Raw genomic sequence first — 47,156 nt, forward strand, 5'->3', positions numbered from 1 at the left:
GGCGACATCTTCTCCCTCGGCGCCACCCTGTACTTCGCCGCCACCGGACGCACCCTGATCAGCGGCGGCAGCATGTTCGAGCAGATCAACCAGGTGACCCAGGGCCGGTTCGACCTGGCCGCGCTGCCGATCCAGCTGCGCCCTTTCGTCGTGCGCTGCATCAGCCTGCGCCCGCAGGACCGCCCCACCGCCAAGGAGCTGTCCCGGATCCTCATCGGCACCGGCGTGTCGACCCCGACGCCCGGCTGGTTCCAGCCGCTGATCGCGCTGCCCGGCGGCGAGCCGCAGACCTTCGAGCCGCCCGCGCCGACCTGGGGCACCCCGAAGGTGTGGCAGCGGCGGCCGGTCCTGGCCGGCGCGGTGCTGGGCGCGCTCGGGCTGGCCGCGGGCGGCGCTTGGGCGGTCACCCGCGGCGGCGCGGACCCCGGCGCGCCGGACGGATCGGACCCGGCAACCGCGGGGCCGGGCGGCTCGCCGCCACCGACCGGGCCGCTGCGGCCGGGGGCGCTGCGCTGGCAGACCAACTCGCGGACCGCGCCGGGTCCGTTCCACCTCGTGGCCGCCGAGGACGGGCGGCTGATCGGCACGGACGGGCCGCGGGTGTTCGCCATCGACCCGCCCGGTCCGGGCCAGAACCAGGCCTGGAGCGTACGGATCGACGCCGAGCCGGTCATCGTCCGCGACTGGGGGCCGGCCGTGCTGGTCAGCACGGACAGCCGGCTGTGGCGGGTGGAGAACGAGACCGGCAACCTGGGCTTCAAGGGCATCGACGCGGGCGGGACGGTCGGCGAGGTCGCGCTCGCCCCGGACCGGGCCTTCGTCGGGCTGCCCGCCTCGGTGCGCGCGTTCAACCGGGTCGGCGCGCCGGTGTGGCGCAAGGACGTGACGGAGTCGCCGCTGGTGGCCGACATGTCCTGGCTGGTCACCCGGCAGGAGCGCAACGGCACGGTGACGGTCACGCTGCGCGACGCGGCCACCGGCGATCAGAAGTGGCAGGCGTCGTACAAGCTCGCACCCCCGCCACCGGACGCCGGTCGGGGTGGGCCCGGCGGGCCCGGCGGTCCGGGCGGTCCCGGCGGCGGCCCGCCCGAGGACGCCTGGGAGGCCGTCGAAGCCCGGCTGGGCCCCGCGCACCTGCTGCTGCGCGAGGGCGGCGAACTGCGGGTGATCCGGCTGTCCGACGGCGAGATCATGTGGCACAAGCTGTGGCAGAAGCCGGTGGCCGGGGTCGAACTGATCGGCGACACGGTGGTGATGGCCGCCGACCGCATCTACGGGTTCCGCACCGACACCGGCGTGGAGCGCTGGAACATCTCCGCACGCGGTGGCCGGCTGGCCGCCTCGCCGGACGGCAAGCTCTGCTACGTGGTGGCCCAGCAGCGTTTCGCCGCGATCGATCTCGCGATCGGCGACGCCGCCTGGTCCGAGCCGCTGCCCGCGGACGCACGCGAGGAGAACGTCAGCCGCCTGGTGGTGCGGCATCCGACCGCGTACGTCCTGCTGCGGCCCCCTCCCTTCAAGGACGGCGACACGCCCGACGTGCTCGCGATCTCGCTCGTCTCCGGGCCGCGATAGCGGCGGGCGGCGCGACGCCGCCCGCCGCGTGGCTCAGCGGTCGGCGGGCTGCTCGTTCTCGTGGCGGACGGCCTGCGCGGGCACCCGGCCGGCGACCAGCGCGTCACGGATCTCGGTGAGCAGCCGGATGTCCTCGGTCACCGGCGCGGGCTCGGGCTCCTTGCCCTTGTTGCGCCGCTCGGCCAGCTTGTTCATCGGCAGCACGACCAGGAAGTAGAGCACCGCAGCGGTCATCACGAACGTGATCACCGCACTCAGGAAGCCACCGAAGTCCAGTTTGCCCGACCCCAGCTCGACCGAGAGGCCGTCGGCCTTGCCCGGGGCGCCGATGAAGTCGATCACGGGGGTCAGGAACGAGGCCGTGAAGCTGGTGACCAGACCGGTGAACGCCGCGCCGATGACCACACCGACGGCCAGGTCGACGACGTTGCCGCGCATGATGAAGTTCTTGAAGCCGCTAAACATGTCCCACACCGTATCCGAGTGCCCGGCCCGACCCGCGGGTCCGACACAGTGATGTAACGCCTATCCAGCCAACACGTTCACCGCACCGCGGAACAGCGGCGGAACCGCGACGCAGATCGGCACCACCGCGCCGCGCACCGGCCGGGCCGCAGTCAGCAGCACCAGCCCGCGGGTGAGCAGGCGGTAGGTGCGGGTGCGCCGCCGCCACTGCGCCTCGTACCCGGCGAGGTCGCCGCTGACCAGCGCGGACACCGCCGCCTCGGCCTGGTTCAGGGCCAGGCTGACCCCCTCGCCGGTGAGCGCGTCCTCGTATCCGGCGGCGTCGCCGACCAGCAGCACCCGGCCCCGGACCCGGGCCGCGACCGTGCGGCGCAATGGGCCCGCACCACGCACGGGCCCGTCCGGCGCCGCGCCGCCGAGTCGCGCCTTCAGTTCCGGGAAACCGTCGAGCAGCGTCTCGTAGCCAAGCCCGGACCGGCGGTGCAGGATCGCGACCCCGACCAGGTCGGGCGCGACCGGGGTGACGTAGGCCTCGGCGTGCGCCGACCACCACACCTCGACCAGGTCCGACCACGGCGCGACGGGGTAGTGCCGCCGCTGCCCGAAACGCGCCGGGGCACCGGCCGCCGAGGCGATGCCCGCTTCCCGGCGTACCCGGGAGTGCAGGCCGTCGGCGCCGACCAGCCAGCGCGCGCGTACCCCCGCAGCTTCCACGCCGTGGTCGTCCTGCCGCAGTCCGGCGACGCGCCCGGCCACCCAGGCGATCCCGGCCTGTGCCGCGCGCTCGCGCAGCGCGGCCTGCAGGGTGGTGCGGCGCACCCCGCGGCCCGGACCGGCCGCGAAGCGGGCGTGGGCCGAGCGCTGTCCCGCGCGGTAGGCGATGCCGTGGAAGGGCACCCCCGCCGGGTCGACGCCGAGAGCCAGCAGCCGGGCCAGCCCACCGGGCATCAACCCCTCGCCGCAGGCCTTGTCGATCGGGTCGGCGCGCGGCTCGGCAACCACCACCGACATCCCCGCCTGCCGCGCCAGCAGTGCGGTCGCCAGCCCCGCCGGCCCGGCACCCGCGACCAGCAGATCGGCGTCGAAGCTCACGCGGTGGCCTCGGCCAGTGCGGCGTCCTCCACCCGGATGCGCACGGCCAGCAGGGCGAAGTTGAGCAGGGTGAAGGTCAGCGCGGTGAGCCAGGCGCTGTGCACCAGTGGCAGGGCGAAGCCCTCCACCACGACGGCCAGGTAGTTGGGGTGTTTGAGCCAGCGGTACGGCCCGCGGTCCACCAGCGGCAGCCCCGGCACCACGATGACCAGGGTGTTCCACCGACGGCCCAGGGTCGTCACGCACCACCAGCGCAGCGCCTGGCTCGCGACGACCAGGGCCAGCATGGTCCAGCCGAGAGCGGGCAGGAACGGCCGGTCCAGCAGCCACACCTCGGCCAGGCATCCGGCCAGCAGCGCGGTGTGCAGGGCCACCATGTACGGGTAGTGGCCGCGGCCGTACTCGCGTCCGCCGTTGGCCAGGGCCCAGGCCGCGTGGCGCTTCGACACCACCAGTTCCACCAGGCGTTCGGCGGCCACCGCCAGGATCAGCAGGGTGTACGCGAGCACGCTCACCACCTCAGCAGGACGAGTTCGGAGCAGAACCCCGGTCCCATGGCGATCATGAGTCCGGGTTGGTCTTCGCGTGGCGGGCCGCTCATCGCCTCGTGCAGCACGTCCAGCACCGACACCGACGACAGGTTGCCCCGGCCGGCCAGCGACCGCCGGGTCGGCAGCAGCGCCTCCGGCGGCAGGTCGAGAACCTTCTCGATGGTGTCGATGACCTTCGGCCCGCCGGGGTGGCAGATCCACGTCGCGACGTCGAGGGAGTCGACGTCATGGTCGGTCAGGAAGCCGCGCACGTCGCCGCCGAGGAAACGCTCGGCTATCGGGGCGACCTCGTTGGACAGCACGATCTGGAAGCCGCTGGACCCGATGCGCCAGCCCATCACCTGCTCGGTGTCCGGGTAGAGGCGGCTGCGGGTGGCCAGCACCCGCGGCCGGCCCGGCTGTGCGGTGGCCCGCCGCCCGCCGACCATGACCACCGCGGCCGCGCCGTCGCCGAACAGGCTGGACGCGACCAGGTTGGCGTGCGTGGTGTCCTGCTGCTGCACGGTCAGCGAGCACAGCTCGACCGCCAGCAGCACCGCCACCTGGTCGGGAAAGCCCCGCAGGTAGTCGTGCAGCCGGGCCACACCGGCCGCGCCGGCCACGCAGCCCAGGCCGAACAGCGGCAGCCGCTTCACGTCGGGACGCAGGCCGACCCGCGCCGCCAGCCGGGCGTCCAGCGACGGCACGGCCAAGCCGGTGACGCTCGTGGTCGCGATGAGATCGACCTCGTCGGGGCGCACCCCGGCCGCGTCCAGCGCCTCGCGCAGCGCGGCCTCGCCCAACTCCTGCGCCACCTCGATGAACGCGTCGTTGGCCTGGGTGAAGCCGGTCAGCCCGGCGTACCGGTCCAGCGGCAGCGCCAGGTGGCGCGTCTGCACGCCGGTCGTCCGTCCGAAGCGGGCGAACACCTCGCGTCCGGGATGCTCGCCGGGCAGGCACATCGCGGTGAACTCGGCGACGATCTCCTCCTGGCGGTAGCGATGCGCCGGAAAGGCCAGCCGCACCGCCGACACCTGCGGCGCCGACTCATCGATGTGAATCATGTACCGACAGTACCGTCCGCAGGTCCGCTTGCCCACGAACGCCGCGTGGACCGGGCGGGCACAAAGGACCGCGCGTCGCCTGCGGGTCATGATCGCCGTTTCGGCTCGGAAGTTGTGGCCAGTCCGGAGGTTCTGACACCGAACAACGACCATGGCGGCGGGGCGCCGACGACGAAGCTCCGCCGGCCCTGGTCGGGCGGGCGGAGCTTCGTGAGTGGATCAGCGGTCAGCCGTGGGTCTTGCCGCGGCCGCCGGGGCCCTTCTCCTTGCGGGGCTTGACCGAGATGTCGATCGGGCTGCCCTCGAAGCCGAACTCCTCGCGCAGCTTGCGCTCCACGAACCGGATGTAGCCCGGGTCCAGCGGCTGCGTCGTGAACAGCACGAACTTCGGCGGAGAGATGCTCGGCTGGGTCGCGAACAGGATGCGCGGGGCGCGGCCGCCGCGCACCGGGTGCGGGGTCGCCTGCACCAGCGCGGTCAGCCACTGGTTGAGCTGCCCGGTCGAGATGCGCTTCTCCCAGCTGGCCAGCGCCTGGCGCAGCGCCGGGGCGAGCTTCTCGACGGCACGGCCGGTCAGCGCGGAGATGTTGACGCGCAGCGCCCACGGGATGCGCTTGAGCTCCCGGTCGATCTCCTTGTCCAGGTAGTGCCGCCGGTCGGCGTCGACCAGGTCCCATTTGTTGAAGGCGAGCACCACGCCGCGGCCGGCCTCCGACACCATCGACAGCAGGCGCTGGTCCTGCTCGCTGATGACCTCGCTGGAGTCCAGCAGCACGACGGTGACCTCGGAGGTCTCGATCGCGGCGGCGGTGCGCAGCGAGGCGAAGTACTCCGTGCCGCTGGCCTTGCCGACGCGCTTGCGCAGGCCCGCGGTGTCGACGAACTGCCACGTCTCGCCGCCGATGACGACCAGCGAGTCGACCGGGTCGACCGTGGTGCCGGCGACCGGGTCGACGACCGAGCGCTCCTCCCGGGCGAGCCGGTTGAGCAGGCTGGACTTGCCGACGTTGGGGCGGCCGACCAGCGCCACGCGGCGCGGGCCGCGCGGGCCGGGCACGTGGTCCTCCAGCGGCGCCTGCTTCGGGAACGCGGCGAGCACCGCGTCGAGCAGGTCGCCCGAGCCGCGGCCGTGCAGCGCCGACACGGGCCACGGCTGGCCCAGGCCGAGCGACCACAGCGCGTGGACCTCGTACTCCATGTTCTGGTTGTCGGCCTTGTTCGCCACCAGCAGCACCGGCTTGGAGCTGCGGCGCAGCATCTTCACCGCGGCCGCGTCCTCGTCGGTCGCGCCGATGGACGAGTCGACCACGAACAGCACCACGTCGGCGGCGGCGATGGCGGCCTCGGCCTGCGCGGCGATGGCCGCGGCCCGGTCCTTGGCGTCGGGTTCCCAGCCGCCGGTGTCGACGACGGTGAACTTGCGGCCCGACCAGTTGGCGTCGTACGCCACCCGGTCACGGGTCACGCCGGGGATGTCCTCGACCACCGCCTGGCGGCGGCCGATGATGCGGTTGACGAGGGTGGACTTGCCCACGTTGGGGCGGCCCACCACCGCCAGGACCGGCTGCGGCGTGATGACCGGCGTGACCGGAGGAGCCTCCGGCAGCGGCTGCTCCACTACCTCCAGCTCGGTCCACTCTGTGTTGCTCATGCTGCCTTCCTTGTTGTCAGCAGCCGGTGCAGCTCGCTGACAACCTCATCGATGCCCAGCTCGGTCGAGTCGAGCACCACCGCGTCGGCGGCCTGCTGCAACGGGTTGACCTTGCGGGTGGAGTCCAGGTGATCACGACGGGCCAGGGCGGCCTCGGTCGCAGCGTGGTCGCCGGCGGTCTCGGCGCTGCGCCGGCGCGCCCGCTCGGCGGAGGAAGCGGTCAGGAAGACCTTGAGGTCGGCGTCGGGGGCGACCACGGTGCCGATGTCGCGGCCCTCGACCACGATCCGGGCGGACTCCTCGATGATCGCGCGCTGGCGGGCGGTGAGCACCTGCCGGACGAACGGCACGGCGGAGACCGCCGACACTGCCGCGGTGACCTCGCCGCCGCGGATCGGGCCGTCCACGTTCTCGCCGTTCACGCTGATCGACGGCCGCTCGGGGTCGGTCGTGATGATCAGCTCGCAGTCGACGGCCACCTTGGCGATGCCGTCGGGGTCGGTGAGGTCCACCCCGGCCTGCAGCACGGCCCAGGTCAGCGCCCGATACATGGCGCCGGTGTCGAGGTAGCGTGCGTCCAGGCGCCGAGCCAACCGGCGCGACACCGTCGACTTGCCCGAGCCCGAGGGCCCGTCCACCGCGACCACGCAGCGCAGTTCAGCCACGACCCATCCTCCGCCTCTAGGTTTGATGCTCCCATTCTGCCCGGTCCGTCCGGACACCGATCAGGCAGAGGGTCCGAAGGCGGTGTAGAACACGTCCCGCAGGCCACAACCGGCCCATGGGTCACACGGTGACCTGCGCCAACCGGGCCTGCTCGGCGGCGTCGACGCCCTGGGTGGTGACCACCGCGGTGACGATGCCCTCGCTGAGCTCGATCGTGTGGTGAGCCGCGTCACGCCACAGCGTCAGCAGCATCACCGCGCCGTCGGCGTACCGCGACGCGAACGCCCTGCCCAGCTCGTCGTCGCCCCACGGCCGATCCTGCCCGGCCTGCTCGATCGGGCCGCCGGACAGCGCGCGCTCCCGCCCCAGGGACTGCCCGGCCAGGTTCAGCCGCCGGGCCGCCGCCAGCGCGGCCGACGGGTCGAGGTCGATCCCATGCCTGCTCATCGCTGCTCCTCGTAGCCCATCATGTCGTCGTGGCGGCGCAGCAACGCGCCCAGGTCGCCGCCGCGTAGCAGCTCGGGCACCCCGGTCTCGGCGGGCACGACCCGCGCCACCAGCTCCGCGGTCGCCTCCGCGGCGGCCTGCTCGGCGCGGCGGGTGGTCTTGGTGATCAGCTCGGCGAGCCGGTCCGGCCGGTGCGCCGCGTACGCCCGCTCGTGCAGGCGCAGCCGCAGCAACTGCCCGCGCGCGCCGACCACGACGGCGACCATGCCGTCGGCGGAGGCGACGGAGACCTCCAGCCCCGCCAGCTCCCGCTGCAGCTCCCCCACGTTGTCGCGCAGGTGGGTGTAGCGGGCGTGGACCTCGTCGAAACGTGCCCGCAGCGCCGCGTTGGCGTCCCGGTCAGCGGGCGACACGCTGGGCTCTGAGCAGGCGGCGGGAGAACTGGTCGGCGCGCCGGGTCGTCTCCGGCAGCCGGAAACGCGGCGACAGCTTCAACGTGAGCGCGGTGGCCGTGTCGAGGTCTATGCGGTGCCCGACGGAGACGAAGACCGGCTTGACCTTCGGCTGGGTGCGCACCACCCGGCCCAGCACCTCGCCGTCCTCGGTCAGCGGCGACCAGTCGCCCCGGTTCGTCCCCGGCCGGGCGTGTGCGGCCGTGAACGGCGTCTTGGCCACTCCGAAGGTGGGCAGGCCGGTGAGCACGCCGACGTGGCAGGCCAGCCCGAAACGGCGCGGGTGGGCCAACCCGTAGCCGTCGCACACCAGCACGTCCGGGATGGTGCCCCGCATTCGCTCCAGCGCGTCGACCAGGAGGGGCATCTCCCGGAACGCCAGCAGGCCCGGCACGTACGGGAAGGCCACGTCGCCGGCCACGGAGATCGCATGAACGACAGCCAGCGTCTCCAGGTCCAGTACGACGACGGCGGCCACGGCCCGGCCGGTCTCATCGTCGTACGACACGTCCAGCCCGGCCACGGTCCGCACGGCGAGCGGCGGCCCGGTCGGCTCGACCCGCTCGCGCAGGGCCAGCTGCTGGCGCAGCGCCTCGGCCTCGTCGGCCGGCCATGGATCGTGCGTCACCTTCATCGATCAGCCCACCCGTCGCTCAGCCCAGCCGTGCCATGGCGTTGCGCACCACGCGCGCGGTGTCCGTGCCGAGCGGGCTGGGCAGCTCGTCCGGGGCGAACCAGCCGAGCTCGTGCGACTCCTCGCTGACCTGCGCCACCGCGTCCACGGGCGCGTGCACCAGGAAGATCACGTCGTAGTGCCGGTTGGGCCTGCCCGCACAGTTCACGTGGTGCACGTCCACGTCGACCGGCACCGGGTCGACGACGAGCCCCGCGATGCCGCTCTCCTCGGTGGCCTCGCGCAGGGCGGCCGCGGCGAGGTCGCCGTCCTCGGCTTCGAGGTGCCCGCCGAGCTGGCACCAGATGTCGTGCCTGCCGTGCAGGCACAGCAGGATGCGGGAGCGGTCGTGCGAGACGATGATCGCGCTGGCCGTGACGTGCCCGTCGAGGTGCGGCTTGCCCATCACCTGCGGGCCGTGCGCCAGCAGCGCCATCGTCTGCGTCCAGTCGGCCTCCGCGTCGGCGGGCGGGCGCCAGTCGGTCAGCAGTCGTACGGCGTCGGTATGCAGGGTCTGCGTCACCCGGCCGATGCTAGTGCCCGGCGCACGCATGCGGGCTCGGGCCTGTGGACAACTTCGTCGATCAGGCTTTGACCAGCACGTCGTCACGGATCTCGCGGAGCAGCCGGGCGCTGTCGTCCATGGACCGGCCGCCGTAGAACAGGCCGAGGCCGAGGCTGCCGTGATCGATCCAGGCGCAGACCACCACCGGCGCGTCGCTCTGCTTGTCGCGGCCGTTGCCGCAGCGCAGCTCCCCACCGCGCGCTCCGGCGGCGTAGCTGCGCACTCCCGTGGGCCGGTCCCTGCCCGCCCCGGCGAGCGCGCCGTCCAGTTCGCCGGCCGGGTCGAGGATGAACCGGGTGGCCACGACCAGCACCACCGGGGTGTCCTTGTGCTTGGGCTCGTCGAGCTTGGCGACCTCCGCGCCGGTCACGTCCTGCTCGCGGTGGATCTGCGCGATCAGCTCGTTGGCCGCGGCGCGGACCTGGGGACTGTCGTCGCGGCGCAGGCCCGCGATCGTCGTGCCCAGCTCGGCGCGCACCGGATACTGCGCCCGGATCGGCGCGGTGACCACGGCGAGCACCCCGCAGCAGCCCAGGCTCAGCACGGTCAGCGTGCCGAGCACCCACGGCCAGCGCCGGCGGCGGGGCCGCTCCACGTAGACGACCTGCGGCTGCGCCGGGGCGAGGCGCTGCTCGGCCGGGACCGACGCGAGGCGCTGCGGGATCGAAGCCATGCCGAGGGTGTGCGTGTGGCCGTCGCGACCCGCCCACGGATCGACGGGCGGGGGCAGGGGTGGCGTGGGGGCGTCGCTCACCCGCGGCACTGTACCGAGCCGCTCCCACCGCCGCACCCGAAGCACGAGGGCGGCTCACAAAACCCCTGGTCAGAAACAATCTTGAGAACAAGTCCTAGCAATTCGGGCTAAATCAGCACCACCCTGGGAGAAATCTGATAGCACCCCCTTTTACCTGGGCTAATGCCTTCCTAATATCGGCCAATGCCCCCGCATACCCCCCGTGATCAGCAAGAACGACGCACCGCCCAGGCCGCAGGCTCCCCCGCCTCCGGTCGGCACCGCCGTGACGACGGCTGGCAGGCCCGGCACCGCCGTCAGCAGTCGCCGGCGCAGCGCCTGCTCGCACCCCTGCTCACGACCGCCGCACTCGCCGGAGTCGGGGCCGTGGCCATCCTGTCCGGCAACGCCCGCCCGGTCGTCGTCGAGCCGCCGACCGCCGCCGGACTGCTGCCCGGCAACGCCGTGGCCGCGCCGGCCCTCGTCGCCGCCAGCGACGTGACCAGCAGCGCGCTGCTGCACCGGATGCCGCAGCTGCGCGCTCCCAAGGCGAGCGCCCCGGCGGTCAAGCCGAAGCCCAAGCCGAAACCCAAGCCCAAGCCGAAACCCAAGCCGGTGGTACGGGTCGTGAAGCTGGTCGCCGGCATGGACCGCCAGCAGATGGACAACGCCGCCGCGATCGTCAAGAAGGCCCAGTCCATGGGCCTGTCCAAGTGGGCGATGATCGTCGGCGTGGCCACCGCCATGCAGGAGAGCCGCCTCTACAACGTGGCCAGCCACGTCGTGCCCGAGTCGCTGAACTACCCGCACCAGGGCACCGGCTCGGACCACGACTCCATCGGCCTGTTCCAGCAGCGCGCCAGCGGCAGCTGGGGCTCGGTCAAGGAGATCATGCAGCCGCAGTACGCGGCCGGCGCGTTCTTCGGCCGGCTCGTGGAGATCGACGGCTGGGAGGACCTGCCGCTGACCCGCGCCGCGCAGAAGGTGCAGATCTCGGCTTTCCCCGACGCGTACGCCAAGCACGAGGACAACGCGACCGAGATCGTCAACGCGCTGCTGAACTGAGTCCGCGCCGGTCGCGGCGGCCTACCGGGTCGCCGCGACGACGCCGTCGGCACGCAGGCGGCCCGGCGTGCGCCCGGTGGCCAGGTTGGCCAGCGCCTCGTCGACGCGCGCGCCGAGGTACCAGTCGCCGCCCTGGTCCAGCACGAAGAAGCGGCTCCGCGCGTCCACGACCAGGATGTTGAAGGCCGTCTCGGTGCCGATCGGGCACACCGGCACGCCCAGCCGCCGCTCGAACGCCGCCAGCTCCGGCACCGGGCAGAACTCGTCCGGCAGGCTCAGCGTGAACTGTTGCGCCAGGCAGTCCTCGCCCGCCACGGTGGCCCGCGTGGACAGCTGCGGGTAACGCACGAAGACGTCGCGCGCGGCGGCGGCGGCCGCCTCGTCGTGCCACGCGCCGTAGGCGTCGCGCGCCTCGGCGAGCAGCCGGTCCACCTGCGCGGGGTCCAGCCCGCCACCGGTCCAGCCCCCCTCGGTGAGCACCGCCGCCACGCGCGGCGGGAACCGGTCGGGATCGGGCGCAGCACCGGCCGCCGCCGGATCGCGCAGCTCGGTCCAGTCCACCGCCGCCAGGTCGCCGCCGAGTGCCTGCCAGGCGAGATGGCACGTGACGCAGCACGGCAGGTCCGGGCCCAGCCCGAGCGGCCGGTCCGACATCGTCGGATAGCCGGTCGGCCGCCGCTCGGCCAGCGCCGACCACATGGCCGCCGGATCCGTCGACCCGGTGCGCTCCCACTCGGTGAACAGCCGCGACAGCAGCACCAGCTCGGCATGGCGGGCCGCCCCGCGCACCAGCCGGCCCGCCGGCTGGGCGGCCAGCCAGCCCGCCACCGCCGGATGGTGCACCGGTTCGGCGTCGCCCCGCGCGGAAAGTGCCAGGAAGCTGACGTTCTGCTTGGTCAGCGCCATGGCGATCCGCGCCGGGCCGGGCAGCGCCAGGGCCGCCTCGGCCCGGCTCGGCCGTGGTGGGGCAGCGACGAGCGTCGCCGAACCGGGCCGATAGCGCGCCGCCACCTGCTCGGTCGACCAGGCCGGGTAGTAGGCGAGCAGGCCGCTGTGCCGGTCGAGCACGACCGCGACGCCCGAACCGAGCGGCGGCGGCTGCGCATCCGTCACCGGCGGCACGATCCAGACGCACCAGCCGTGCGCGAACTCCTCGACCAGGCCGCGGTACGGCTTGCCGTCGCGCAGGGTCGCCTCCACGGCGAAGCGTTCCGCCAGCCGCAGCGCATCGTCGATCGTAGCCACGAAGCCCTCCCCAGGGTGGTGTGCTAATAGGCCACGGTAGCGGTTGTGACCGATGTCTGGCGCATGTGGACGGTGCTGGCTATGGTGTCGCCAGTCACCTGGGGAGGGACTGTCACCATGCCACTTCTACCTTCACCGATCCCGCATCCGCTGAGCTACTTCGATGCGCCCGGCTGGATGTGCACCACCCTGGAATGGGTGGTGGGCGTCGACTGGCCCGAAGGCGACGAGGCCGCCATGCGCGAGCTCGCCGACGACTGGTATGCCGCGTCGTCGCGGATGGGACCGCTGCTCGACGAGGCCGACGACGCCGTGCTCGCCGCGGTGGCCGCCGCGGGCGGCCCGGACGGCCAGGTCGCGAGTGCCATCCTGCGGCTGTGGTCGCAGCTCGGCCGCGCGCACGGCACCGGCGGCGAGGAAGCCGCCCTGGCCATGGTCGTCGACCTGCTGGACGACTTCGGCGCGCAGGTCGACGACGGCGCCAACCAGATCGAGGGCGTGAAGATCGAGTTCTATGTGGAACTCGGCCTGCTGCTCATCGAGCTGATCGCGCTGGCCGCCGCCGCGGCCGTCACCCTCGGCGCGTCGATGGCCGGCGCCGCGCCCGCGATGTACGCCACCCGCTTCGCGATCCAGCGCCTGCTCCGCCGCGCAGCCAAGGAGCTGCTGGAACGGGCCGCGAAGAACGGCCTCAAGGACCGGTTGAAGGACCGGCTCGGCGACGCGGTCAAGGACCGGATCAGATCCAAGGTGGTACGCCATCTCGGCGAGCAGGCGCTCGAGGAGGGCCTGCAGGAGGGGCTCACCTCGCTGGGCGTCCAGGCGTACCAGGTGAGCGAGGGCAACCGCGGCGGCCTGAACGCGGGCGAGCTGGCGCTCGACACCGGGCTCGGCGCGCTGGCCGGCGGCGTCGGCGGCGTCACCGGGCTCGGCCGGACCCGCGCGACGACCGCCTTCGGCCGGTTCGGCGAGCACGCGCTGCGCGGCGCGAGCGGCGAGATGCTCGGCGAGGTCACCGTCGGCGTGGTCACCGGTCAGGGCGTCAGCCTGCAGTCACTGGGCATGGCCGCGACCTCCGCCACGTTCGGCTCGGCCGTCGGCGACACCCGGGTCGCCGTCGACGGACGGCTGCTCGGGGCGGAGCTGAGCCTGTCCGCCGCGCTCGACGCGCACGGGCAGCCGGGCGTGACGGCCCTGTCGACCGCCGTGTCGCTCGGTTCGTTCGGCGACTCCGGCGACGCGGCCCCGGCCGCCCTGTTCGCGGGCCCCGCGGGTGAAACCGCGGCCGCCGCGATCGGCCTCGGCGGGACCGGCGCGGCCGTGGACCTGACCGGCGACCACGCGAGCGGCCCAGGCGTCGCGTTCGGAGGCGAGATCCCGGGCAGCACGGCCGCCGGCCACGGTCCTCACCTGGCCGGAGCACCGGCCGACCCGGCAGGCCTGTTCGACGGGGATGCCGGATCGCCCGAGGATCGCGCACCCGCGATTGCGGACCTCGGACACGATCGCGATCACCTCGGCGACCGTCCAGCCGCGCCCCACGCGGGGCTGGCCGCCGACGGGGTGGCGGTGCTCGATCCGGCGACCGGCACGATCCCGTCCGCTCCGGGCCCGGCCGCGGCGGGCCCGCCGACCGGCGCGGCCGCACCGCCGGTCGGGTCGCTCGCCGGGCCGGCTGCCGCCACGGGCGGCAGCGTCACCGGGGGTTTCCCGCCCGGCTTCGTCTCCCCGGTCATTCCGCCTTCGCCGAGTTCCGGCCACCCTGGCGGCGCGAGCGGTCCGGCGCGGCCGGGCGGCGTGCCGCCGACGATCCGCGTCCCGCAGACTGGCGACCTCCCTCAGACCGGTGGCGTGCCGCAGACACACGGGGTGCCACCGGTCGCAGCGGCGGAATCGGCCGACGAGGTCGACGTCGCCGCGGTGGCCGCGGCCGCGGTCGCCTCGCTGGGCGGCCCGAACCAGGGCCCGGTCCGGCCACGTGCCGCAGAACCGGGCACGGGCGACCGTTCGGCGTTCGTGGCCAGGGTCCCGGAAAGCCGGGCCGAACGCGAGGCCTACGAGAGCCACACCGCGTTCGGGCGCACCCATGCGATGCGCCTGCGGTTCGACCCGCGCAGCTCCACGCTGCTGAACCGGCTGCGCCGCCTGCTCCAGGACGCGTTCGATGCCGGGCCGGGCGCGCACGACCCCGGGCGGGCCGCCTACGAGCAGAGCCTGGCCCCGCTGGAGGCGCGCCTGCGCACCCTGCAGCACGGCCCGATCGACGGCCCGCGGCGGTACGAGATCGGCGACGAGTCGTTCACCGAGTTCCAGCGGCTGCGCTACGGGGAGGACGAGCGGGACCGGTTCCGCGTCGCCGACGGCGCGATCAACGAGCCGGACGACCGCTCCCGGGCGACCGGCCTCGACGACCCCCGGCCGGTCGAGACCAGCCGCCGCTACGGGCTGCCCGGCGGGCACCGCCGCCCGCTGGCCCTGCACCAGCAGGACGTCGAGCTGGTCGTGGAGCGCGACGCCGACGGGAGGCCGCGCCGGTTCAGCGACCTGTTCGGCGAGTGGCCGCGCCGCACCAACGACGGCGGCCCCAAGGCCGACCCCACCCGTGCGATCAACTGCACCGACGTGGTGCTGTCGGTCATCGACACGTGGCTGCACGGCAGGCCGCGGGTCGCGGCCCCGCGCACCGTCGACCGGTTCACCCCCGACCTGCTGCCGCTGGGCGGCGAACCCGGCGGCGCGGCCCGCATCGAGGACGCCGTCGGCGCCCGCTTCCAGCAGCTCATGGCCGACCACCGGACCAGCTCCTACGACGAGGCGTGGCAGCCGCGGCAGGAGGCGTTCGGCACCCTGGAGTCGGCGCTGTCCGCCCAGGGGCACGGCGCCGTCGCGGTGCTGCTGCTGGAGCGCCCGAGCGGAGCCGCGCACGCCGTCACCGTGCACAACCAGCACGGCCGGATCGTGTACGTCGACGCCCAGGACAACGAGCACCCCGTGTCGACATACCGGCCCGGCGGCGCGGTCCGGATGGACGCGCTGCTGCTGAGCGCCGACGCCCTGCCGGTCGATCTCGGCCTGCCACCGGGCCACTGGTCGAGACCGGACACCGCCGTCGAGGACCCGGGCACCAGCCACGTCGAGGCCTCCGGGCACCAGCGCCCCTCCGACGTGTTCGCCACCCCCACACAGGTCACGACCTGGGACGCGCTCGCCGGCGGCCGGCTCGACACGCTGGTCGGCGAGCTGAAGGCCCGCGACGACCTGAGCCTCGACCAGAAGCTGCGACACCTGCGCGAGGAGCTGTTCCCCGCGGTCGCGCCGCCGCCCTCACCCGTGGGCGGCGACCTGGACACCAAGAACCTCCGCGTCTACGAATGGCAGAGCGGCGAGCTTTTCGTGCACGCCGCGGCGCTGATGCTGGACGACACGGCCACCATCGAGATCGCGTACGAGCCCCACCAGCTGTTCACCCAGTACCGCGACGACGTGTCCGATCCGTACCTGTCCCACGCCGGCCCGGTGCCCGAGGGCATGACCCGCGACCTCGCCGACAAGACCGTGCTCTGGCGGGCATTGTCCGGCCGGTCCACCGACGGCGTCGACCCGGCCGAGTTGGCGGCCGACGCGATCGACCTGCAGGTACGGCCGCTGCGCGGCGCGCTGACCATGCGCGAACGACTCATCACGGAATTCGGTGTCGACCCGGCCCGGGTCCGCCTGTGCCACGACGACCAGCCGCGACACGTCCACTACGCGACCAGCAAGTTCCGCCGCGCACATCTGGTGGCGCTGCCGCAGGTGCGCCGCGACGGGCGGCAGGCCCGCGCCACGATGGTCGCCGCGATGCGCGGGCACGGCGAGCGGGGCGCCCGGCGTGACGCCCGGGCCCGCGCGCTGGCCGACCTGGTGCGCGCCCGGCATGAGCCCGACGGGCAGCCCCGCGGCTACGCGCTGCTGTGGGTGCGCCAGTCCCGGGTGCCGATGGGCGCGTTCATGGACACCAAACCCGAGCTGCTGCGCCAGACCGTCGCCCTGCTCCGCGAGTCCGACCCGGACCGGCGCATCCTGCTGATCGGCGACGACCTGTTCGACGGCCGCCCAGAGCTGAAGGCCGCGTTCGAGGCCGAAGGCGTGCTCGACGGCGTCGACACCGAGACGCTGCGCCACTTCTGGTCCGCCGACCGCCACGGCGGGCAGGCCCTCGGCCAGGGCGAACAGGCGCTGTTCCTGCACCACCTGGACAGCGCGCGCGACATCGTGCAGATCGGCATGGAGAGCGGTGCGCTGGAGATCGCCGTCGCGCTCGGCGTGCCCACGGTGTATTTCCAGGGCCGCGAGCACGTCGGCGACAAGGGCGTGCGCTGGCAGCTCTACTGGGACACCTGGGAGTACGGCGACCGCCGCGAGCTGCTCGACGAGGACGGGCAGCCGTTGCTGTTCCCGTCCGGGCGCCCCCGGACGGAGTTCGAGGCGCACACCGGTCCGCTGCGGGCACCGCTGGCGACCATCCACCGGGTCGAGTTCGGCCCGGACCTGCCCGACCCCGAGGACCGGCTCACCCCACCCGTCGCCGTGCACCACCCCGCGACGGTGTCGGCGGTGTCGGACCGGATCGCGCAGCTGGCAGGCCGTGAACTGGACGGGTGGCCGCAGCGGCTGGGCCGGGACCGGGCGCTGCCCGACGGCTGGACACCGTGGGACGGGACGGCTTGGGCCGACAGCCGCTACTGCGCCGACCAGGCTGATCGGTGGCTGCGTACGGTGCCGGGCGACATCGAGTCCGCCGCGCACAAGTGGAACGCCGTGCAGCGGGCCCTGTCGGGCGTGCTGCGACCGGAGACGGCTGCCGCCTATCGGGAGGCGGGCCTGCACACCGACGCGGCGGCAGGCGCGGCCACGGCGGCCCGGCTGTCGCAGGCGTACGCCGCCGAACCGGACACCCGGCCGCGGGCCGTCACCGAGCACGTGCGGCAGTTGCTGGCCGAGACGGAGCCGCGGCGGCAGGCGTGCGAGGAGCTCCGCCTCCTCCAGCTCGACGAGCAGGAGGTCGGCTCGCTGCGGCGAGCGATCGAGCAGGCCGTGACCGCCCGCGCTGAGCTCAGGCGGATGGAGCGCGACGAGACCGTCCCTGCCCACGGCCTGCCACACGGCCTGGACCGGCCGGAGGAGGACATGGCGACTGATCCGGACAGCGGACCCGGCCGGGCGCGGGCGGTGCTCGACCGGGCGAAGGCGGTGCGCGCCGACGGCGGTGCGGTGATCCCGCAGGCGGTGGCCGACCTGATCGACGGCGCTCAGGTGCTGCCGAACGGCGCGGACGGGCAGCCGGCGGTGGCCGACTTCGCCGCAGCCGCTCTCGGCAGGCCGGTACGCCTCGCCGAGATCACCGGATCGACGGGTGCGAAGGGCCTGTCCGGTGCGCCGGTCATGCTGGTGCAGGACGAGGACGGCCGCAACGTCGGCGTGGTGAAGGCGTTCCCCGACGCCGAGGAGTTCGCCCGCGAGCTGTCCGCTCTGCAGCGGCTGCGGACCCGCGAGTTCACCTGGTTCGGCACCCCCGCGGCGCTGGGCATCGCGGCGACGCCGCAACGCCACGGGGTGGTCGTGTCCGCGCTGGCCCCCGGCAAGGCGATCGACGACCTGATCACAGACGTGGGCCGGTCGACCGGTGCGGAGTGGGCACCCGCCTTCACCCAACTCGAATGGTCCGTCGTCGGGGTGGGTGCCGCGCTCGCCGACCTGCACACCTCCGCCGAGGGCTCGGGCAGGCCGGTGGCACGGGAGTTCCTGGACCGCCACGTCGCGGTGGTGCGCAAGTGGACCGGCCAGGTGGTGGACACGATGCGGACGCTGCCGGACCGCGGCTGGGACCTCGAAGAGTTGACGAGGCGGGTCGAGCAGACCATCGCCGAGGCGCGCGACGTTCGCGGCTGGGCGGCGCTGGCACACGGCGACGCCCACCCCGGCAACTTCTTCTGGCATCCCGAACGCGGCCTGACCGTCATCGACCTGCCGATGCTGCACCACGCCATGGACGGCGACGGAAACCCGATCGGCGCACCGGAGCGCGACCTCGCGTATTTCGAGATCAAGCTGACGGACTTCGGCATGACCCTCGGGCTCAAGCCTGAGGAGCTGGCCCACCTGCGGTTGGCGTTCCGCAACGGCTACCGCGACGCGGGCGGCCCGGATCCGGACCCTCGCCTCATGGCACTGTTCGGGGTACGCGGAGCGATCCACGTGCTCAAGGAGGTGCCATACCGGATGAGGAACGACCGGCGCTACCGTCGCACCTCCCTGTCGGACCTGATCGAAGCTCGACTCGGCCTGCTCAGGGAGGCGTTGAAGTGGAATCCGTAAACGCCGTGTCAGACACATCACCGCTTTGGTCGGTCGAGCTTCCCGCCCACGACGGGACGCTGCGCACCGAGGACGTCGGCGGCTGCCTCATCATCGCCGAGGCCGCGGCCACCCTCATCAGCCCTGATGGGCAGATCCGCTGGTCGCAAGAGCTCGGCGAGCACGGCGACTGGTATCCGCTCGTCCGGGACGGGCGAATGCACCGGATCGAAGACGATCGCATCGTGACCCGGGAACTCGCCACCGGCGAAGTCGTTGCTTCGTTCGACGGGGGACCACGGGCACACCGGCTGAAGTTCGACCCGTGGGGTGGGTTCGTCTACCGTCACCTGGTCCAGCAGGATCAGCGCGAGGTGCGCCGGGTCGGCCTGGACGGCGAGCTCCACTGGGCCGTGCCGCTGCCCGATCGCATGGACGGCTACCGTCTTCGTGCCTTCGGCGACCTCGTGGTGTTCGACGTCAACAAGCTGCTGTACGCCTACGACCATGACGCGGAGCTGCAGTGGGCAGCTTGGGCCTGGGCGGGCGTCAGGCTCGACCAGCCGGCGGACGAGCATCATCGCATCAAGGGCCTGTGGGATTACGACACGGACCGCCTGCTGGCCCGCTTCGACTGGTACGACGGGGGCGGCTACTACCTCGTGGACTCCTTCGGCGGCTCGCACCAGTTCATCACGACACGGCAGGTCAGCGAGCCCCTGGCGGTGCTGCCCGGCATCGACGGCGGCCCCACCCGCCTGGCCGTGCGCGGGCCCAGCCGGCAGGAGCAGATGATCTACACGTACCCGCTCTGGATGATCGAGGGCGACCGGGCCGTCTGGACGCACGACATGAACGTCGCCCCGGTCACGCTCACCGCGGGCGCCGGGGGCTCGCTGATCGTTTCGGCATCGCCCGATCAGCGACGCTGGGACACCTACCACTGGCTCAAACCGCTGTGGCACGAAACCTACGTGCGTTGCCTGAACCCCGACGGCACGACCCGGTGGACCTGGTACGCCCCGGGCGTGATCACCCAGCATCCGAAGTCGGGCGCAGACGGCACGGTCTACGTGGGCGCGGCCGGGAGGTTGTACGCCCTGCCGGCCTGACCGCACGTCCGGCGGCGGTCCTCGGCGTTGGCGGTCCACGCTACGGCGAGCAAGCAAGCCGCCGTGCCATTACGGGCAGGGAGCGAGAAGGGGCAAGGCGGCCTCGGCTCGACCACCGACGACGGTGTCCACGAGGTGGACACAGGTGCCGCCGCTACCTCGAACTCGGCTATTTTCGGACGTCGAGATTCGACGGATGGCAGTCAATACTCGGAACGGGGACGCGATGACGAACGCGGTGGACGCGACGGAGTTCAGCAGGCGCTGGGCGGAGGCGTGGAACTCGCGCGACCTGGAGGCGGTGCTCGCGCACTTCCACGACGAGGTCGTGTTCTCCTCGCCGCTCGCGGCGCAGTTCTTCCCGGAGACCGGCGGCGTGATACGCGGCAAGGACGCGCTGCGGACGTACTGGGGCGAGGGCCTGAAGCGGCTGCCCGACCTGCACTTCACTGTCGAGGCCGTGTACGCCGGCGTCGGGACCGTCGTGATCAACTTCCGCAACCAGCGGGGCGGCCTGGCCAACGAGGTGCTCGTGTTCGACGGCGACCTCGTCCGCGAGGGCCACGGCACCTACCTGCAGGAGGCCTGATTCCCTGCCGGGGCTCAGATGACGCGGGTGATCCCTTCGGCCTCGACCCTGGCTTCGAGGGTGTCGGGGTCGAGGTTGGCGCACAGCACCACCGACGCGCCCGCCGCCAGCGGCGTCAGCAGCCACATCACCGGCTGCTCGTGCTTGGCCACGTCCACCAGCAGCTTGTCGCCCGCACGCAGGCCCAGTTGGTCGGCGACGCCCTGGGCCAGTCCGCCCCACTGCCGGTAGGTCGTGCCGTCGGGGCTCGCCGCGTCGGTGCTGCCGATCGACCCGTACGCGGGCAGGCTCGCGGGATGGCGGCCCGCCTCCGCGACGTAGTCCCGGTAGCCGTCCGGCACCTCGTCGAGCGCCGCGCCGCCCGGTGCCAGGCCGAGCACGTAGCGGTGCCGTGCCTCCGGCACCTGCTCCAGCCAGCTGTCCAGCCGCTTGCTGCTGATGAACAGCACGTCCAGCGGATCGTTCTCGCCCACCCCGACCGGCACCAGACCCGCGGTCGCCCACGGGCGGAACGACACGGCGGCCCCGATCGACCAGGCGCCCAGCAGCACTGCAGCGGTCTGCCAGTGCGGCGGGAGAAGCACCGCGACCCGCGATCCGGCGCCGAGCCCGCAGTCCTCGCGCAGCAGCGCGGCCGTCCGTGCGGCCAGGCCGCCGAGGTCGGCCGCGGTGAGCTCGGTCCGCTCGCCGGTGGCGTCGTCGCAGTACGTCAGCAGCGGCCGGCCGGCACCGGCCACCGCGTCCCCACCGAGCAGGGCGGGCAGGTCGGTGACCGTGGTGGGCTGCATCGGGCGGCTCCTCGCAGGCGTGTGATGGGGGTGCGGCAACCATACCGATCGGCACGGCGGGTCGGCCCGCACGGCGCGGCGTGGGTCAGTCCTCGTACACCTCGGGGACCTCGCGGATGGTGTCCTCCTGCGCACCGCGGCCCTTGCGGTCCGTGATCTTGAACAGGGCGGCCACCTCGCCGGCGTTGAGGCGGCGGTGGCGGCCCGCCTTCAGGTCGCCGAGCTTGATCGGGCCGATGGCGGTGCGCACCAGGCGCTGCACGGGGAAGCCGACGTGCTCGAACATGCGCCGCACGATGCGGTTGCGGCCCTCGTGGATGACGATCTCGATCAGCGCCTGCTTGTCGATGGCCTGGATGAGCCGGTAGTCGTCCAGCCGGGCCGGGCCGTCCTCCAGCTGTACCCCGGCCATCAGCTCGCGGCCGACCACCCGCGGCAGCGGGCCCACGACCTCGACCAGGTAGGTCTTGGGCACCTCGTACGACGGGTGCATCAGCTTGTGTGCCAGGGTGCCGTCGTTGGTGAGCAGCAGCAGGCCCTCGGAGTCTGCGTCGAGCCGGCCCACGTGGTACACCCGGGTCGAGATGTTGCCGAGGTAGTCGGCGACCGCTTCGCGGCCCTTGTCGTCGGCCATCGTCGAGACCACGCCACGGGGCTTGTTCATGGCCAGGTAGACCAGGGTCGCGTCGGTGACGATGCGCTGGCCGTCGACGTGGATGATGTCGGCGATCGGGTCGGCCTTGTCGCCGAGCTTGGCGACCTTGCCGTTGACGGTGACCCGCCGTGCCGCGATCAGGTCCTCGCTGGCCCGGCGTGAGGCGACACCGGCCTGGGCCAGGACCTTCTGCAGCCTCTCAGCGCCGTCAGTGCGTACTTCAGCGCTGCTCATCAGCGATCTCCTCGACGTTGTCAGGTAGGAAGGGAGCCAGCGGCGGAAGCTGGTCGACGGAGTCGAGGCCCAGCTTCTCCAGGAACAGGCTCGTGGTGCGGTAGAGGTAGGCGCCCGACTCGGGCTCGGTGCCGCACTCTTCGATCATGCCCCGGGTGACCAGGGTACGGATGACGCCGTCGCAGTTGACGCCGCGGATCGCGGAGATCCGCGAGCGGGTCACCGGCTGCTTGTACGCGACCACCGCAAGCGTCTCCAAGGACGCCTGGGTCAGCCGCAACTGCTGCCCGTCCAGCACGAACCGCTCCACGTAGGGCGCGTACTCGGCCCGGGTGTAGAGCCGCCAGCCGCCCGCGGCGCGGCGCAGGTCGAAGCCGCGGTGCTGGCGGGTGTAGGAGGCCGACAGGTCGATCAGCGTGCCCGCGATCAGCTCGGCGGGCACCTCCAGCACCTCAGCGAGGGTCAGCTCGCTGACCGGCTCGTCGACGACCAGCAGGATCGCCTCCAGGGTCGGCACGAGATCCGCCTCGGCGAGGCCGGGCGGCGGGGTGGCGAGCTTGGATCCGGCGTACGCAACCGCGGCCTCGCCGCTGTCGTCCGGCCCGTCCACGTCGAAGCCCGGTGCGGTCGGTTCGTCCAGGCCGAGCGCCGCGGCGAGGTCGTCGACGGCGATGATCTCCGCCACGTCCTCGTCGTCCGGCTCGTGCTGCGCCTGCCCAGCCGGGTCGTCCACGAGCGTGACCGGCACGTCGGCGGGTGCTGCCGAGCGGCCGTCGAACGCGGACACGTCATCCGCAGCGTCCGCCGCCTCGGGTCGCGTCGTCTCAGGTGCCGTCGCTTCAGGTGCTGTGGCCTCGGGTTCCGGAGCGTTCTCGACCGCGGCGAGCGCCTCAGCGGCATCGTGGGCCTCAGCCGCTTCCTGCGCCTCAGCGGCGTCCTGCGCCTCAGCGGCGTCGAGCACCTCGGCCTCCGAGGGGGCTGTCGGCTCAGCCGCCGCCCCGGGCTCGTCGACCGGTTCCCCGGATTCGGCGGGGTCCAGCGCCTTGGCCTCGACTCCGGACTGGTCCTCGGCGGTGTCCAGGGGACCGGCCAGGTCATCCGGTCCGCAGTCGAGACTGCTGTCCTCGTCCGCCGGTTCCGCCGTCGCCGATGCGTCGTCCGCGGGCTCGGCCGCCACCGGCTCGACAGGCTCGACGAGCGGCTCAGCCGTGACATCGAGCCGCGCGTCATCGGGCAGCGGCACCCCGCCCGCTGGTCCTTCGACCAGCGAACTCTCCGGCTCGGCGTTAAGAAGGTGCCCTTCCTCTACGGAATCCGTTAAGAAGGTGCCCTTGCTTTCTTCGGGGGTGCGGGCCCACGGGGGGACCCAGGCTGCGGCTTGTTGTTCGAGGGACTCGTTGTCACTCATTGGTTTCTGCTCCCCCACCCTTGCCGGGCTGTTGCACCGCGGGCGCGGCGTCGTCCGGCGCCTCCGGTGTACCCGGGTCGATCAGTTCCGTAGCCGGGTCGGCCGGGTCCTCGTCGGGCTCGTCGCCGTCGGGCTCGTCGCCGTCGGGCTCGTCGCCGTCGGACAGCACCGGGGCCTCGGCGGCGAGTGCCTGTTTCGCCTCGTCGTCGCCGTCGTAGTCGTCGACCGCGAGGTCGCCTGCGGCCGTCTCGCCGCCGGTCCAGTGCACCGTCAGCTCACCCAGCGCCAGTTCCTGGTCGAAGCCGACCAGGCCTTCGCGATACAGCTCCAGCAGGGCGAGGAAGCGGGCGACCACCTCCAGGGTGTTCTCGCAGTCCTCGGTGAGCTGGCGGAAGGTGGCGCTGCCCAGTTCGAACAGGCGGTTGCGCAGCAGCTCGGCGTGTTCGCGGACACTGACCCGGACCTGGTGGATGTGCGCGACGGAGACCAGCGGCGGGGCCGCCTTGGGGGTGAACGCCTTGAGCGCGAGCTTGGCCAGCCGGTCCACCCCGATGCCCAGGATCAGATCCGGCAGCGCCTCGGCGTACTGCGCCTCCAGCGCGACCGCCCGCGGCCAGCGGCGCCCGCCGGTGGCCTCCAGGTCGGCGATGAACGCGGCGGCCTGCTTGAACGCGCGGTACTGCAGCAGCCGGGCGAAGAGCAGGTCCCGGGCCTCCAGCAGGGCGAGGTCCTCCTCGTTCTCCACCTGGGCGGCCGGCAGCAGCCGGGCGGCCTTGAGGTCGAGCAGGGTGGCCGCGATGACCAGGAACTCACTGGCCTCGTCGAGGTCCCAGTCCTTGCCCATGGCCCGGATGTGGGCGATGAAGTCGTCGGTCACCCGGTGCAGCGCGACCTCGGTGACATCGAGCTTGTGCTTGCCGATGAGCTGCAGCAGCAGGTCGAACGGGCCTTCGAAGTTGGTGAGCCGCACGGTGAAGCGGCCTGAACCGGACGGTTCAGCCGACTGCTCTCCGGCCGGGTCGGCCGTCACCACGGGATCGCTCACGTCGCAAGTATCCCAGCAGGTCAGTTCGCGGGTGCAGGCCGGTGGGCCTGGGTCACCGGCGGGCGGCCTCGGCGGCGATGACCTCGCGCGCGAGCTGCCGGTAGTTGCGGGCGCCCGACGAGGCGGGATCCAGCGAGGTGATGGGCGCCCCGGCCACGGTCGACTCCGGGAACTTGACCGTCTTGGTGATCACGGTCTGGTACACCTTGTCGCCGAACGCCTCGACGACGCGCTGCAGCACCTGGCGGCAGTGCGTGGTGCGGCTGTCGTACATGGTGGCCAGGATGCCCTCGAGCTCAAGGTCGAAGTTGAGCCGCTCGCGCACCTTGTCGATGGTGTCCAGCAGCAGCGCCACACCGCGCAGGCTGAAGAATTCGCACTCCAGCGGGATGAGCACGCCGTGGGCGACGGTCAGCGCGTTGATGGCCAGCAGGCCCAGCGACGGCTGGCAGTCGATGAGGATGTAGTCGTACTCCTTGCGCACCGTCTTCAGCACGCGGGCCAGCGCCATCTCGCGGGCGACCTCGTTGACGAGCTGGATCTCGGCGGCCGACAGGTCGATGTTGGCGGGCAGCAGGTGCAGCCCGGCGACGTCGGTCTTGATGATGACGTCCTCGGCGGTGACGTCGTCCTGCATGAGCAGGTTGTAGATGGACAGGTCGAGGTTGTGCGGGTTGACGCCGAGGCCGACGGAGAGCGCGCCCTGCGGGTCGAAGTCGACGAGCAGCACCTTGCGGCCGTACTCGGCCAGGGCCGCGCCCAGGTTGATGGTCGTCGTGGTCTTGCCCACGCCGCCCTTCTGGTTCGCCATCGCGATGATCCGGGAGGGACCGTGCCGATCGGTCGGCATCGGCTCAGGGATCTCCTTGCGGGCGGTGTAGGCGGACGGATCCGCCGGACCCAGGTCAGCACCGAGGTCCATGCGGGACTGTTCCGCCCGCAGCGTCGAGGTCCATGCCTCCGCGCGCCCGTTGCCTGCCATCTCCGCTACGCCCTTCCCGACGACTTCCGTCCGGCCGGATGAGGCACCGTCGTGAGTGGGCCATCAGCTGCCCGACCGGCCGCATGCGTGTCGTCGTCGTCCGACTGTACGTCACCGACCACGCCGGTGCGCCGCCACGGCTCGGCGTGTCTTCACGATCCGGGCCGAACCCGGCAGTCGCAGGCTGTGAACAGCATGATGCCGGTGGCGCGGGTGCGCCACCGGCATCAGGAAAACACTGCTCAGAGCAGCGAGTCGACGTCCACGGCGGTGAGGCCGTGCGCCTCGGCCACCGGGCCGTAGGTGATCTCGCCGGCGTGGGTGTTCAGGCCCAGCTTCAGGGCGGGGTCGCGGCGCAGCGCCTCCTGCCAGCCGTAGTTGGCCAGCTCGACGGCGTACGGCAGGGTCACGTTGGTCAGCGCGTAGGTGCTGGTGTGCGGAACTGCGCCGGGCATGTTCGCCACGCAGTAGAAGACCGACTCGTGCACCTTGTACACCGGGTTGGCGTGGGTGGTCGGGTGCGAGTCCTCGAAGCAGCCGCCCTGGTCGATCGAGATGTCGACGAGCACGCTGCCCGGCTTCATCCGGCTCACCAGTTCGTTGCTGACCAGCGTCGGGGCCTTCGCGCCCGGCACCAGCACGGCGCCGATGACCAGGTCGGCCTCCAGCACGGCGCGCTCGAGCTCGAACGCGTTCGACATGACGGTGCGCACCTGGCCGTTGAACAGCTGGTCGACCTCGCGCAGCTTCTTGATGTTCTTGTCCAGCACGGTGACCTCGAAGGCCAGGCCGTGGGCGATGGTGGCGGCGTTCATGCCGGACACGCCCGCGCCGATCACGACGGCCTTCGCCGGGCGCACGCCGGGCACGCCGCCGGGCAGCACGCCCCGGCCGCCCGCGAAGCGCATCAGGTGGTACGCACCGACCTGCGGGGCGAGCCGGCCGGCCACCTCGCTCATCGGGGCCAGCAGCGGCAGGGCGCGGTCGGCGGTCTCCACCGTCTCGTACGCGACGGCGGTGACCTTCTGCGTCATCAGCGCGTCGGTGCACTCCTTGGACGCGGCCAGGTGCAGGTAGGTGAAGAGCACCTGCCCCTCGCGCATGCGGTGGTACTCCTCGGCGATGGGCTCCTTGACCTTGAGGATCAGCTCGGCGTCGGCCCACACCTCGTCCGCGGTGGACAGGATGGCCGCGCCGGCCGCGACGTACTCCTCGTCGGTGATGGAGGAGCCCAGACCGGCGCCGGTCTCGATGACGACGTCGTGTCCGTTGCGAACGAACTCGTGTACGCCCGCCGGGGTGATCGCCACCCGGTACTCGTGGTTCTTGACCTCGCGGGGGATACCGACCTTCACGACTGCACCTTCCTCGAACCTGCGCTTGCGGGAGGGCCCGACGGCGCCGTTGCCGCAGGTCTACCCCCCGCGGCGGCAGTCTAGGCCCGGAAAACGGGCCAAAGTGGTTGACAGGATGCAAGCTGATGACTCGTCGGCCTGACATGGTGTCAACACGGCACGCTGCCGCCCTGCGGTAGCTCCAAGGATAGTGCTGAATCGGATAATTGCCGCTTACCGCCTGCCCCTCATCGGGGCGGGAGCGGGGCGTCGGCGGGGCGCAGGCCCTGAAAGCCCGTGTCGCGGGCGCGGGCGGCGGCGAGCAGGCCGCCGACGGCGGGGCCGTTGCTGATGCGGCCGTCGAAGACCATGGCCAGGGCGTCGTCGAGCGGGACGAGGTCGACCTTCATGTCGGCCTCCTCATCAGTGCGGGCATGCCGCTCGTGCGCGGGGACCTCGACCAGGTCGCGGGCCAGGAAGACGCGGATCATCTCGTCGGAGCAGCCCGGCGTGGTGAACATGTCCACCAGCAGGTCGACGCGGCCCGCGGTCAGGTCTGCCTCCTCGGCCAGCTCGCGCAGCGCGGCGGCGGCCAGGCCCTCGCCCTGCACGTCGATCAGGCCGGCGGGCAGCTCCCACAGATAGCGGCCCACCGGGTGCCGGTACTGGCGGACCAGCACCACCCGCCCGGCGTCGTCGAGGGCCACCACGCCCACCGCGCCTACGTGGCGCACCACGTCCCGCGCAGCGACCTCTCCGCCCGGCATCGTCACCTGATCGGTGACGACCCGGAAGATGCGCCCGTTGAACCGCTCGGTGCTGCCGACGACCTCGTACACACGGTCTCCTCGTCCAGAAACGACGCTGGTCGTGGGACGGGCGTCCCACGACCAGCGTCGTCGATCAGTATCCGGCCGGCGTCAGCGCTTGGCCGCCACCGGTTCGGCCGCCTCGGTCACGCCGGGCAGCTGGTCGGCCTGAGCATAGGCGATCGCCGCTCCCACCAGGCCCGAGAACAGCGGGTGCGGGTGCGTCGGGCGGCTCTTGAGCTCCGGGTGCGCCTGGGTGGCCACGAAGTACGGGTGCAGCTCGCGGTCCAGCTCGACGAACTCCACCAGCCGGCCGTCCGGCGAGGTGCCGGAGATGTGCAGGCCGGCCTTGGTCAGCGCGGGCCGGTAGGCGTTGTTGACCTCGTACCGGTGCCGGTGCCGCTCGCTGACCTCGGTCGCGCCGTACACCTCGGCCACGATCGAGCCGGGCGTCAGCTTCGCCGGGTACGCCCCGAGCCGCATGGTGCCGCCCAGGTCGCCCTTGCCCGCGACGATGTCCTCCTGGTCGGCCATCGTCGAGATGATCGGATCGGAGGTCTGCTCGTCGAACTCCAGCGAGCTGGCCTTGGTCACCCCGGCCACGTGCCGGGCCACCTCGATGGCCATGCACTGCAGGCCCAGGCACAGGCCCAGGGTCGGGATGCGGTTCTCGCGGGCGTACCGCACCGCGCCGATCTTGCCCTCGATGCCGCGTACGCCGAAGCCGCCCGGGATGACCACGCCGTCGACGTGCGCGAGTGCCTTGGCCGCGCCCTCGGCGGTCTGGCAGTCGTCGCTGGGCACCCACTGCAGCTTCACCTTGGCCCGGTGGCCGAAGCCCGCGGCCCGGATCGCCTCGGACACCGACAGGTACGCGTCCGGCAGGTCGATGTACTTGCCGACCAGCGCGATGGTGACCTCGTGCACCGGATGGTGCACCCGCTCCAGCAGGTCGTCCCAGGTGGACCAGTCCACGTCACGGAACGACAGGCCCAGCCGGCGCACCACGTAGGCGTCCAGGCCTTCGCGGTGCAGCACCTTCGGGATGTCGTAGATGCTCGGCGCGTCCGGGGCGGACACCACCGCCTCGGCGTCGACATCGCAGTACAGGGCCAGCTTGCTCTTCATGCCCGCCGGGATCTCCCGGTCGGAGCGGCAGACCAGCGCGTCCGGCTGGATGCCGATGTTGCGCAGGGCGGCCACCGAGTGCTGGGTCGGCTTCGTCTTCAGCTCGCCCGACGGCGCCAGGTACGGCACCAGCGAGACGTGCAAATAGAAGCAGTTGTCCCGGCCCACGTCGTGGCGGATCTGCCGGATCGACTCCAGGAACGGCAGCGACTCGATGTCGCCGACCGTGCCGCCGACCTCGGTGATCACCACGTCCGGGGTGCGGCCGTGCTCGTCCGGCTCGGCCATGGCCCGGATCCGGGACTTGATCTCGTTGGTGATGTGCGGGATGACCTGGACGGTGTCGCCCAGGTACTCGCCGCGACGCTCCTTGGCGATCACCGCCGAGTAGATCTGGCCCGTGGTGACGTTGGCCTTGGCCGACAGGTCACGGTTGAGGAATCGCTCGTAGTGCCCCACGTCGAGGTCGGTCTCGGCGCCGTCCTCGGTCACGAAGACCTCGCCGTGCTGGAACGGGTTCATCGTTCCAGGGTCGACGTTGAGATAGGGGTCGAGCTTCTGCATGACCACCCGCAGACCGCGAGCGGTGAGAAGAGTCCCGAGGCTGGAGGCTGTCAGCCCCTTGCCGAGTGAGGAGGCGACGCCTCCCGTAACGAAAATATGCTTGGTCGTCCGCGCTGCTACCACGGGGTTTCACCCTAACACGGGTCCGGCGTTCATCCGCGGGCTACGGGCCCGAAACCGCCTCGGGGGTGTCGTCGGTCACCGCGACGGGGGCCGGTGGTTGCTCCGCCACCGGGTTGCCCTCGCTCATCGGCGGGTTCGGCGACTCCTCGGCGATCCGGGTGCGGTCGGCGGCGTGGCCGAGGACCCGCATCGCCCCCAGCGTGAGGATCGGGATCGCGGTGGCGGCCGCGGCGCCCATCACGTTGAGCGCCGCGCCGCCCAGCAGCCCGCCCACGATCGAGGCGAGCCAGAGACCGGCCACCGCCGCGCGGATGGCCGGGTAGATGCCGTACAGCCGCTTCAAGCCGCCCCACGGGCGCATCAGCACCACCCACAGGAACACCGCCGAGACCAGCGCGAGCACGGTGAGCGGGCTGGTGAACAGGGCGATCCGGTTGGCGTCGCCGAGCCGGCTCAGGGTCGGCCCGGAGGTGCCGTCGGACAACTGGGTGAGGAAGCGGCCGAGGCTGCCCTGCTGGTCCACCGGCTGGCGCACGTCGACCAATGCGAACACGACGGTCGCGGCCAGCCCGGCGAGCATGGCCAGGGCGAGCCGCTTGAAGGTGAGCCAGCCGCCGGGGCACAGCGCCGCGGTCAGGCACACGCCCGCGGTCAGCGCGACGGCGCCGCCCGCGTCGGCGCCCAGCGCCGGGATGCCGACCAGCAGCACGCCCGCCGCGCCGATCGCGCCGACCAGCAGCGGGCGGTTGCGCTGCGGCACCAGCTGGGCCAGCGTGCCCGCGGTGAGCAGCACCCCCGCGAAGAACACGCCCATGCCGACCATGCCGATGCCCGCGTACCGGGTGCCCTCCAGCACCGAGTAGCCGGCCACGCCGTTGAGCTGGAGCCGAGCCCCGGTCAACAGGTCGATGCCGACCACGGCGGCGGCGATCGCGGCCACCACGCCGACCGGCCCGAGGGTGCGCTTGCGGTACACGGGCAGCCGGACCGTGACGAACGTGAGCAGCAGGGTGATACCGGCCGTGACCAGGCCGAAGATCAGACCGCGGCGGCCGAACCGCCACCATGGCACCACGCCGGCGATCAGCGCGGCGGGCAGCGCCAGCGAGGCGCCGGTCAACAGCACCTCCAGCAGGCTCACCAGCCGCTGCGGAGGCGGGGTGGGTCCCGTCGGCCCGGCATGGCGGTAACTGCGCCGCAGCAGCGGCACCACGGCCGTGAACAGGCCGATCTGCACCAGCGCCAGCAGCCAGAAGAACGACGCCGACACGGTGCGGGAGGCTGCGGCGCGCCGGTCGGCGTCGGTGCCCGCCGCGGTCGCCTGGCCCAGGTCCGCCGGACGCCCGTCGGCCAGCACGGCCGGATGCCCGACCATGATCCGCTTGGGTACGTCCCGGCCGAGCAGGTGGAGCGCGGTCGGCGCGAGGTCGACCAGCTGCAGGTAGCCGGCGCGGCCGGTGGTGGCCGAGGTCAGGTAGCCGCCCTCCCAGCCCTTGCCGTCGGCGATCACCGCGTGCAGCCGGGAGCTGGCCTCGGTGTCGGCGACCCCGGCGACGAGCAGCGTGGAGTTCTTCGGGCGAGCCGCGAGCAGCTGCCCGAGCTGCTTGTCCACGGCGGCCGCCTGGCGCAGCCGCTGCGCCGGGGTGCGCCCGTCGATCGCGCCCAGGTCGACGATGGTGAGCAGGCACTCGTTGAGCGCCTTCGTCGCCTCGGGCGCGGCCGGCAGCTTGGGGTGATACCGGTCGACCCGGCCGTACGAGCGGGCCGCCGCGACCGCCGCCCCCGGGCCGACCGCCGCGGTGCAGCGCACCGACTGGGCCAGCGCCCCCGGCACGGTTCCGTACGGCAGCTCGCGCTGGCGCTCCACGACCGCCTCCTGGTCGGGCAGGTAGGCCCCGATCGCGTCCGGGCGCTCGATCGCGACGTCCAGCTTCTGGCACAGCTGGGGCGCGTCGGGGTCCGGCTGGGTGGCGCCGTCGGCGGGCTTCTCGCCGACGCCGGTGCGCTCGGCGTAGTTGCCCGCGCCCAGCGTCAGCCAGCCGTCGGCCGGGCAGGTGGGCGTGTGCGCCGACCGGGTCGACAGCGAACCGATCGAGCCGCGCTCGGCCAGCTTCCACAGGTTCGGGGTCCGGTCGGCGTCGATGTCGTCCCAGCGCAGCCCGGCCGCACCCGCGATGAGCACGTAATCGGCCTCGTCGTCCTCGGTGGTGGGCCCCGCGGCGGCCGCGGCCGACGGGAACAGCGTCCCGGCCAGCGGCAGGACGAGACCGAGCAGCGCCAGCAGGGTCAGTAGGAGGGCCGTGGACAGGGGTGCCGGCCGGCGGAGCATCAGACCTGCTCCGTACGGATCTCGGCGACCAGCTCCGCGTACACGGCGCGCACGCCGTCGATGCTGGCCTGCTCGTCGGGCCAGGTGGCGGCCTGGGACAGCCCGCGCTCGGCCAGCCGCGACCGCGCGGCCCCGTCGCCGAGCAGCTTGCGCACCGCGCTGTCCAGCCCGTCCGGGTCGCTCGGCTCGATCAGGTGTGCGCCGTCGCCGACCAGCTCGGGGATGCCGCCGACGGCGGTCGCCACCAGGGGCAGCCCGCCGGTCAGCGCCTCCTGGGCGAACAGCTGGCGCGCCTCCCAGACGCTGGTCACCACGGCGAGGTCGGCGGCGGCGATCAGGTCCCCGATGTCGGTGCGGTGCCCGAGCAGGGTCACCGGGGCACGCAGCTGCGAGATCTGGGCGGCGAGGTCGAGGTAGGCCGGGCCCTCGCCGGCGATGAGCACCCGCGGCACCGGGGACATGTCCCGCCAGCGGGCGGCGACGGAGACCAGCATGTCGTACGCCTTCTGCGGGTGCAGGCGGCCCACGGACAGCACCAGCGGCACCCCGTCGGTCAGGCCCAGCCCGGCGCGCACCGCGGCCCGGCTGCGCCGGGTGCGCCGCAGCCGGGGGGCGGCCACCGGGGCCATGCGCGCGTCCCTCGCGCCGACCGCGTGGGCGCGCGTGACCAGGTCGCTGGAGGCGCCGAGGGTGACCGCGGAGGAGCGCGCCACGATCCGCTCCACCAGGGTGTGCACCCGGCCGCGCAGGCCGGCGCGCAGGGGTGCGTTGTGCCAGGTCGTCACGAGCGGGCAGGTGGGGCGGGACAGCGCGGCGGCCAGACCGGCCCGCAGCCCGTGCGCGTGCACCACGTCGGGGCGCGACGTCGCCAGGAACTGGCGCAGCGTGCGTACCGCCCGCATGTCACTGGGATGCAGCTCGGCGGGGATCTCAACCGGGTGGAAACTCGCGCCGCGGTCGGTGAAGCGGAAGTGCTCCTCGGTCGAGGCGGGACCGCAGACGGTCACGTCGCACCCGGCCCGCGTCAGCCCTTCGGCCAGCCCGGCCACGTGCTGCCCGATGCCGCCCGTACTGGAGGCGAGCAGCAGCACGACGCTGCCGGTCCATTCCGTCCCCGTGGTCAACGGTCCTCCTGCCCTCGCCCGCCGCGCCCGCCCGGTCATCCGCGCCTTCGGCTCACCCGCTCGAGCAGCGGACGCAGGTCCGGCAGGTCGAGCAGGGCACACACGAGCAGGAAGACTACAAGCGACACGCCACCGGACAGCATGCCCTGTCCGACCAGACCCATGATGCCTGGGGTCCCGGAGACGACCGCCCGTCCCGCCTCGACACCGGCCACGGCGCCCGCCATACCGGCCGCACAAGCGGCCAGTGCGGCACGGACCATGCCGGTCAGGGCGTTACCGCCCGTTCGGGCACGGACCGCCACCGCCAGCAGCACCGCCATCACGAGCATGCCGATGGAGTTCGCCGCGCCCAGCGCCGCCGCCCGCTGCGAGTCCGGCAGCGCCCCGGACAGGACCACCGCGCTGACGAGCGTGACCGCCCACCCGCCGCTGACCCCGAGCGCGGCGAGCCGGTTCGCGCCCATCGCGTACAGGGTGCGCTGGTGCAGTGCGGCCAGCCCGTAGCCGAGCAGGCCCGGCGCGAACGCGAGCACGGCCGCGGTCAGCTCCGCGGTGCCGTCGCCCTCGGTCAGGAACGCCGCCGCGGGCGCGGCCACCGCGGCCAGCCCGGCCGCGCCGAGCCCGCTGAGCAGCAGCACCGCCCGGCTGGTACGGGCCACGGTGAGCCGCAGCGCGGCATGGTCGGCGGTGGCGTACGCGGTCGCGATCGCCGGGTAGGCGGCCGTCGCGGCGGGCACTGCGAGCACGGCCCAGGGCAGCAGGTAGAGGGTCATCGCAAAGTTGTAGAGCGTGACGACGGACGCCGTGTCGGGCGACGAGGCGGGCACCTGACCGGCCAGGATGATCGCGACCAGCAGCGCGACCTGCTGCGCCACGACCGTGGCCACACCCGCCAGCGCCAGCCCGGTCATCCGCCGTCGCTGCTCGGGCTCCACCCGGAACACCGGCCGCAGCCGCAGGCCCAGCCGGCCGACCGGAATGATCAGGCACAGTGTGAGCACGACCACGCCGAGGGTGGTGCCGACCGACAGGATCGCCAGCTCGCTCCCGCTCACCGAGCCCGGCGCCGGATCGGTGCCGGCCGCGGCGGCGAACAGCAGGTACGCACCGATCACGGTGAGGCTCGACAGCAGCGGGGCCAGCACCGGCCAGGCGAACCGGCGGTGCGCGTGCAGCACGCCGGTGAGCACGATGCCGATGCCGTAGAGCGGCACCTGGGGCGCGAACACCCGCAGCATCGACACACCGGCGTCGTGCAGCTCCGGGGACGCCTTGGACTGCAGCAGGGTGACCACCGGGTCGGCCGCGAGCCACAACAGCGCCGCCAGCGGGATCAGGGCCACCAGCGCCCACGTGAGCAGCGCGGATACGGTGCGGCGCACCTGGGCGCGGTCACCCGCCGCCAGCGGCCCGGCCAGCAGCGGCACCACCAGGCCGGCCAGCGCCCCGCCGGCCACGATCTCGAAGATGATGTTGGGGATGGTGTTGACGGACAGGTACATGCCGCTGAGCCCGCCGTCGCCGACGGTCTTCGCGAACACCAGGGTGCGGCCGAAGCCGGCCACCCGGCTCAGCACGGTCAGCAGCGCGATCAGCGTCGCGGCGCCCGCGATGCGGGCCGCTGCCGGGCCGGTGCCCGAGGGGGCCGCGGCCTTGTCGTCAGCGGTCACGGTCATGAAGCGGTACGGCGCGGCGCCCGTGCTCGTGGCCTCGGCTTCTCCGCGGCCGGCCCGGCCGGGGAAACGTCCGTGGCGTGGTCGGCATCCACGGCGGCCCCGGCATCGCCCGGCCCACCCCCGGCAGCCACCTCACCTCGTGCGCTGCTCGCCTGCTTCGCGCTCTTGCCGGCGGGCCGCTTCACGACCGGCTCGGCTGCCTCGTCGACGACCTGGGCCGCACCGGGCACCGCCGGTTCCGCAACGTGGCCCGGACCCGACGTGGGCAGTTGTGCGGCTGGAACCTGACCCGGCTCCGGCGGCACGCCGGTCCGGCTGACGGCCGGAGGCGCGATGACGGCCTCTTCCGTGACGGCGCTCGGCGCGGCCTTGGCGGCGGGAAGGCGGCCCCAGGCGTCGATCTCGCGCAGCACCGGGGTGCGCTCGATGACCTTGGTGAAGCTGACCTTCTCGCTGGCCGCCGTCAGCGCGGCGATGCCGGCGAGCATGGCGGCGCGGCCGAACAGCCCGGTGCGGGCGGTCGCGCTGACCCCGAGCAGCGCGCCGAGCGCGTTCGCGCCGGAGTCGCCGAGCATGATCTCTTCGCCGAGGTCGGCGGGCAGCAGGCCGACGCTCGCGCCGACCGGACCGGCGGCCAGGCCGCCCGCCCGGGTGGCGGTCAGCGGGACGCCGACCAGCACACCGGCCTTGAGCGCGCGGCCAGGGCGCAGGTCGAGCAGGTTCATCAGGTTCGCGCTGCCGGCGATCACACCGGCGCCCAGGGCCACCTCGGCAGCCCGGCCGAACCTGCCCCGTTCCCGGCGGTTGGGCAGTAGCGCCGCGGCGACGAACGCGCCCGCGCCCACCCCGGCGATCTTCACCAGGCCGCTGGTGACCCGGCCCTCGCGCAGCGCCCGCAGGTGTCCACGGAAGCCCTTGTCGGCCTTCTGGTCGGGGCGTGCGCCCACGACGTCGTCGTACAGGCCCACCGCGCCGCTGGACAGGCCCGCGGCCAGCGCGGCGGCGGCGGTGCGCGGGTCGCCCGCGCCGAGAGCGCTGGTGACGCTCGCCGAGACCGCCAGCGCGGGGCCGCCGGCCAGGGTGAGCGTGCGTCCGCGGAAGTTCGTCCGCTCCAACTCCTTGGCCCGGGGCTGGTCGCGCACCATACGCAGGGCGGCCCGGGCGCCGTAAGCGCCCAGGCCGATCAGTGCCGCTCTGGCGAGTAAGCCCACGTCAGCTCACTTCTGCTGCTGCGGCAGCAGCGCGCTGGCGTTGGGGCCGACGCCGTAGTGGCCCGCCTTGCTGTCGGAGAACTGCTCGTGCAGCGCCAGCGCGACGGCGACCTGGCCCTGCACCGTCTCCGCGTTGTCCACGGTCGAGATGGTCTTGGCGAGCGTGGCGTCGTCGCGTACCTCGATCATGAGGTTGCCCTCGCCGCCGAGCACGCCACCGACCACCGCCACGCCTGCGTGGTCGAACTGCACCGCAGTGGTGACCACGGAGGCGTTCTTGCCCGCCGCCTGGCTGTCGGTGTACGGCGAGCCGCTCACCAGCACGACCGCCTCGGCCGGGCCGGACACGGCCCCGCTGGTGGTCAGGTAGCCGAGCTTGCTGTACGACGTGAGCACCGCGGCGCGGTCCGGCGCGGGCACGGCCGGGCTGCGGTCCAGCAGCACTGCGGCCAGCAGCGCGCTGGAGGACTCGACACCGTCGCTGTTGGCCGGGATCGCGGTGGTCGGCACGCTGGCCGGCTCCGCCTTGTTCTCCAGGTCGAGCAGCTCGACGCTGTGGTCCGGGTTGAAGAACTTGTCGGTCAGCTCGACCGTGCCGGCGATCTTGGCACCGGCGGTCTTGAGGATGTTCTCGACGCCCTCGACCTGGTCGCGACCCGAGGGCAGCACCAGCAGCAGCACCCGACGGTTGGTGAGCTTGCCGTTCAGCATGATCGGCGCGGCCTCGGTGACGAACTGCTCCTCGCGGTTGGCCTGGTCACGCAGACCGGTGACCTGGTCGCGCAGCTGCGAGTTGGTCGCGCGCAGCGCGTTGACGTTCTTCTCCAGGGCGTCGGCCGCCGGGCCGTTGAGCGCGGCAGTCCCCACGACCAGCCCGATCGCCAGGGCCAGGAATACCGCCGTCATGGACACCACGTGGTACCTAAAGTTGATCACGTCAGAGCCTCTTGATCGTCCGGGTCCTAGAACAGCCGCTGCAGGTGGAACATCACGTCGTCCCACCACTCCGCGGCCAGCGACAGGTAGGCCTTGCCGACCGTGGACACGGCGACAGCCGCGGCCATCGCCGCGATGGCGGACAATACCAGCAAAAGCAACGAGGAACCTGAAATGCTCTGCCGGTAGAGCCGGCTCACACCCTTGGCGTCGACCAGCTTGCCGCCCACCCGCAGCCGGGTGAGGAACGTCGAAGCCATACCCCCGCGGCCCTTGTCCAAAAACTCGACCAGCGTCGCGTGTGTGCCGACCGCCACGATCAGGGTCGCGCCCTTCTCGTCGGCCAGCAGCATCGCGATGTCCTCGCTGGTCGCCGCCGCCGGGAAGGTGATCCCGGACACACCGAGCTGGTGCACCCGGTCCAGACCCGGCGCCCGGCCGTCGGGATAGGCGTGCACGACCACCTCGGCGCCGCACCGCAGCACGTCGTCGGTGACCGAGTCCATGTCACCGATGATCATGTCGGGCGTGTAGCCCGCCTCGACCAGCGCGTCCGCACCGCCGTCCACCCCGATCAGCACCGGCTTGAACTCGCGGATGTACGGCCGGAGCACGTCCAGATCGGCCTTGTAGTCGTAACCGCGTACCACGATCAGGCAGTGCCGGCCGGAGATCTGAGTCTTGATATCGGGCACGCCGACACCGTCGAGCAGCAGCTCCCGCTCCTGCTTGAGGTACTCCATGGTGTTCGCGGCGAACGCCTCCAGCTGCACCGACAGGCCCTCGCGGGCGTCGAGCATGGCCTTGGAGATGGAGTCGCCGTCCTGGCGCACCCCGTGCGCCACCGGCTCACCGCGTACGAAGACGGTGTTGCCTTCGACCCGGACCGAATCACCCTCGCGGATCTGCTGGAACACCCCCTCGCCGAGATCGTCGAGCAGGGTGATGCCGGCCTCGACCAGCACCTGGGGACCGAGGTTGGGGTAGCGGCCCGAGATGGAGGGCTTGGCGTTGAGCACCGCCGCCACCCCCACGGCCACCAGGGAGTCGGCCGCGACCCGGTCGATGTCGACGTGATCGATCACGGCGATCTCGCCCGGGCGCAGTCGACCGACCAGACGTTTGGTCCGGCGATCGAGCCGTGCGGTGCCGGTCAGGATCCCCGGTTCGGCGGGCCGGGTCCGGCGCAAGGTGGGAAGACGCATCGCAGCCATCCTGGCATGTCAGTCCGGTATTGGCGCGTACGACACCCGTTGATCGGCCCAGACGGGCTGAATTGTGATGTCCGAAACCTCGCGCGACATCAACGGTAACCGCAACGGCACGCGACCGCCGACCCGAAGATCGCCACCTACAGTGAGCCTCGTGATCTACGTCATGCTCGCCGGAGCCATCCTCGCCGAAGTCGTCGCCACCGTGTGCCTGCGCGCCTCCGCGGGCTTCACCAAGCCGATCCCCTCCGTGGTGGTGGTCGTGGGCTACGTCACCGCGTTCGTACTCCTGAGCCAGGTGCTCAAGCGCGGCATGGCCCTCGGGCTGGCGTACGGCATCTGGGCGGGCATCGGCGTGGCCCTGGTCGCCCTGGCCGGCGTGGTCTTCTTCCAGGACCGGTTCAGCTGGCTCCAGGTCGTGGGGCTGGTCCTCGTCGCGGCCGGCGTGGTCGCCCTGGAACTCGGTCAGCAGCACTGACCCGCCCCTCGCCTACCGCCCCGGGCGGCGCGCTCCCTGCCCCGCCTTTGCATTGACAGTGGCCTATCACATCGACTCTGATCTCGAAATAGTCGATGTGATAGGCCACCGTCAATGCCAGAACGGGTGCGCCAGAACGCGCTGAGGGCGGTGCGCGCCACGGGTGTGGTGCGCACCGCCCTCAGCGGTGGTACGGGGTCAGGCGGCGCGTTCGCGGGCCGCCACGGCCATCAGCTCCTCCGCGTGGGCGATGCCCAGATCGGAGTCGGGCAGGCCGGCCAGCATGCGGGCAAGTTCACGGGCCCGCTCGGTCTCCTCGACGACGCGTACGCCGCTCGTGGTGATCGCGCCGCCGGTGTCCTTGGCCACCACCAGGTGGCGGTCGGCGAACGCGGCGACCTGCGGCAGGTGCGTGACGACCAGCACCTGGTGGTTGCGGGCCAGCCGGGCCAGCCGGCGTCCGATCTCCACCGCGGCGCGGCCGCCGACACCCGAGTCCACCTCGTCGAAGACCAGCGTGGGCGGGCCGCCGACACCGGCGAACACGACCTCGATGGCGAGCATCACCCGGGACAGCTCGCCGCCGGACGCGCCCTTCTGCAACGGCAGCGCGGGCGCACCGGGATGCGCCAGCAGGCGCAGCTCGATGTCGTCGGCCCCGTCGGGGGTGATCCCGGACTCGACCCCGTCGACCACGAGGCTGATGTCACCGGCCGGGCGCGGCACGACCAGCACCGAGATGCGGGCGTGCGGCATGGCCAGGCCGGCCAGCTCCACGGTGACCTTGTCGGCGAACCGCCCGGCGGCGTCCAGCCGGGCCGCGCGCAGCTTCGCGGCGAGCTCGGCGACCTCACCGGCGAGCCGGTTCATCTCGCGCTCCAGCTCGTCGAGCAGCTCGTCGGAGGTGTCCAGCGCGGCCAGGCGGGCCTTGGCGTTGTCGGCCCAGGCGATGACGCCGTCGATGTCGTCGGCGTACTTGCGGGTCAGTGAGCGCAGCGCGGCGCGGCGCTCGTAGATCTGCTGCAGCCGGGCCGGGTCGGCGTCCAGACTGGCCAGGTACGTCGACAGCTCCACGGACACGTCGCCGAGCAGCGACGCGGCCTCCTCCAGGCGGGCGGCGTACTCCCCCAGCTTCGCGTCCACGGTGGACTGCGACTCCAGGGTGCGCCGGGCGGTGCCGACCAGGCTGGTCGCGTCCTCGCTGTCGGTCTCGCCGCCGCCCGCGATCGCCTGGTGCGCGATGTGCGCGGCGGTGCGCAGACCCTCGGCGTGCTCCAGGCGCTGGGCCTCGGCGCGCAGCTCCTCGTCCTCGCCGGCCTGCGGGTCCACCCGCGTGATCTCGTCGAGGCCGAGCCGCAGCAGGTCGGCCTCCTGGGCCCGGGTGCGCGCGTTGGCCCGCCGGTCGGCGAGGTCCTCGGCCACGGCCCGCCAGCGGCCGAACAACTCCTTGAACTCCACCAGCAGCTTCTCGTGCTCCGGGCCGGCGAACCGGTCCAGCGCACCGCGCTGCTCCGACGGCCGCAGCAGGCGCAGCTGGTCGGACTGCCCGTGCACCGCGACGACCTGCTCACCGACGTCGCTGAGCAGCGACACCGGCACGGTCCGCCCGCCCACGTGGGCCTTGGAGCGGCCCTCGACGGTGACGGTGCGGCTCATCAGCAGCGTGCCGTCGTCGTCGGACTCGGCTCCCGCCTCGGCGACGCGGGCGGCCACGGCACTGGCCGCGCTGCCCGACAGCCGCAGCCGGCCCTCGACCGTGGCCCGGCCCGGCTCGGCCCGCACCCGGCCGGCGTCGGCACGCCCGCCGAACAGCAGCCCCAGCCCGGTGACGACCATGGTCTTGCCGGCACCGGTCTCACCGGTGATGACATTCATGCCACGGGTCAGCGGGAGGGTGGTGTCCTCGATCACGCCGAGACCGGTGATACGCAACTCTTCCAGCACAGCAGATGACAGTAGCCCGCCCCTCCGACAGTGTCACGCCGGGCCGCCGTGCCAGGTGCCGCCGAGGGCGGATCCCGCACCGCGAACGGCCCGGTGGGAGCGCTGCGCCGCAGCGCGCGCCACATTCGCGGGTACGCCGTCAGTGGCCGGTCGCGTGCCGCTGGCCGTGCGCGCGCCAGCCCTCCACGGGCAGCCCGAACTTGGCCACCAGCCGGTCGGTGAACGGCTGCGGCCGCAGCCGCGCCACGCGGACGGGCAGCGCGCCCCGCCGCACCGTGACCTGCGCCCCCGGCGGCAGCCCGAACACCCGGCGGCCGTCGCAGCTCATCAGCGCATGCTCGGTGTACGGGTCGATGGTGATCTGGATCGTCGAGTCCGGCGCGGTGACCAGCGGGCGGCTGAACAGCGCGTGCGCGCTGATCGGCACCAGCAGCAGCGCCTCCACCCGCGGCCACACCACGGGCCCGCCGGCCGAGAAGGCGTACGCCGTCGAACCGGTCGGGGTGGCGCACACCACACCGTCGCAGCCGTAGCGCGACAGCGGGCGACCGTCCACATCGACCAGCAGTTCGAGCATGCGCTCGCGGCTGCCCTTCTCGACGCTGACCTCGTTGAGCGCCCAGGACTCGGCGATCACCTCGCCGGCCAGCTCCGCGGTGACGTCGATGGTGAGCCGCTCCTCGACGCTGTACTCGCGCGCGACCACGTCGCGCACGGCCGTGTCCAGGTCGGCGATCTCGGCTTCGGCCAGGAAGCCGACCTTGCCGAGGTTGATGCCCAGCAGCGGGGCCCCCTCCGGGCGGGCCAGCTCCGCCGCGCGCAGCAGGGTGCCGTCACCGCCCAGCGCGAACACGATCTCCGCGCCCTGGGCGGCGCACGCGCCCGAGATCGGCGTCACCCCGGACAGGTCCAGGTCCTCGGCCTCCTCGGCCACCACCCGCACGCTGAACCCCGCCGCGATCAGGTCCCGCGCCACGGTGCGGGCGTGATCGGTGGAGTCCTTCCGGCCGGTATGGGTGACCAGCAGCGCCACGCGCTCCGTCATGCAGTCAGTCCTCTGGGTCGGGTGCGATCGGCACCCCAGCCTCCACCACGGCGCGGATGTCGTCCACCGCGGGGGCGGGTGCGTCACGCCGGAACCATACGAAGAACTCCACATTGCCTGACGGTCCGGGCAGCGGGCTCGCCGTCACCCCGGCCACGCCCAGCCCGACCGTGCCCGCGGCGGCGGCCACGTCCAGCACCGCCTCGGCCCGCAGCGCCGGATCGCGCACCACGCCGCCGGTGCCGACCCGCTCCTTGCCGACCTCGAACTGCGGCTTCACCATCAGCACCAGGTCACCGTCGGTGCACGCGGTCAGCGCGGGCAGCACCAGCCGCAGCGAGATGAACGACAGGTCGGCCACGGTCAGCCCGACCACGCCACCGATCGTCTCCGGCGTGAGCGTGCGCACGTTGGTGCGCTCGTACACCTTCACCCGCTCGTCGGTGCGCAGCGACCAGGCCAGCTGGCCATAGCCCACGTCCACGGCGACGACCTCGGCCGCACCGTTGCGCAGCAGCACGTCGGTGAAGCCACCGGTGGAGGCGCCCGCATCCAAGCAGCGGCGGCCGGCCACGGCCAACCCGAGCGGTGTGAACGCGGCCAGCGCCCCGGCCAGTTTGTGCCCGCCCCGAGAGACGTAGTCGTCGCCGGTGGACTCGCCGACGACGCGTACCGCGTCGGCCGGGTCGACCATGGCCGCGGCCTTGTGCGCCACGGTGCCCCGGACCTCGACCCGGCCCGCGGCGATGAGCTCGCCGGCCTGCTCGCGGGAGCGGGCCAGCCCCCGACGGACCAGCTCCGCGTCCAGGCGGGTACGACGTGCCATGTGCGTCAGGCCTCGATCGCGGTCAGGACTTCCCGCAACGTCCGGTGCGCCGCCTCATACGCCGCCAGCTGCTCGGACAGCGGCAGCTCGGCGGCGTTGGCCACGGCCCGGACCGCGGCGTCCACCGCGTGGTGGCCGGTCGGCCCGGGCATGAGCGTCGCCGGTGTCGGCATCGGACGCGGCGTCGGCACCGACGGCGAGAACGACAGCGGCAGCTGCGGTGAGGTCACGCGGTGGCCGCCTTGCCGGAGGGGGCCTTCTTGGCCGCGGTCTTCCTGGCGGGAGCCTTCTTCGCGGCCAACGGCACGTCCGGGGCGGAGCTGAACGCGACCGGAGCCACCGGCTCGGGGCTGCCGGACATCGCCTTCCCGGCAGCGTCCATCCCGGCGACGGCCTTGCCGGCCACGGTCTTCGCGGTCTTCTTCGCCACCACCTTGGCCGGCTTGCGGGCCGCCGCGGCGCCCTTGATCGGGGCTTCCAGGACGGGTTCGGCCTTCGCCGCGGGCGCCTTCTTCGCCGGCGCGGCCTTCACCACGGGCGCGGCCTTCTTGACCCGCTTGGCGACCGCCGCCGGCGTGGTCGTGACCGGCTCGGCCTTCACCGGCTCGGCCTTCACGGCGGGCTCGGCCTTCACGGGAGCGGCAGCCGTCTCCGCCGGAGCGGGCTTGGCTGCGACCGCCTTCTTCGCCACGGCCTTCTTCGCCACCGGGACGGCGGCGATCGGCGACGAGCCGTTCGTGGTTGACGCGGGCCGGTCGGCCTTCGCCACGCGCAGCTCGCCTTCGAGGTCCTCGATGCGGGCGGTCAGCGTGGCGACCTCCTCCGCGGTGGCCAGGCCGACCCGGCCGAGCGCACGGTCCAGCTCCAGGCGCACGATGCGCGTGATCGCCTCACGGTTCTGCAGCCCGGTGGTGACCAGTTCCTCCGCCATGGTCTGCAGCTGGGCCGCGGTCGCGCCGCTCTTGCCGAGCAGCTCCTTGGCCGCCTTCTTGACGGTCTTCTCCGCCTTCTTCTTCGACGCCTCGGTCAGCCCGAAGGCCAGCTCGAGGTACGCCTTAACCACGTCCTGCATCGGTTCGCCCGACTTGCTCGCCACAGCGGTCACCACCTCTCCTGCCGACTGATGCCCGGTTTGGGACACCGCAAGCGTCCCGTACCGTTCCGCGGACCAACGCTACAGTGCCGGGACCGCGGGTGCCGTGAAGAGGCCCCCCAGATCAGCCGACACGTACGTCGGACGCAGCGGACCGCTCGCCGCGGCCGCCTCGACGGCCGTGGAGACCCCCGTGAGCACCAGCAGGCTGTCCATTCCGGCGCGATGCGCACCGGCGATGTCGGTGTCCAGCCGGTCGCCGACCACCAGCACGCGGCGCGCGGACGCCTGCGCCGCCGCAGTCGCGAACAGGCCCGGCTCGGGCTTGCCCACCACCACGTCGGGCTCCCGCTCCAGTGCGGTCGCCAGCATCGCGACCAGGGAGCCGTTGCCCGGCAACGGCCCGCGCAGCGTCGGCAGGGTCCGGTCCGTGTTCGTAGCCACCCACCAGGCCCCGGCCCGGATCGCCACGCACGCCTCCGCCAGCTGCTTCCAGCCGAGGTCCGGGCCGAAGCCCTGGACGACCGCCCGAGGGTTGTCGTCGGCGCTGTCGACCGGCCGCAGCCCGACGTCGGTCACCTCGCCCCGCAGCGCGGGCGCGCCCAGCACGAGCACCGGCGCGCCGGGCTCCAGCCGCTGCGCCAGCAGCGCAGCGGCTGCCCCGGCCGAGGTCAGCACCTCCTGCGGCTGGGCCGCGATGCCCATGCCGCGCAGCAGCGCCGCCACCTCGGCCGCACGGCGCGAGGCGTTGTTCGTGGCGAAGCGCACGGTCATACCCTGATCCCTGAGGCGCGCCAACGCATCGACCGCCCCGGGAATGGGGCGGTCGATGAGGTAAAGCACGCCGTCGAGATCGAATATGACCAGGTCATAGTTCTCGACGAGCGATGTCACTTGTCTGCTTCCGCCTTCGTGGCAGGGGCATCGGCGTCGGCGGCCGTGGGCTTCTCGTCGAAGTCCTCGAGGTCGTCGTCGTCCTCGACGGCGCCGGCGTCGCGGCCTTCGTCTTCGTCTTCGTCGAGGTCGTCGTCCTCGTCGTCCTCGTCGTCGTCATCCTCGTCGAGGTCGTCGTCGTCCTCGTCGTCGAGGTCGTCCTCGTCATCGGCGTCGGCGTCGGCGTCGGCGTCGGCGTCCTCGGTCGAGGCGGCACGGGGACGGTCGGCGGGCTCGTCGTCGGTCTCGGACTCGTCCTCGATCTCGACGCCGTCCAGCTCGAGCAGCCGCTCGGCCGCATCGGTCACCGCGTCGGTGTCGGCGGCGGCCGCCTTCGCGAACCACTCCCGAGCCTCCTCGGTACGCCCCGACGCCAGCAGCGAATCGGCGTACGCGTACCGCAGACGCGGCGACCAGTCCTCGGTGGACTCCATGGTCAGCTCGCGCACCTGCAGCATCGCCGCAGCCGCCTCGTGCTGGCCCATGTCACCCCGGGCACCCGCGGCCACGATCAGCAGCTCGAGGGCCTCGCCCTGGCTCAGCTTGTCGCGCTCGACGCCGCGGAACAGGTCGATCGCCTTCTCCGGCCGGCCCAGCGCGCGCTCGCAGTCGGCCAGCACGGCCAGGTGCGTCTGCCGCCCGGTCATCCGGTGGTACGTGCGGATCTCCGCGATCGCGCTCGCCCAGTCACCCGTCTGGTACGCGGCCAGGCCGACCGCCTCGCGGACCACCGCGATGCGCGACGCCAGCCGCCGAGCGGCCAGCGCGTGCTCCAGCGCCTTCTCCGGGTCGTCGTCGATCAGCTGACCGGTCGCGACGAGGTGTCGTGCAACGGTGTCCGCCACCGGCTTGGCCAGGGAGAGGAGCTCGGCGCGCACCTCGTTGTCGAGGTCGGCCGGCGTGATGTCGTCGGGCAGTTCGGGGCCGGGGCGACCCGTACCCGCGAACTCGCGGGCCTCAGTGCCCTCACGGCCCTCGGCGGACCGCTCGCGGTCGCCGCCACGGAAGCCGCCCTCACGACGCTCGCCACCGGCACGGTCCCGGTCACCGCCGCGGAAGCCGCCCTCACGGGCGGCGCCGCGGTCGTCGCCGCCACTGCGGAAACCACCCTCACGGCTGCTGCCCGCACGGTCGCCGCCACTGCGGAAGCCGCCCTCGCGGCTGCCACCGGCACGGTCGACACCACCGGCGAACCCGGCACGGTCGCCACCACCGGAACGGAAACCACCCTCACGGCTGCCGCCGGTGCGGTCGCCACCGGCGGGACGGTCACCACGGAAGCCGCCCTCACGACGGTCGCCACCGGCACGGTCCCGGTCACCGCCGCGGAAGCCGCCCTCACGGCTGCCACCCGGGCGATCGCCGAATCCGCCACTGCGGTAGCCACCGCGGTCGTCGGACGGACGTCGGAAGCCGCCTTCACGGCTGCCACCGGCACGGTCGCCACCACTGCGGAACCCGCCCTCACGGCTGCCACCGGCACGGTCGCCACCACTGCGGAAGCCACCGCGGTCGTCGCCACCGGCACGATCCCGGTCACCGCCGCTGCGGAAGCCACCCTCACGGCTGCCGCCGGGACGGTCGCCGTAGCTCGGACGGTCACCGCCGCTGCGGAACCCGCCCTCACGGCTGCCGCCGGGACGGTCGCCGTAGCTCGGACGGTCACCACCACTGCGGAAGCCACCCTCACGGCTACCGCCCGCACGGTCGCCACCACTGCGGAAACCACCCTCACGGCTACCACCCGCACGGTCGCCACCACTGCGGAAACCACCCTCACGGCTACCACCCGCACGGTCGCCACCACTACGGAAGCCACCCTCACGGCTACCACCCGCACGGTCGCCACCACTGCGGAAACCACCCTCACGGCTACCGCCGGGACGGTCGCCGTAGCTCGGACGGTCGCCACCGCTACGGAAGCCGCCCTCGCGGCGCTCACCGCCACCGAAACGCTCACGGTCCCCGCCACTGCGGAAACCACCTTCACGGCTGCCGCCACTGCGGTCGCCGTAGCTCGGACGGTCGCCACCACGGGAGAACCCGCCGCGGTCGCCGCCGGCACGGTCGCCACCACTGCGGAAGCCACCCTCACGGCTGCCGCCGGCACGGTCGCCGTAGCTCGGACGGTCGCCACCACTGCGGAAGCCACCGCGGTCGCCGCCGCCGGCACGGTCCCGGTCACCACCACGGAACCCGCCCCGGTCACCACCGGTACGGTCACCGGCACTGCGGAAGCCGCCCTCACGGCGCTCACCGCCACCGAAACGCTCACGGTCCCCGCCACTGCGGAAACCACCTTCACGGCTGCCGCCACTGCGGTCGCCGTAGCTCGGACGGTCGCCACCACGGGAGAACCCACCACGATCAGCGCCACCGCCCGAACGGAAACCACCCTCACGGCTGCCGCCGGGACGGTCGCCGTAGCTCGGACGGTCGCCGCCACTACGGAAGCCACCGCGGTCGCCGCCGCCGGCACGGTCCCGGTCACCACCACGGAACCCGCCCCGGTCACCACCGGTACGGTCACCGGCACTGCGGAAGCCGCCCTCACGACGGTCGCCGCCGGCGCGGGAAGCGCCGCGGTCGTCACCGTCACGCCGGGGCGCGCCGCGCTCACCGGTGCTGCGCGGCTTCTCGTAACCGCCGTCGAAACCACGGGCGCGGTCGCCGTCGCGCCGGAAACCTTCACGCTTGCCGTGAGAACGGTCGTACCCGCCCCTCTCGGAGCGAGACCCGCCGCCACCGCGGCCGGTCTGGCCGGACGAGTCCTGTCCGGGCTTGTCGTTGGAACTCGAGTTCACGGGTACATCCTTCCTGATGCTGCCGGAAATCGGCGGCACAACGCACACGAGGGCCTACCCCTGGCGGGGAGGCCCTCGTATGGAACGTTTGTCCGGCGGCGTCCTACTCTCCCACAACGTCCCCGTTGCAGTACCATCGGCGCTGGAGGGCTTAGCTTCCGGGTTCGGAATGTTACCGGGCGTTTCCCCTCCGCCATGGCCGCCGTAACTCTA

Annotated in this window: 38 protein-coding genes, 1 rRNA gene and 2 pseudogenes (1 of these 41 running past the window's edge); 6 read left to right on the plus strand and 35 right to left on the minus strand. The window is 72.9% G+C overall.

The window, feature by feature from the left end:
• Positions 1–1,575, plus strand: partial view of a protein kinase domain-containing protein gene (locus FLL47_RS36400; RefSeq protein WP_144127206.1) — the 3' portion only. It extends 573 nt beyond the left edge of the window; the window shows 1,575 of its 2,148 coding nt (coding positions 574–2,148); its start codon lies beyond the left edge, outside the window; it ends in the stop codon at positions 1,573–1,575.
• Between the two features lie 33 nt (positions 1,576–1,608).
• Here the strand turns inward: FLL47_RS36400 and mscL are convergent, their stop codons facing one another.
• The 11 genes from mscL to FLL47_RS36455 form a co-directional block, all read right to left on the minus strand.
• Positions 1,609–2,040, minus strand: a complete 432-nt coding sequence (gene mscL, locus FLL47_RS36405) for a large conductance mechanosensitive channel protein MscL (protein ID WP_144127207.1) — start codon at positions 2,038–2,040, stop codon at positions 1,609–1,611.
• A gap of 60 nt (positions 2,041–2,100) precedes the next feature.
• On the minus strand, positions 2,101–3,132 hold the full coding sequence (locus FLL47_RS36410) for an NAD(P)/FAD-dependent oxidoreductase (RefSeq protein WP_144127208.1): 1,032 nt from the start codon (positions 3,130–3,132) through the stop codon (positions 2,101–2,103).
• Positions 3,129–3,641, minus strand: coding sequence for an isoprenylcysteine carboxyl methyltransferase family protein (locus tag FLL47_RS36415; RefSeq protein ID WP_144127209.1), 513 nt, complete (start codon positions 3,639–3,641; stop codon positions 3,129–3,131). The genes FLL47_RS36410 and FLL47_RS36415 overlap by 4 nt, the downstream gene beginning before the upstream one ends.
• A 2-nt stretch (positions 3,642–3,643) precedes the next feature.
• Positions 3,644–4,726 carry a type III polyketide synthase gene (locus FLL47_RS36420; protein WP_144127210.1) on the minus strand — a complete coding sequence of 361 codons (1,083 nt, stop codon included), beginning with the start codon at positions 4,724–4,726 and terminating at the stop codon, positions 3,644–3,646.
• 226 nt (positions 4,727–4,952) lie between these two features.
• Positions 4,953–6,377, minus strand: a complete 1,425-nt coding sequence (gene der, locus FLL47_RS36425) for a ribosome biogenesis GTPase Der (RefSeq protein ID WP_144127211.1) — start codon at positions 6,375–6,377, stop codon at positions 4,953–4,955.
• Positions 6,374–7,042, minus strand: a complete 669-nt coding sequence (cmk, locus tag FLL47_RS36430; protein WP_246159122.1) for a (d)CMP kinase — start codon at positions 7,040–7,042, stop codon at positions 6,374–6,376. Before cmk ends, der begins: the two co-directional genes overlap by 4 nt.
• Before the next feature lie 121 nt (positions 7,043–7,163).
• A complete protein-coding gene (locus FLL47_RS36435; RefSeq protein WP_144127212.1) occupies positions 7,164–7,490 on the minus strand; it encodes a hypothetical protein in 327 nt (108 codons plus the stop codon).
• Complete coding sequence (locus tag FLL47_RS36440) at positions 7,487–7,903, minus strand: YbaB/EbfC family nucleoid-associated protein (RefSeq protein ID WP_144127213.1); 417 nt, start codon at positions 7,901–7,903, stop codon at positions 7,487–7,489. The genes FLL47_RS36435 and FLL47_RS36440 overlap by 4 nt, the downstream gene beginning before the upstream one ends.
• On the minus strand, positions 7,890–8,576 hold the full coding sequence (locus FLL47_RS36445; RefSeq protein ID WP_144127214.1) for an endonuclease V: 687 nt from the start codon (positions 8,574–8,576) through the stop codon (positions 7,890–7,892). Before FLL47_RS36445 ends, FLL47_RS36440 begins: the two co-directional genes overlap by 14 nt.
• 19 nt (positions 8,577–8,595) lie before the next feature.
• The gene (locus tag FLL47_RS36450) at positions 8,596–9,168 is read right to left on the minus strand and encodes an NUDIX hydrolase (RefSeq protein ID WP_144127215.1); all 573 of its coding nucleotides are present in this window, start codon (positions 9,166–9,168) and stop codon (positions 8,596–8,598) included.
• Between the two features lie 31 nt (positions 9,169–9,199).
• The gene (locus tag FLL47_RS36455; RefSeq protein ID WP_144127216.1) at positions 9,200–9,934 is read right to left on the minus strand and encodes a hypothetical protein; all 735 of its coding nucleotides are present in this window, start codon (positions 9,932–9,934) and stop codon (positions 9,200–9,202) included.
• 183 nt (positions 9,935–10,117) lie between these two features.
• Between FLL47_RS36455 and FLL47_RS36460 the strand changes: the two genes are divergently transcribed.
• Entirely contained in the window at positions 10,118–10,978 is an 861-nt protein-coding gene (locus FLL47_RS36460; protein ID WP_144127217.1) for a hypothetical protein, read from the plus strand.
• A gap of 21 nt (positions 10,979–10,999) precedes the next feature.
• On the opposite strand, the gene FLL47_RS36465 is transcribed toward FLL47_RS36460, so the two are convergent.
• On the minus strand, positions 11,000–12,223 hold the full coding sequence (locus FLL47_RS36465; RefSeq protein ID WP_144127218.1) for an SUKH-3 domain-containing protein: 1,224 nt from the start codon (positions 12,221–12,223) through the stop codon (positions 11,000–11,002).
• A 117-nt stretch (positions 12,224–12,340) separates the two neighbouring features.
• Between FLL47_RS36465 and FLL47_RS36470 the strand changes: the two genes are divergently transcribed.
• The 3 genes from FLL47_RS36470 (at position 12,341) to FLL47_RS36480 (ending at position 20,260) form a co-directional block, all read left to right on the plus strand.
• Positions 12,341–18,580 (plus strand): toxin glutamine deamidase domain-containing protein, encoded by a 6,240-nt coding sequence (locus tag FLL47_RS36470; protein ID WP_144127219.1) that lies wholly within the window; start codon positions 12,341–12,343, stop codon positions 18,578–18,580.
• Between the two features lie 5 nt (positions 18,581–18,585).
• Positions 18,586–19,671, plus strand: coding sequence for a PQQ-binding-like beta-propeller repeat protein (locus FLL47_RS36475; protein WP_144127220.1), 1,086 nt, complete (start codon positions 18,586–18,588; stop codon positions 19,669–19,671).
• 226 nt (positions 19,672–19,897) lie between these two features.
• On the plus strand, positions 19,898–20,260 hold the full coding sequence (locus tag FLL47_RS36480) for a nuclear transport factor 2 family protein (protein ID WP_144127221.1): 363 nt from the start codon (positions 19,898–19,900) through the stop codon (positions 20,258–20,260).
• A gap of 14 nt (positions 20,261–20,274) precedes the next feature.
• On the opposite strand, the gene FLL47_RS36485 is transcribed toward FLL47_RS36480, so the two are convergent.
• From FLL47_RS36485 to steA, 14 genes and pseudogenes are all read right to left on the minus strand, one after another.
• The gene (locus FLL47_RS36485) at positions 20,275–21,048 is read right to left on the minus strand and encodes a TIGR03089 family protein (RefSeq protein WP_144127222.1); all 774 of its coding nucleotides are present in this window, start codon (positions 21,046–21,048) and stop codon (positions 20,275–20,277) included.
• Between the two features lie 85 nt (positions 21,049–21,133).
• Positions 21,134–21,937 carry a pseudouridine synthase gene (locus FLL47_RS36490; protein ID WP_144127223.1) on the minus strand — a complete coding sequence of 268 codons (804 nt, stop codon included), beginning with the start codon at positions 21,935–21,937 and terminating at the stop codon, positions 21,134–21,136.
• A complete protein-coding gene (gene scpB, locus FLL47_RS44465) occupies positions 21,924–22,685 on the minus strand; it encodes an SMC-Scp complex subunit ScpB (protein ID WP_425457798.1) in 762 nt (253 codons plus the stop codon). The genes FLL47_RS36490 and scpB overlap by 14 nt, the downstream gene beginning before the upstream one ends.
• Before the next feature lie 652 nt (positions 22,686–23,337).
• Positions 23,338–24,378, minus strand: coding sequence for a segregation/condensation protein A (locus FLL47_RS36500; protein ID WP_246159133.1), 1,041 nt, complete (start codon positions 24,376–24,378; stop codon positions 23,338–23,340).
• 64 nt (positions 24,379–24,442) lie between these two features.
• The gene (locus tag FLL47_RS36505; RefSeq protein WP_144127226.1) at positions 24,443–25,372 is read right to left on the minus strand and encodes a ParA family protein; all 930 of its coding nucleotides are present in this window, start codon (positions 25,370–25,372) and stop codon (positions 24,443–24,445) included.
• Between the two features lie 242 nt (positions 25,373–25,614).
• Entirely contained in the window at positions 25,615–26,727 is a 1,113-nt protein-coding gene (ald, locus tag FLL47_RS36510; protein WP_144127227.1) for an alanine dehydrogenase, read from the minus strand.
• A 227-nt stretch (positions 26,728–26,954) separates the two neighbouring features.
• Positions 26,955–27,545, minus strand: a complete 591-nt coding sequence (locus tag FLL47_RS36515; RefSeq protein ID WP_246159123.1) for an NUDIX domain-containing protein — start codon at positions 27,543–27,545, stop codon at positions 26,955–26,957.
• An 81-nt stretch (positions 27,546–27,626) separates the two neighbouring features.
• On the minus strand, positions 27,627–29,330 hold the full coding sequence (locus FLL47_RS36520; protein WP_144127228.1) for a CTP synthase: 1,704 nt from the start codon (positions 29,328–29,330) through the stop codon (positions 27,627–27,629).
• 40 nt (positions 29,331–29,370) lie between these two features.
• The gene (locus tag FLL47_RS36525) at positions 29,371–31,659 is read right to left on the minus strand and encodes an alkaline phosphatase family protein (RefSeq protein ID WP_144127229.1); all 2,289 of its coding nucleotides are present in this window, start codon (positions 31,657–31,659) and stop codon (positions 29,371–29,373) included.
• Entirely contained in the window at positions 31,659–32,783 is a 1,125-nt protein-coding gene (locus FLL47_RS36530) for a glycosyltransferase family 4 protein (protein ID WP_246159126.1), read from the minus strand. Before FLL47_RS36530 ends, FLL47_RS36525 begins: the two co-directional genes overlap by 1 nt.
• Positions 32,784–32,818: 35 nt before the next feature.
• Positions 32,819–34,462 (minus strand): murein biosynthesis integral membrane protein MurJ, encoded by a 1,644-nt coding sequence (murJ, locus tag FLL47_RS36535; RefSeq protein WP_144127231.1) that lies wholly within the window; start codon positions 34,460–34,462, stop codon positions 32,819–32,821.
• 383 nt (positions 34,463–34,845) lie between these two features.
• A pseudogene (locus tag FLL47_RS36540) lies at positions 34,846–35,673 on the minus strand (hypothetical protein); the annotation flags it as partial.
• A gap of 6 nt (positions 35,674–35,679) precedes the next feature.
• Positions 35,680–36,609, minus strand: a complete 930-nt coding sequence (locus FLL47_RS36545; protein WP_144127232.1) for a copper transporter — start codon at positions 36,607–36,609, stop codon at positions 35,680–35,682.
• A 26-nt stretch (positions 36,610–36,635) separates the two neighbouring features.
• Positions 36,636–37,814 carry a putative cytokinetic ring protein SteA gene (steA, locus tag FLL47_RS36550; protein ID WP_144127233.1) on the minus strand — a complete coding sequence of 393 codons (1,179 nt, stop codon included), beginning with the start codon at positions 37,812–37,814 and terminating at the stop codon, positions 36,636–36,638.
• A gap of 160 nt (positions 37,815–37,974) precedes the next feature.
• On the opposite strand from steA, the gene FLL47_RS36555 reads away from it, so the two are divergent.
• A complete protein-coding gene (locus tag FLL47_RS36555; protein WP_144127234.1) occupies positions 37,975–38,298 on the plus strand; it encodes a DMT family transporter in 324 nt (107 codons plus the stop codon).
• Between the two features lie 198 nt (positions 38,299–38,496).
• Here FLL47_RS36555 and recN read toward each other — a convergent pair whose 3' ends face one another.
• From recN to rrf, 9 genes and pseudogenes are all read right to left on the minus strand, one after another.
• A complete protein-coding gene (gene recN, locus FLL47_RS36560) occupies positions 38,497–40,242 on the minus strand; it encodes a DNA repair protein RecN (protein ID WP_144127235.1) in 1,746 nt (581 codons plus the stop codon).
• A gap of 139 nt (positions 40,243–40,381) precedes the next feature.
• Positions 40,382–41,287: an NAD kinase gene (locus FLL47_RS36565; RefSeq protein WP_144127236.1), complete on the minus strand. Its 906-nt coding sequence runs from the start codon at positions 41,285–41,287 to the stop codon at positions 40,382–40,384.
• A 4-nt stretch (positions 41,288–41,291) separates the two neighbouring features.
• Positions 41,292–42,113: a TlyA family RNA methyltransferase gene (locus FLL47_RS36570; RefSeq protein ID WP_144127237.1), complete on the minus strand. Its 822-nt coding sequence runs from the start codon at positions 42,111–42,113 to the stop codon at positions 41,292–41,294.
• A gap of 5 nt (positions 42,114–42,118) precedes the next feature.
• The gene (locus FLL47_RS36575; RefSeq protein ID WP_144127238.1) at positions 42,119–42,343 is read right to left on the minus strand and encodes a hypothetical protein; all 225 of its coding nucleotides are present in this window, start codon (positions 42,341–42,343) and stop codon (positions 42,119–42,121) included.
• On the minus strand, positions 42,340–43,218 hold the full coding sequence (locus tag FLL47_RS43335; protein WP_186316126.1) for a phasin family protein: 879 nt from the start codon (positions 43,216–43,218) through the stop codon (positions 42,340–42,342). The genes FLL47_RS36575 and FLL47_RS43335 overlap by 4 nt, the downstream gene beginning before the upstream one ends.
• Before the next feature lie 81 nt (positions 43,219–43,299).
• A pseudogene (locus FLL47_RS36585) lies at positions 43,300–44,100 on the minus strand (HAD-IIA family hydrolase); the annotation flags it as partial.
• On the minus strand, positions 44,097–44,984 hold the full coding sequence (locus FLL47_RS36590) for a Replicase polyprotein 1ab (protein ID WP_342780390.1): 888 nt from the start codon (positions 44,982–44,984) through the stop codon (positions 44,097–44,099). The gene FLL47_RS36590 and the pseudogene FLL47_RS36585, both read right to left, overlap by 4 nt.
• Positions 44,939–46,738, minus strand: coding sequence for a hypothetical protein (locus FLL47_RS36595; protein ID WP_144127241.1), 1,800 nt, complete (start codon positions 46,736–46,738; stop codon positions 44,939–44,941). The genes FLL47_RS36590 and FLL47_RS36595 overlap by 46 nt, the downstream gene beginning before the upstream one ends.
• A gap of 295 nt (positions 46,739–47,033) precedes the next feature.
• Positions 47,034–47,150: ribosomal RNA gene (rrf, locus tag FLL47_RS36600) — 5S ribosomal RNA — on the minus strand.
• Between the last annotated feature and the right edge of the window lie 6 nt (positions 47,151–47,156).

Origin of the sequence: Catellatospora sichuanensis, assembly GCF_007483665.1 — a bacterium.
In the GTDB taxonomy this organism is placed as follows: Bacteria; Actinomycetota; Actinomycetes; order Mycobacteriales; family Micromonosporaceae; genus Catellatospora; species Catellatospora sichuanensis.

Coding starts and splice junctions, on each gene's coding strand:
- mscL (WP_144127207.1), bottom strand. CDS start 2,040: ATGTTTAGCGGCTTCAAGAACTTCATCATGCGCGGCAACGTCGTCGAC.
- FLL47_RS36420 (WP_144127210.1), bottom strand. CDS start 4,726: ATGATTCACATCGATGAGTCGGCGCCGCAGGTGTCGGCGGTGCGGCTG.
- der (WP_144127211.1), bottom strand. CDS start 6,377: ATGAGCAACACAGAGTGGACCGAGCTGGAGGTAGTGGAGCAGCCGCTG.
- FLL47_RS36435 (WP_144127212.1), bottom strand. CDS start 7,490: ATGAGCAGGCATGGGATCGACCTCGACCCGTCGGCCGCGCTGGCGGCG.
- FLL47_RS36445 (WP_144127214.1), bottom strand. CDS start 8,576: ATGAAGGTGACGCACGATCCATGGCCGGCCGACGAGGCCGAGGCGCTG.
- FLL47_RS36450 (WP_144127215.1), bottom strand. CDS start 9,168: ATGCGTGCGCCGGGCACTAGCATCGGCCGGGTGACGCAGACCCTGCAT.
- FLL47_RS36460 (WP_144127217.1), top strand. CDS start 10,118: ATGCCCCCGCATACCCCCCGTGATCAGCAAGAACGACGCACCGCCCAG.
- FLL47_RS36470 (WP_144127219.1), top strand. CDS start 12,341: ATGCCACTTCTACCTTCACCGATCCCGCATCCGCTGAGCTACTTCGAT.
- FLL47_RS36480 (WP_144127221.1), top strand. CDS start 19,898: ATGACGAACGCGGTGGACGCGACGGAGTTCAGCAGGCGCTGGGCGGAG.
- FLL47_RS36485 (WP_144127222.1), bottom strand. CDS start 21,048: ATGCAGCCCACCACGGTCACCGACCTGCCCGCCCTGCTCGGTGGGGAC.
- FLL47_RS36490 (WP_144127223.1), bottom strand. CDS start 21,937: ATGAGCAGCGCTGAAGTACGCACTGACGGCGCTGAGAGGCTGCAGAAG.
- FLL47_RS36505 (WP_144127226.1), bottom strand. CDS start 25,372: ATGGCAGGCAACGGGCGCGCGGAGGCATGGACCTCGACGCTGCGGGCG.
- FLL47_RS36525 (WP_144127229.1), bottom strand. CDS start 31,659: ATGCTCCGCCGGCCGGCACCCCTGTCCACGGCCCTCCTACTGACCCTG.
- murJ (WP_144127231.1), bottom strand. CDS start 34,462: ATGACCGTGACCGCTGACGACAAGGCCGCGGCCCCCTCGGGCACCGGC.
- steA (WP_144127233.1), bottom strand. CDS start 37,814: ATGCGTCTTCCCACCTTGCGCCGGACCCGGCCCGCCGAACCGGGGATC.
- FLL47_RS36565 (WP_144127236.1), bottom strand. CDS start 41,287: ATGACGGAGCGCGTGGCGCTGCTGGTCACCCATACCGGCCGGAAGGAC.
- FLL47_RS36570 (WP_144127237.1), bottom strand. CDS start 42,113: ATGGCACGTCGTACCCGCCTGGACGCGGAGCTGGTCCGTCGGGGGCTG.